This window comes from Luteipulveratus halotolerans, from assembly GCF_001247745.1.
Classification (GTDB): domain Bacteria; phylum Actinomycetota; class Actinomycetes; order Actinomycetales; family Dermatophilaceae; genus Luteipulveratus; species Luteipulveratus halotolerans.
Genome location: NZ_LAIR01000002.1, coordinates 3448000 through 3505338, shown reverse-complemented (window position 1 = coordinate 3505338; position 57339 = coordinate 3448000). Strand labels below are relative to the sequence as shown.

Here is a 57339-nt window from a genome sequence, read left to right as displayed (position 1 = left end):
CCTTGGCCGAGACCTCCGCCACCGACGGGGTGGCCTCACAGACCGCCACGATGCGTGCGGTGAGGTCGTCCTCGGACCAGGTCTGGTCCCAGACCGAGGGGTCGAGCTGAAGGGTCGCCTCGACGGGGAGGTCGACCTTGGCGCGCGTGCGCCCCGAGGTCAGCGCATAGGGACGGACGATGCCCGCGCGCGGGGCCTCCTCGTCGCGTCCTGCCCTGCCTGGGCCGTCATCACGGGTCGCCATGAGTCACTCCGTCACAGTGCCTGAGGCCCTCGGGCCTCAGCCTGGACCATGCGGCCGACGCGCTCGACGAGCACGGCCATCTCGTAGCCGACCTGACCGATGTCAGCGGACTCGACGGTGAGGACCGCGAGGTGGGAGCCGTCGCCGACGCTCATCAGCAGCAGGTAACCGCGCTGCATCTCGACGATCGACTGCAAGACCGTGCCGCCCTCGAACAGGCGCGCCGCGCCGGTGGCCAGGCTCGCGAGCCCGGACGACACCGCGGCCATCTGCTCGGCACGGTCGGCGGGCAGCCGAGCGCTCCCGGCCATGAGGAGGCCGTCGGCCGACACGAGCACCGCGTGGGCGGCCCCCGGGACGTCATCGACGAACTTGGTCACCAACCAGTCGAGATTGCGCTGGTCGGTGGCACCGGTGTAGTTGGTCATGCTCGGCCTGTCTCCTCAGGGGAACCGGATGGGTCGTCGCCAAGAGTGCCATCACGCAACGCCGTACGTCCGCGATGTACGCCGGAGAGATGGCGGCTCAGCCGGTCGCGGATCTCGGCAGGGTCACGGTCGCCGAACGAGTCCTTGGGCGGCGTCACGGCGCCGGGCACGAGGAACTCTCCCGGGCGACGCTTCGGGAGGCCGGATTCGGTGTGGGTCACGGTGCCGATACTGGTGGCTCGGTCCGCGGCCTCCCAGCCGGCCTCGACCTGCGAGCTGGCCCAGGGCAGGTCGGTGGACGTCTCGTCGCTCAGCCACTGCGACTGCATGCTGCCGAAGATCGGGGTGTCCGCCTCGTCGACCGGCTCCGCCGAGGTGTCGATGTCGAACGGGTCGGCGGGTTCGCTCGGGGCGGCCACCTCGGACGTGGTCGTCTCACTCGTGCTGCCGAGGCCGAACGGGTCGGCGGTCGGGGCCGGCGACGTGAAGTCGTACGGGTCGTCGGTCAGGCCCCCGCGGACCTCCGAGCGTGCGGAGAAGAACGCCGAGGCGTTGGTCGGCGCGACCCGCTCGGCGGAGGAGTCGGCCTCGGGGAGCAGCGGCTCGTCGGACAGCGGCGTCCAGACGTCGGTGCCCGAGAAGGTGTCCTCCGAGGGCGTCCAGGTCGGCTTCCACTCGGAGGTGGCGTCGTCGCCCGAGCCGTTCGGGTGGAGCAGGTCACTGAACGACGAGGCGCCGCCGGCGGTGGACAGCAGGTCGTCGTACGACGTGCTGCTGCGGGAGTCGAGGTCGCTGTCGAACGCGGTGCTGTCGAACGACGTCGTCTCGAACCCGTTGGACGAGTCGGTCGACGTGCTGGCAGCCGAGTCGGGGTTGCGCGGCAGGAACGAGCTGGTGTCGTCGTCGTCGTACGACGTGCTGCGGCCGGTGTCGCGGGACGGCCCGTCGAGGTGCGGGCCGGGCACGGGCCGCAGCATGTCGAGCGAACCCATCTGGCCCGCTCCGGTGGCGCCGGGGCGTCGCTTGGGCAGACCGGACGGCAGCGCGGTCAGGGTGGGGTCGCGGTCGACCGGCTCGCGGTCGTCGGCGGCCGGCGGCGCGGTCACACCGAACGAACCCGACGCCGCGGAGGCGCTGGTGGCGCCGGTGCGCGTGCCGTTGGACGAGGCGAGGGTCATCGTGGTGGTGGGCGCGTCGTCGTACGAGGACGACTCGGCCGGGTCGGGCACGCTGGACAGCGAGTGCGAGCCGCCCTGCGAACGGTCGGCCTGCTCGCGCAGCTCGATGGGACCGGTCACCTCGCGGCGTTCGCGCTGGACCAGGATGCCGCTCGGGAGGGCGACCGAGGCGACCACGCCGCCGGTCTTGCTCTTGCGCAGGTCGACGGTGACGTCGTGGCTCTCGGCGAGCCGGCTGACCACGAACAGGCCCATGTGGCGGGCGGTGTCGGGCGTGACCTCGGCACCGGCCTCGAGCGAGAGGTTGATGTCGGCCATGGTGTCGGCGTCCATGCCGAGACCGGAGTCCTCGACCTCGACCAGGACGCCGCCCTCACCGGCCCGGGCACCGCGCAGCACCACCTGGGTGGTCGACGGCGAGTAGGCGAGCGCGTTGTCGATGAGCTCGGCGAACAGGTGGATCATGTCCGACCCGGCGGCGGCGCGGACGAGGTGCTCGGGGATCGACTCGAGCTCGACCCGCTGGTAGTCCTGCACCTCGGACAGTGCACCGCGCAGCACGTCGGTGATGGGCAGGTCCTGGGCGGTGCCGCTGCGGGAGGAGGCGCCGGAGAGCACCAGGAGGCTGTCACCGTTGCGGCGCATACGGGTCGCGAGGTGGTCGAGCTTGAAGAGACTCTCGAGGCGCTGCGGGTCGTCCTCGTCGCGCTCGAGCGACTCGATGAGGCCGAGCTGCTGGTTGACCAGTGAGGTGCTGCGGCGCGACAGCGTCTCGAACATGCTGCCGACCTGAGTACGCAGTCGGGCCTGCTCGGTCGCCAGGCGCAGTGCCTGGCGGTGCATGTCGTCGACGGCGCGCGCCATCTGGCCCATCTCCTCGTGCGTGCGCACGGGGATCGGCCGGATGTCCTGGGAGATCTCCTGGCCCTGGTGGATGCGCTCGATGGCCTCGGGCAGGCGCTGGTGGGCGACCTCGAGGGCGCCGCTGCGCACCCGGCGGATGGGCTCGAGCAGCATACGGGCGACCACGAGCGCGAGGACGAGAGCGGCGAGCAGGGCAGCGAGCGTGACGAGGGAGTCGCGGATCGCGTCGCCGCGGGCGTTGGACGCGCCGTCGCCGAGGTTGGTCGCGGCCCGGTGGATGAGGTCGTCCGACAGCGTGACGTAGCTGTTGAGCGAGGTGTCGGTGCCGATCAGCGTCGTGTCACCGGTGGGGCTGGCCGATGCGGTGAGGCGCGAGCTGGCGTTGTCGTTGAGGCGGACGATCTGCTCGTTGGTGGTGCCGAACGCGTTGCTCAGGTCGCGGATCGCGCCGGCCTCACGGCCGACCGCGCCGGACAGGGTGGCGCGGGCACTCGCCGTGAGGTTGCCGCCGCCGCGCGAGGCGACCAGCACGCGCTGGTCGGCCAGTGCCTGGCGGCCGGACACCACGGCCGGGATGCTGTCGAGGGCGGCGTCGGGCTGACCGCGGCTGATGCTGGTGGACAGACCGGAGACACCGTCGGCGATGGTGCTGATGCGGTCGGAGACCGACTCGGCGGGCAGCGCGGCGGTGGAGTTGCGCAGGGCGTTGCCGGCCGCGATCGCCCGGTTGAGACCGGAGATCTGCTCGGTCGTCAGGTCGTGGTCGTCGAGCGAATCGGCGAGCGCCTTGGACGTGGTGTCGTAGGCCTGCTGGGCCGGGCGCAGCTTGGCGTTGTCGGTCGGGCTCGCGACCGCCTCGGCGAGGTTTTCGCTCGCGACCATGAAGTCGAGCGAGGGCTGCAGGACCTTGGCCTGCTCGACGGCCTTGGAATAGCTGCGGTAGTTGTCGAGCGAGTCGTTGATCCGCAGGCCCGCGAACAGTGCTGCCAGGAGCACGGGGATGGCGAGCAGGGCGGCGAGCTTGCGTCGCAGGGACCACTCCGCGAAGGAGAACCGGGCAGCCGAGGACTCCGGTTCTTCTCGCTGGGCACGAGATTGCCGTTCGCTCACGCTGTCATTCCCTTCAGGCCTCAGCCGGGTTGCTGGTTGGCTGCGCCGACGTGAGACGGTCACCGGTCCGGGTGAATCTCGCCACACAAGGTAAGCGGTCGCTCTGCGAATGACCAAACGCGCGTCAAGTCATCCGTCAAGCACTGTCGTCGGCGTTTCGCCCCGTTGCGAGCCACCGCCCATGGTCTCGTACTGCGCGAAGACTTGTGCCGATTTGGACGAAGTGCTTGCTACAGCACCCACGTGCCGAAGGGCCCTGGCGCGTGCTGCCAGGGCCCTTCGGCGTACGAGGAGGCGGGTCGTCAGCCGTTGTCGCCGGACTCCTGCTCGGCGATCTTGCGGCGGACGTCGTCCATGTCGACCTCGCGCACCTGCTGGATCAGGTCGTCGAGCATCGGGCCCGGCAGAGCACCGGCCTGGCCGTGCAGCAGCACGCCGTCGCGGAACGCCATGATCGTCGGGATCGAGCTGATGTTGAGGGCGCCGGCGAGCTCCTGCTGGTCGTCGGTGTCGACCTTGCCGAACACGATGTCGGTGTTGTTGGCGGAGGCCTGCTCGTACACCGGGCCGAACTGCTTGCACGGCCCGCACCAGTCGGCCCAGAAGTCGACGAGCACGATGCCGCCGTCCTCGATGGTCTTCTGGAAGTTGTCAGCGGTCAGGGTCTGGGTGGCCATGGTCGGCTCCTGCAGATCGGGTGTGGTTCACCTGGTGCAACGTCTGTGAGCGCCGATGATTCCGTACGCCGGTGCTCAGCTCTCCCCGCCCGCGTGGGTGACGAGCACCGCCAGCCCCACGCGCCCCTGCAGCCCCAGCGCGCCGAGCGTGGGTGCGACCTTGACCAGAGCGCTGGAGAGCTGCGTCTTGACGGTGGCCTCGCTGACGTAGAGCTCGCGGGCGATGTCGGCGTTGGACAGGCCGCGCCGGAGTGCGCGGGCGACCTGCATCTCGCGCGGGCTGAGGGTCTGCAGGGCGGTGCGGGCCTGCTCGCGGCGTGGGTCGACGTCGGTGCGGACGTGGGTGAGCAGCTGTTCGGTGCTCTTGGGCGACAGAGCGCCGGCCCCGGTGGCGACGGACCGGACGGCCTCGATGATCTCGACCGGCGACGACGTCTTGAGCAGGAACCCGGCCGCACCAGCGTGCACCGAGCGCAGCATCACGTCGTCGTGGTCGAACGTCGTCAGCATCAGCACCCGCGGGGCGGACGGCAGCCGGCTCACAGCGGCGGCCGTGGTGATGCCGTCCTGGCGGGTCATCCGTACGTCGAGCAGCACCACGTCGGGCGCATGCCGGTGGATGGCGTCGATGACCTGGTCACCGTCGTGCACGACACCCACGACGGCGACGTCGGCGGCGCTGGCGAGGATCATCTCCAACCCCTGGCAGACGAGCGGGTCGTCGTCGACGAGCAGCACACGGGTCACGGGCTCGGGTGTCGTCATGGTCGCGGCTCCTGGTCGGCGATCGGGTTCCACGGCAGCCACGCACCGACGCGGAACGCCCGCTCCTGGTCGACCCAGACCTTCGACCGGCCGCCCACCTGTCGGACGCGGTCGGTGATGCTGACCAGGCCGGTGCCCTGACCGGCGTACGGCGGGGCGTCCGCGGGCATCCGGTTCGCGGTTGAGATCTCGATGCCCGACTGCGCAGAACCGTTGACCTGCAAGCGGATCGGCGTGCCCGGTGCGTGCTTGCGGGCGTTGGTGAGCAGCTCCTGGACGATGCGGTACGCCGTGTGGCTCACGACCGGGTGCAACGGCTCGGTCCGGTCGATGTAGACCGATGCGACGACCGGTGACCCGGCGGTGAGGCTCTCGTCGATCAGGGTCGGGACGTCGGCCAGGTCGGGCACGCGTGCGGCGACGTCGGGGTCGCCCGGGTTGCGCAGCATCGACAGCAGCGAACGCAGGTCGTCCATCGACTGCTGGGCGCCCTGGCGCAAGAGGGCCGCGCTGCGGGCGGTCTGCTCGTCGCCGGCGTTGACCTCGAGCGCGCCGGCGTGCAGCGACAGCAGCGAGAGCCGGTGCCCGAGGGCGTCGTGCACCTCCTGGGCCAGCCGCTCGCGCTCGACCTTGCGGGCGAGGTCGTCCTGCATCGCGTCGAGCCGCTCGGCCTGGGCCGCGCCGCGCTCGGCGTACGTCGCGACCTCGCGCCGCGCGCGGATGGTGAGCGCGATGCCCACGGTGGCTGCGACGACGAGGGCGCTGATGATCGCGACGGCCCACCACGGCAACGGGTCGCGCGCGGTCTCGGTGGCGCCCGTGATGATCTGCCAGAACGACGACTCGCTGGTCGTGCCTCGGCTGTCTCGCCAGACGGAGCCGACCGTGCCGATCGAGACGGCGACACCTGCTGCCCACGGACGCCAGTCGCTGCGCCGGACGATGAGCTGGGTGAGCCCGACGAGCGCCGGTGCGGTGTCGAGCGGGAGCAGGAGCCCGGCCACGCTGCTGAGAGCGACGAGCAGCTCCGGCCACCGCGTACGCCAGATCGTGAGGACGGCGAGGCCGACGCCGACGAGCCAGATCAGGACCGACCAGTCCGACGTGGCGTCGGTGTCAGTGGGGGCGAAGCCGCGCGCCATCTTGTCGCGGCCGTCGGCCATGGAGATGGCGAGTGTGCAGGTGAACACGCAGCCGATCACGATCAGGGTCGTCCGCAGGCGCCGCCAGTGCGTCGGCCCCCACCGGCGTACCGCCCTGTGGGGAGCCGCCGGCTGCTGCGGGCCGGGGACCGGCCAGGCGGGCGTGCTCACGCGGTCAATCTACGGCGCGAACGGGCCTGTGCCATCGACCTTTCGGCGGAAGGAGGGCGGTCGGCGTTCATCCGATCGGTCGGTCAGGTGTGACCGGTTCGGCGATGTGGCGCGACCCCGTCCAGCGATGAACTTCTCGTGCTCGCCCCACTGGCGAGCGGCCGGCCCAGGGGGACGGCCACCGTCAGCGAAGGAGCACGTCATGAGCAAGCGTCACCACGACAACAACGGTCAGCCGCCCGTCCCGCCGAGCACGTGGGGGACGGGTCAGCCGGGGGAGTGGCAGCCGGGTACGCCGCCCGCGCCGGGTGGGCAGTACGTCCCGCCCCAGCGGCCGGGCTGGGTGGCGCGGCACAAGGTGCTGACCGGTCTGGCCGGGCTCATGGTCGTGGGCGGTATCGCGGCCGCGGCGTCCGGGGGCGGGTCGGGGACTGGCTCGTCGGAGGGGGCGAGCCAGTCCCCGGTGGCCGCGAGCGAGGCGCCGGCAGCGGCAGCACCCGCGGGCACGTCCTCCGCAGCAGCGAAGAAGGACTCGAAGCCGGCGGCGAAGAAGGAGGAGAAGAAGGGCGCGGGGATCGGCTCGCCCGTACGCGACGGCAAGTTCGAGTTCACCGTCACCAAGGTGCAGAGCGGACGGAAGTCGGTCGGCGGCGAGTTCCTGAACGAGAAGGCCCAGGGCCAGTTCGTCCTGGTCACGGTCAAGGTCCGCAACACCGGTGACGAGACGCGCGCACTGTCCGACATGAACCAGAAGGTGTTCGACGCGAACGGCAAGTCGTACGAGGCGAACTCGATGGCCGGCGCGGTGATCAGCAACGACAACAAGGTGATGTACGAGGACATCAACCCCGGCAACCAGGTCACCGGTGTGCTGGTGTTCGACATGCCCGTGGGTGCGACGCCGGCCAAGATCGAGCTGCACGACTCGATGTTCTCCGGCGGCGTGACGGTCGACCTGCGGTAGCGCCCGACCGCTGGTTGAGCCGGTCCGAGCCGCTAGGCGAGGGCCGTGTCGAAACCACGTGACGTACGGGGAGAGTCTCCCTGTGTCGTACGTAGGTTTCGACGCGGTCTCGCCCTGTGGGGCTCGCCCGGCTCAACCAGCGGCGGGCGAGTCCCGCTGGTCGAGTAGGGCGAACGCAGTGATGCCCGTATCGAGACCACGGTGACCGCGAACGCTGACCGGACCGGTGGGCGTACGGCACGCTTGCTCTCATGAACGGGCTCGCGCGCTGGTCACGGTCGGTGTTCGTCCACGACGGCGTCGCGCACGACGTCCACCGCAGGGGCGAGGGCCCGGGCGTCGTGGTCATCCACGAGATCCCGGGCCTCACGCCCGAGGTCGTGGCGTTCGCCGACGAGGTGGTCGACGCCGGCTACACCGTGGTGCTGCCCGACCTGTTCGGGGTGGCCGAGGCTCCCGACAGTGCGACCAACAGTCTGCGCACCATCGGATCGGTCTGTGTCTCAAAGGAGTTCACGATGTTCGCCCGCGGTCGTACGACGCCCGTGGCGGGGTGGCTGCGCGCGCTCGCCCGGGCGCTGCACCACGAGCTCGGCGGTCCGGGCGTGGGTGCGCTCGGCATGTGCTTCACCGGCGGTTTCGCGCTCGCGATGATGGTCGACCCGTCGGTGGCGGCGCCGGTCGTGACGCAGCCGGCGTCACCGGTGCCGATCACGCGCGGCCGTGGGAGTGACCTCGCGCTCAGCCCCGACGACCTCGCGGCGGTGAAGCAGCGCGTCGTCGACGGGTGCCCGGTGCTGGGTCTGCGGTTCGCCCGCGACTGGGTGACCGGCTCGCGCTTCCAGGCGCTGACCCGCGAGCTCGGTGAGGGGTTCATCCGCGTGGAGTTCGCGGGGCCGGGGCACAGCACGCTCACGCGCCACCGACAGCAGGAGGGCGTGGACCGGGTGCTGGCGTTCTTCGCTGACCGCCTGCGTACGCCCTGAGCGCGAGGCACGGAGCGTCCACGGACCGAGAGACGTCCGAGCGCACATGGACATAACACGTGCTTACACCTTTAATAACGGCATGCCAGGTGCGCCGACCTCGTACGTCCGCTGGGAGACCTCACTGTTCTCCGGTGGTGTGCAGCCGTGTCCCGAGGTCGACGAGCCGGGGCGGGTGAGCCCGCGCGCGGCGTACCAGGACGCGCTCTGGGGGCGCGCGACGCTCGTCGACGTCCGACCGCGGCACCGGCGTGCGGTGGTGGTGCACCCCGACCTCGAGCCGCGCGACGCCGTCGACGTCAGCTCGTGGAACGCACCGGTCATCCTGTGCGGCGACCACGAGGCGGAGGTCGCTCCCGTGGCCGCTGCGCTGCGGCGGCACGGGCTGCGCGAGGTCTGGGTGCTCGCCGGCGGCATCACGCAGTGGCGCGCCGAGGGCTTCCCGACCGCGACCGTCTGAGGCGCGGCGACCGGCGTACGACGTCGGTTCAGTCGCGCTCGAACCGGTACGCCGTGAAGGCGTCGAGCCCGATGTCGCTGGGGTTCTCGATGATGTCCTTCATCGGCGTCGCCGACACCAGGCGCATCCCGCGCGAGGTGAACTCCTTGGGGATGTCGTGCGGGAACTGGCGGTGCGTCAGCCGGTTGGACGGCTCGATCGCGAGCACGCGCCTGCTGATCCGCGTCATCGCGTCGAACACCGGCTTGGCCTCATCGGGGTGCAGGTGCTCCATGACCGCCATGGTGAAGATCAGGTCGAGCGAGTCGTCCTTCATCTGGGGCAGGTGCTCACCGCCGGGGCCGATCAGGATCTCGTTGTCGGCGAGCTGCGGGAACGACTGACGCAGCTGGGCCACGGCGTGCGGGTTGATCTCGATGCCCATCACGTCGGGGAAGTCGTGGTCGTGCAGGTAGGCGAGGTTGCGGCCGATGTTGCAGCCGAGCTCGAGGATGCGCGAGTCGCGGGGCAGGTCGTCGATGAGCTTGCGCAGCGCGTGGCTGCGATAGGTCGGCAGGAGGTACGACGCGGGCACGTTGCCGCTCGGCGCGGGCTGGCGCCAGAACTCGTACAGCTTCTTGCGGCTCTCCATGCGGCGCAGGATGAGCATCGTGTCGCGGGTCTGCTTGCCGTCCACGACCAGCGGCTTGCGGGTGCGGACGGTCATGCCGTGCTTGCCGAACTCCGCGCCGAAGTCCCACGGGAAGACGTGTCGGCCCAGCGTGGCCGGCTGGTCGATGGTGATGACCGTGCTCGCGAGGCGCGAGATGGTGCCGAACAGGTGGGCGCTGTCGGGGTGGGTGTGCTGCAGGGTGCGGATCGCGATGGCGAGCTTGAACTGGTCGTCGGCGAGGCCCTTGAGCACCGTCTCGGCCGGGCCGACGAGCACGGGCACCTCGGCGAGCTGCGGGTAGCGGACGCGCATCGACTCGACGGCCATCGGGTTGATCTCGACGCCGGTCACGTTGGTGAAGCCGGCGTCGACGAGAGCCGCCAGGGTGGCGCCGACCCCGGACCCGATCTCCAGGATCGGGTCGTCGGTCTCGATCGTGATGTCGAGGCTGTCGAGGATCGCCTGCACCGACGCCGCGGCGTACGGTCCAGGCGCCAGGGCAGCCTCCGACTCCTCCCAGAAGTGACGCTGGCGCTGCAGCGGACTCATCGCAGGACGGCGCGTGACGTACGGCGCGAGGGCGGGCACGCGTTCGGCCAGCCGGTCGCGGTACGGGCGCACGGCACCCTTGAGCTGGTCAGAGGTCCGGTAGAACGAGCGACGCAGGTCTGCCATGGCTGACAGTCAAGGCGACCGGCCATCCCCCCGCAAGGAATTCGGCGGATCGACTTGGGCTACCGACGAGTAGCCTTGCGCGCATGGCTTTTCTCACCACCACCGTCGACGCGGGCGTCGCCCAGGTGCGCCTCGACCGCCCTGACAAGCTGAACGCCCTCACGCTGCCGGCGCTGGACGAGCTCGCCCGGACCGCCCGTGAGCTGCGCTCGGACCGCACGCTGCGCGCGGTGATCCTCACCGGTGAGGGGCGTTCGTTCTGCGCCGGTCTCGACTTCGGCTCGGTGTTCAAGGACGGCCCGGTGCAGATCGCCCGCCGGTTCACCCCGCGGCCCTGGCTCGGCACCAACCCGTTCCAGGAGGCGTGCTGGGCGTGGCGCCGACTGCCCGTGCCGGTGATCGCGGCGGTCCACGGCCACTGCTACGGCGGCGGCCTGCAGATCGCGCTCGCGGCCGACTTCCGCATCACCACGCCCGACGCCCAGTGGTCGGTGCTCGAGGGCAGGTGGGGGCTGATCCCCGACATGAGCGGAGTGCGCTCGCTCGCCCAGCAGGTCGGCATGGACACCGCCAAGCGGCTCACGATGACGGCCGAGATCGTCTCCGGCGAGGAGGCCGTGCGGCTCGGCCTCGCCACCTCGGTCGCCGATGACCCGTACGCCGACGCCGTCGCCCTGGCAGGTCGGATCGCCGAGCGCTCGCCGGACGCGGTCGCTGCGGCGAAGCGCCTGTTCAACGCGCGCTGGTCGTCCTCGCCGCGTCGGACGTTCGCACGCGAGCGGCTGGAGCAGGCGATCCTGCTCGCCGCACCCAACACCGCGATCATCCGCAAGGCGTCCGGCTCGGGCGACGGCGCGGTGCCGCGGTTCAAGAAGCGCCTGCTGCCCTGACCCTGCCTGCCCAACGGGTGTCGTCCCGCGCGCTCTGACGCGCAGGACGACACCCGTTGTGCGTGCGTCAGCCCCTGCCGACGTCGTCGAGGCTCACCAGCAGAGTGCGCAGCAGGCCGGCCAGCTGGTCCTGCTGGCGCAGTGAGAGGCCCGCCAGGATGTCCCGCTCGTTCTCGATGTGCTCGGCCACGGCCCGGTCGATGAGCCGGCGCCCCTTCGGCGTGAGCGCGACGAGCACCGTACGTCGGCTGGCCGGGTCCACGTCCCGTGTCACGAAGTCCTTGGCGACCAGCCGGTCGATGCGGTTGGTGATCGCGCCGGACGTCTTCATTGCTGCGTCAGCGAGCGCCCCGGCCGTCATGCCTCGTGGGCCGCCCGCCCGGCGCAGTGTCGCCAGCAGGTCGAACTCGCTCTGCTGCAGCCCGTGCTCGGAGAAGAGCACCTGTTGCTGCCGCTCGGCGATCCTGGTGGCTCGTGACAGGCGGCCGAGGACGCCCATGGGCGAGGCGTCCAGGTCGGGTCGCGCTGTGCGCCACTGGTCGAGGATCTCGTCGACTGCGTCACGGGCCATCGCTGAACCTCTCAACGTTGAACTGTTTGACGTTGAGGATAGCAGCGACCTATGGTCTCAACGTTGAACATTTCAACGTTGAGAGGTTGCCATGTCGAACGTCGCCCGTCGCACCGCGCTGACTGCGATTGCTCCCGTCTCGTGGGGCACGACCTATCTGGTGACGACCGAGCTGCTCCCACCGGACCGGCCGCTGATGTCGGGTGTGCTGCGAGCGCTGCCAGCCGGACTGATCGCCATCGCGATCGGACGCCGGCTGCCGCGCGGCTCGTGGTGGTGGCGGGCGGCGGTGCTCGGCCTCCTCAACATCGGCGCCTTCTTCGCGCTGCTCTTCCTGGCGGCGTACCGGCTGCCCGGCGGAGTTGCGGCCACGCTCGGCGCGGTCGGGCCGCTCGCGACCACGGGCTTTGCGTTCGCGCTGCTCGGAGAGCGCCCGACGCGGTGGCGACTGGTCTGGGCGGTGGCGGGTCTCGGCGGCGTCGCCATGATGGTGCTGCGGCCGGGCGCCGGGTTCGACCTGCTCGGTGTCGTCGCCGGGCTAGCGGGGCCGTTCGCGATGAGCGCGGGCGTCGTGCTCACGCGGCGGTGGGGTCGGCCCGTCGGCGTCGTGCCGTTCGCGGGCTGGCAGCTGACCGCCGGTGGTCTGTTCCTCCTGCCCGTGGCTGTTCTGGTCGAGGGTGCGCCGCCGCACGTGGACCTCGCGGCCGTCGGTGGCTACGCCTGGCTCTCGGTCGTCGGTGCCCTGATCGCGTACTCGCTGTGGTTCCGAGGAATCGGAGAGCTGCCGGTCGTCGCGGTGTCCTTCCTCGCACTGCTGTCGCCGGTCGTCGCGACGGCCCTTGGCTGGATCGTCCTCGGGCAGGGCCTCACTGCGCTGCAGACCGTCGGTTTCGCCGTCGCGCTCCTGTCGATCCTCGCGGCGCAGCTGCCCGCACCCCGTCTCAACCAGTCCAGAACCCTTCTCTCACAGCAGGAGTCATCATGCGTATCGCCGTCATCGGAGCAGCAGGCAACGTCGGCAGCCGGGTCGTCGCCGAAGCCCTGCGCCGCGGGCACGAGGTCACAGCCCTGACGCCCGCGCACCTCGACGCGGCCGATCCCGAGGCCGTGAGCCGGGTCGTGGCGGGCCATGACCTCGGGGTCGGCGTGACCCGTCCTCTCCCGGGCCAGGAGGACACCGCCCTCGACGTCACGCGAGCGCTGCTCGATGCGCACGCGGCAGCGGGGGTGCGGTTCGTGATGGTCGGTGGGGCGGGGAGCCTGCGCGTCCCGGACGCGCCCGACCGCCTCGTCGCCGACGACCGTCGGTGGGTCCCCGCCGAGATCGCCGACCTGGCTCGATCAGGTGCCGACCAGCTCGACGCGTGCCGCGCCCATCCCGACGCCGACTGGACCTACGTCACGCCGTCGGCTCTGATGGAGCCCGGTCTGCGCACGGGTTCCTACCGCGTCGGCCACGACGATCTGCTGGTCGACGGCTCGGGTCGGTCGTACGTCTCGATGGAGGACATGGCGGTCGCGGTCGTCGACGAGATCGAGCAGCCGGCGCATCGGCGTACCCGCTTCACGGTCGCCACTGCCTGACCTGCCGGCTCGGTGGGTCGGTCTCGCCGCCGTCGCGCAGTGCGTCGACCACGGTCTGCTGCAGGGCGTACTGGCTGCCGAGATGGCGCGCTCGCAGCGCCGGCGTCTCGATCATGAGGCGCAGGCGCGCCTCCCAGCTGACGCAGCCGGTGCGTACGCCGGAGCCCGCGGCCGTCTGACGTCGCCGACCCAGCCCACCTGCACCGCTGGGGGATGCAGGTGGGCTCTGTCGACCCGGACCTGCGCCGGGCTAGCGTGGGGCACGACCCAGCCGCATGCGAACGGAGTGTCATGAAGCTCGCCGACCAGATCGTCCAGCAGCTGCAAGACGCGGGGGTACGCCGCATCTACGGCATCGTGGGCGACAGCCTCAACCCCGTCGTCGACGCCGTACGCCGCACGGGCGGCGCGCAGAACGGCGGCATCGACTGGATCCACGTCCGCCACGAGGAGTCGGCGGCGTTCGCGGCCGGCGCGGACGCTCAGGTCACCGGCGAGCTGGTCGCCTGCGCCGGCTCGTGCGGCCCCGGCAACCTGCACCTGATCAACGGTCTCTACGACGCAAACCGTTCTGGCGCAAAGGTTCTCGCGATCGCGAGCCACATCCCGAGCAGCCAGATCGGGCAGGGCTACTTCCAGGAGACCCACCCCGACCGCATCTTCACCGAGTGCTCGGTCTACTCCGAGATGGTCAGTACGCCGGAGCAGTCGCCCCGGGTCGTCCACGCCGCCATCCGGCACGCCGTGTCGGCGCCGGGAGTCGCGGTCGTGACGCTGCCCGGTGACATCGCCGACGAGGAGGCCACCCACGACGCACCGACGTACGTGCCCGTGAGTCCGGGTGTGCTGCAACCGAATCAGGCTTCCGTCGAGGCGCTGGCCAAGGCGATCAACGACGCCGACAAGGTCGCGATCTTCGTCGGCGCCGGCGTCGCGGGCGCCCACGACGAGGTGGTCGACCTGGCCGAGACCATCGGTGCGCCGATCGGGCACTCGCTGCGGGGCAAGGAGCTCATCCAGTACGACAACCCCTACGACGTCGGCATGACGGGCCTGCTCGGCTACGGCGCTGCGGCGCAGGGCATGGAGGGTGCCGACCTGCTGGTCATGCTCGGCACCGACTTCCCGTACGACCAGTTCCTCCCCGACGTACGCACCGCACAGGTCGACCGCGACGCGACGGTGATCGGTCGGCGTACCTCCGTCGACATCCCGGTGCACGGTGACGTGCTCGCGACGCTGATCGCCCTGAAACCGTTGGTACAGCCCAAGAAGAGCACCAAGTTCCTGGAGCAGACGCTCAAACGGCACGACAAGCTGATGAACAAGGCGGTCGGTGCGTACACCAAGAACGTCGAGCACAAGGAGCCGATCCACCCCGAGTACGTCGCGTCCATCCTCGACGGGGTGGCCGCGCCGGACGCGATCTTCACCGCCGACACGGGCATGTGCAACGTGTGGACCGCTCGCTACGTCAACCCGCTCGGCACGCGGCGGCTGATCGGTTCGTTCCTGCACGGGTCGATGGCCAACGCGCTGCCGCAGGCGATCGGCGCCCAGCTCGCGCAGCCCGAACGGCAGGTCATCTCGGTGTCCGGTGACGGCGGGCTCGGCATGCTGCTCGGCGAGATGCTCACGGTCGCGGCGTACGAGCTGCCCGTGAACGTCGTGCTCTTCAACAACTCGACGCTCGGCATGGTCAAGCTCGAGATGCTCGTCGACAAGCTGCCCGACTTCGGGGTCGACGTGCCGTCGGTCGACTACGCCGCGATCGCCGCTGCGATGGGGTGGTTTTCCGTGCGCGTCACCGACCCGCGCCAGCTGGAGGGCGCGCTCGGCGAGGCGCTCGCGCAGCGCGGGCCCACGCTCGTCGACGTCGTCACCGACCCCAACGCATTGTCGATCCCGCCCAAGATCTCCTCGTCGCAGGTGTTCGGGTTCGCCACCGCGATGAGCAAGATCGTGCTGAACGGCGGTGCGGGAGAAGCGGTTTCGATGGCCCGGTCGAACCTGCGCAACATCCCGCGCTGACCGGCCGAGCCGCTCCACGAAACGACCCGCGTTCTGCGAGACGACCCGCTGATCCGCGGGTCGTTTCGCAAGGAGCGGGTCTTTTCGTACGTCGGCGTACGGGAGCGGTCAGAGCTGCGCCCAGATCACCCCGCCGAGCACGAGCACGGCCATGGCGGCGATGGCTCCGACCGGCCAGCGCCACGCGCGGGGCCTGCCACGGCGCTCGGCGATCGCGAGACCCACGACGCCGACGAGCATGATCACGATCGTGCCGCCGGCGACGACCAGGCCGCCACCGAGTGCGCCGCCCTCGCAGGAGAACACCGCGTCGCAGTCGTCCGCCGACCCCTTCAGCTGAAGGCCGGCCACGACCGACGCGAGCGTCGCGAGCTCGAGGAGCAGCACCGAGAGGGCGCCGATCCGGCGCTCGCGAGCGGAGAGGGTGGTGCGCACGGCAGCAGTGTGCCCCACCCCGCCCAGCGGTGGCCCGTCACGAAACGACCCGCTCTCTGCGAGACGACCCGCGGATCCGCGGGTCGTCTCGCAGGGAGCGGGTCGTTTGGTGCGTCGGCGTACGGCGGAACTCGTCGACGCGTAGTCCCCACGGCGAGGTGACCGCTCAGTAGCGTGCGACCACTGCGTGAGCCAGATCGCCCCCAGTCTGACTTCTCGAACGGAGCACATCTGATGCGTACGAAGGTTCTTCTCGCCGCGACCACGACCGTCCTGACCTCCGCAACCCTCGGCCTCACCGCGACATCCCAGGCCGGAGCCGCCTCCAGTCGCACCGACGACCGCCCGACGTCGTCGGCCGCCGCCCAGCGCGCCACCTCGGCTGCAGCCGGCCACCGTGCCGCGATGCGCGCGACCGGCGACGACCGGTTCACCGTCCGTGACGTCGTCGTCGACCGTGACGGCACCAGCCACGTCCGGCTGGACCGCACGGTCGGCGGGCTGAAGGTGCTCGGCGGTGACACGGTCGTCCACACCGACCGGGCCGGCGCGTGGAAGGGCGCGAGCCTCACCCTGCGTACGCCGGTGACGATCAGCCGTACGCCGCGCCTCGACGCCGCGCAGGCCAAGGCCGCGCACGCCGGGCTGGCCAAGGCCGGCCAGGGCACGCTCGTCATCGAGGCGCGTACGGGAGCGCCTCGACTCGCGTACGAGTTCACGGTCGGTGGCACCCAGGCCGACGGCACGCCGAGTCGCATCGTGTCGACCGTCGACGCCACCACCGGCGCTCTCCTCGTGAGCGAGCAGCGCATCCACACCGCCGAGGGCGACGGCAAGAGCCTCTACCGCGGCACCGTGCCCGTCTCGTCGACGGCCGTGAGCGGCGGGTACGAGCTCAAGGACGCCACGCGCGGCAACGCCGTCACGAAGGACGTCAAGAACGGCACCGACGCACCGGTGCTGTGCCAGCTGCTGAGCGTCGGCTGCGCGACCGGCCCGACGTTCACCGACGCCGACAACCACTGGGGCAACGGCACCACCACCGACCGGGCGAGCGCCGCGGTCGACGTGCAGTTCGGCACCGCGGCGACGTGGGACTACTACAAGCAGGTGCACGGCCGCAACGGAATCTTCAACGACGGCAAGGGAGTTCCGAGCCGCGTGCACTACGGCGACAACTACGTCAACGCCTTCTGGGACGGCAAGCAGATGACGTACGGCGACGGTGACGGCAAGGTCGCCGGACCGCTCGTCTCCACCGACGTCGCGGCCCACGAGATGTCGCACGGCGTGATGGAGGCGACCGCCAACCTCACCTACTCCGGCGAGTCGGGCGGGCTCAACGAGGCGAGCAGCGACATCTTCGGCGCGCTCGTCGAGCTGCGCAGCAGCAACGCCGACGACCCGGGCGACTGGTTCGTGGGCGAGGAGATCATGAAGGACCGCCCGGCGCTGCGGTTCATGGACAAGCCGAGCAAGGACGGCCAGTCGCCCGACTGCTACAACAGCAAGCTCGGTGACCTCGACGTCCACTACTCCTCGGGTGTCGCCAACCACTTCGCCTACCTGCTCGCCAACGGCAGCGGCGCCAAGGTCATCAACGGCGTGCAGCACAGCTCGCCGACCTGCAACGGCTCGACGCTCACCGGCATCGGCGCCGACAAGCTCGGCAAGATCTGGTACCGCGCGATCACCGTCTACATGACCTCCAGCACCAACTACGCGGGCGCTCGCACGGCCACGCTCAACGCCGCCAAGGACCTGTACGGCGCCGGCTCGCCCGAGCAGAACGCCGTCGCCGCCGCCTGGTCGGCCGTCAGCGTCGGCTGAGGCGCCCACTTCCCGCGAAACGACCCGCTCCTTGTGAGACGACCCACTGATCCGCGGGTCGTGGAGCGAAGGGCGGGTCGTTTCGTCGTCGGCGCTGCGCGCGGGTCGTGACAGACTCCGGGCGTGGACTTCTACTCGGCTTATCACCACGGATTCGCCCGCGTCGCAGCCTGTACGGTCCCGGTCGCCCTGGGCGACCCCGCCGCCAACGCGGACGCGGTCCTCGAGCAGGCCCGCGCGTGCCACGAGCAGTCGGTCGCGGTCGCGGTCTTCCCCGAGCTGTCGCTGTCGGGCTATGCGATCGACGACCTGCTGCTGCAGGACGTGCTCCTCGCCGACGTGCTGACCGCGATCGACACGATCGTCGACGCCAGCACCGACCTGCTGCCGATGCTCGTCGTCGGTGCGCCGCTGCGCCTGGACAACCGGCTGTTCAACTGCGCCGTCGTGATCCACCGCGGCCGGGTCCTCGGGGTGGCGCCGAAGTCGTACCTGCCCAACTACCGCGAGTTCTACGAGAAGCGCCACTTCGCGCCCGGCGACGACCAGCGCGGCCGCACGATCAGGCTGCGTGGCGAGGACGTGCCGTTCGGGCCGGACCTCCTCTTCCCGGCCACCGACGTGCCCGGCCTCGTGGTGCACGCCGAGGTCTGCGAGGACATCTGGGTGCCCATCCCGCCGTCGTCCGAGGCCGCGCTCGCCGGGGCGACCGTGCTGCTCAACCTGTCGGCGTCGCCCATCACCGTCGGCCGCGCCGAGGACCGCCACCTGATGTGCCGCTCGGCGTCGTACCGCGACAGTGCCGCCTACGCCTACTGCGCCGCCGGGCCAGGAGAGTCGACCACCGACCTCGCCTGGGACGGCCAGACCATGGTGTACGAGTGCGGCGGGCTCCTCGGCGAGACCGAACGCTTCCCCGACGGCGCCCGCGCGACCATCGTCGACGTCGACCTCGACCGCATCGTGACCGAGCGCATCCGGCAGGGATCGTTCGACGACAACCGCCGCACGTACGACGGCCGGATCCGCGAATTCCGTTCTGTCGCCTTCGAGCTCGCACCGCCGACGAAGAAGGACATCGGGCTGCTGCGCAAGATCGACCGGTTCCCGTTCGTGCCCGACGACGAGTCCAGGCTCGCGCAGGACTGCTACGAGGCGTACAACATCCAGGTCGCCGGCCTGGAGAAGCGACTGCGGTCGATCGGCGACTCGACCAAGGTCGTCATCGGCGTCTCCGGCGGTCTCGACTCGACCCACGCACTGATCGTCGCGGCGCGCGCCATGGACCTGCTGGGGCGGCCGCGGTCGGACATCCTCGCCTACACGATGCCCGGCTTCGCGACGTCGAAAGGCACCAAGGACAACGCAACTCGGCTGTCCGAGCAGCTCGACGTGACGTTCGAGGAGCTCGACATCCGGCCGGCCGCGACGCAGATGCTCAAGGACATGGGCCACCCGTTCGGCGTCAGCGGCGAGCCGGTCTACGACGTGACGTTCGAGAACGTCCAGGCCGGGCTGCGCTACGACTACCTGTTCCGGCTGGCCAACCACCACGGCGGCATCGTGGTCGGCACCGGCGACATGTCCGAGCTCGCGCTCGGCTGGTGCACCTACGGCGTCGGCGACCAGATGTCGCACTACACGGTCAACTCGGGCATCCCGAAGACGTTGATACAGCACGTGATTCGCTGGGTCGTCGCCGAAAAGCTGTTCGACGACGAGGTCGGACAGGTGCTGCAGGCGATCGTCGACCAGGAGATCAGCCCCGAGCTCGTGCCCAGCGAGGACGAGACCAAACCGCAGTCGACCGAGGACAAGATCGGCCCGTACGCACTGCAGGACTTCAACCTGTTCCACATCCACCGCCAGGGTGCGCGCCCGAGCAAGGTGGCGTTCCTCGCCTATCACGCCTGGAAGGACGCCGACGCCGGAGACTGGCCCGTCGACTACCCCGACGACCAACGCATCGCCTACGACCTCACGACGATTCGCTCGTGGCTGGAGCTGTTCATCCAGCGGTTCTTCGGCAACCAGTTCAAGCGGTCAGCCCTGCCCAACGGCCCCAAGGTCGTCGCCGGCGGCTCGATGTCACCCCGCGGCGACTGGCGCATGCCCTCCGACGCGAGCGCGAAGGCCTGGCTCGCCGAGCTCGACCGCGAGGTCCCGAAGAAGTAGCCGGCCCCCGCTGGTTTTGAGCCGACGTACCCGCTGGTTGAGCCGGGCCGGAGCGGGTCTCGATACGGCTCGTTCCTCGCCTACTCGCCCCAAGGAGCGGACGCTCGAGTCGAAACCGACGTACGCCAAGGGGAGGCTCTCCCTGTACATCGCCTGGTTTTGACACGGCCCTCGGCTAGCGCCTCGGGCCGGCTCAACCAACGAGAGGGCGGATCGACCAGCGGAGCGGTGGGGTCTCCAGGAGTGCGCAACATGGTTGCAGATTCCCGCAACCTCGTTGCGCTTGCTCGGGAGACCCCCGTTCGCCTGGGCCCTCCGCTGGTTGAGCCGGGGCGGAGCGCTAGCGGAGGCCCGAGTCGCCCTCCGCTGGTTGAGCCGGGGCGGAGCGCTAGCGGAGGCCCGAGTCGAAACCAGGTGACGGTGGGGGAGAGTCTCCCTGCGTCGTACGCCGGTTTCGACTCGGGCTCGATGGTGGGGGCGCATGACCTTCTCTCAGGAACGTCAACGTCGTTGACGCTGAACCGCAACGGTGTTGACGTTCCTGGGGAGCCCCCTGCGCGGTCGCCTGGTCTCGATACGGCTCGCCCTGCGGGGCTCGCCTACTCGACCAGCGGGACAGCTCGCGCCGCGAGACCGGCGGCGCGGCTCAGGGCTGCCAGTAGCCGAGCGTCTTGATCGAGCCCTTGGGCAGGCCATAGGTCTCCTTGAAGACCTTGGTGATCGCGCGCGTACTGACGGCATCGCAGGCGGCCCAGCCGTACAGCGATGAGGCGTCGACGCCGATCTCGCCCGGCGCCTTCGTGACGGCCTCGACCAGGGCCTCGCCCGAACGCTCGCGCGCGACCCACGTCACCCGGTCACGCGAGCGCGACCGTACGGGCAGCGTGCGGTCCGACTCGTGCACCCACTCGAGGTAGACGTGCGCGTCGACGTCACCGATCGCGTCCAGCAGCGAGTTGATCGCAGGAAGCGAGGCGATGTCGCCGGCGATGACGTACGCCGACGGTGCCGGTGACGGCAGCGTCAGGGCCGAGCCCTGCAGGGACGCCTCGATGGTGTCGCCCGGCTGCGCGGCGAGCGCCCACCGTGACGCGACGCCGTCGTGGATCGCGAACTCGAGGGTGAACTCGTCGGCCGCGACATCGGCGTCGACGAGGGTGAACGCCCGCTGGTGCGCCTTGCCCTCGGGGTGGTCGAACCACAGTCGCACCCACATCGTCGGGTGCAGCTCGTGGTGCGCGAGCAGCCCGCCACCCGAGACGCGCACGCGCTGGAAGTGGTCGGTCACGGGTTCGGCGTCGAGCACCGTGAACGTGTAGTCCTTGGCGCGGTACAGCTTGAGGACGGCGCCCTCCCAGCCCTTCTTGGCCATGTCGTCTCCCTGTGGGTTGAGTGTGCGATCGATGCGGCGAACGGGCGGTGTACGCCGACCCGGCCGGTCGGCGTACACCTGGCGGACCGGGCTTGACGTCCCGACCGCGCTCATTGTTAGTCTGCCCTAAGTTACCGAAGGCTTACCTTGCCTTGATCACCACTGGAGACACTGTGCAGCGTCGTTCGTTCCTCGCCCTCGTGTCCGCGGCAGCGGTCACCACCCTGGCTGCCGGGTGCAGCACCGGCCCCGCCAACGGTGAGGAGGAGGGCGGCGCCACCGGCTCGGCGGCCGGCAGCACCAGCGCCGCCGCGGGCGCCTTCCCCGTCACGATCAAGCACGCGTTCGGCACGACCACGATCAAGGAGCAGCCCAAGCGGGTCGCGACGCTGGGCTGGTCCGACGCCGACATCGCTCTCGCGCTCGGCACGGTGCCGGTCGCGGCGACGGCGATCGACTGGGGCGGCAACAAGAACCGCTCCACCGACTGGTTCGACACGAAGCTGAAGGAGCTCGGCGGCAAGCAGCCGATCCGCTACAGCGACAAGGACGGTACGCCGATCGACGAGGTCAACAAGGCGCGTCCCGACCTGATCCTCGCGACCAACTCCGGCCTCACCAAGGACGAGTACACCAAGCTCACCAAGCTCGGCGTGCCGGTCATCGCCTACCCGGGCGCGCCGTACGGCACCTCCTGGCAGCAGTCCACGCGGATGATCGGCAAGGCGCTCGGCAAGGAGAGCGAGGCCACCAACGTCATCTCCAGCACCGAGGGCCAGATCAAGACCGCGGTCGCGAAGTACCCGCAGATCAAGGGCAAGACCGTCGCGTGGCCGTGGTTCACGCCGACCGACCTCAGCAAGTTCGGCGTCTACACCCCGCTCGACAACCGTCCGCGTCTGCTCGAGGAGTTCGGCTTCAAGACCGCTCCCGTCGTGACCAAGCTCGCCGGCAAGACGCAGAGCTTCAGCGTCGACATCTCGGCCGAGAAGGCCAACACCCTCGCCGCCGACGTCGTCGTGTTCGACATCGAGAAGGCCGGTCAGGACGCCCAGCTCAAGGCGCACCCGCTGCTCGGCAAGATTCCCGCGCTCAAGACCGGCGCGTACTTCGCCAACGCCGACCAGCCCGCCACGCTGACGATGTCGAGCCCGACGCCGCTGTCGATCCCCGTCGGCCTGAAGACGTTCCTGCCCAAGCTCGCGCAGGCCGCCGACAAGGCCAAGTGAGCGCTGCGCGACAGCTGTGACTGACACCGCCACGACCGAGCCCCGAACCGCCACCACGGCGGATCGGGGCTCGGTCGCGCGTCTGCGCTCGCGTACGACGATCGTGCTGGCCGGCGTCGTGGCGATCGTCCTCGCCGCGATCGTCTCCCTCATGGTCGGTTCGGTGATGCTGTCGCCGGCGACGGCGTTCGGGCACCTGTTCGACGCACCCGGATCGAGTCACGAGGCAGCCATCGTCGGCTCGCGCGTCGACCGCGTCCTCGTCGGTCTGCTCGTAGGCGCGGCCGTCGCGGTCGCGGGCGCCGTCCTGCAGGGCGTCACCCGAAACCCGTTGGCAGACCCCGGGATCCTCGGCATCAACTCCGGTGCCGCCCTCGCCGTCATCCTCGGCATCTACTGGTTCGACGTGACCACGATGTCGACCTACATCTGGCTCGCACTGCTCGGCTCGGCGATCGCCGCAGCGCTCGTCTACGGCATCGCCGCACTCGGCCCCAAAGGCCCGCAGCCCGTCACGATGGCGCTCGCCGGCGCCGCACTCACCGCCGGCGCCACCAGCGTCATCTCCGGCATCATGGTCGGCTCCAGCGAGACGCTCGAGGTCTTCCGGTTCTGGCAGGTCGGCAGCATCAGCGGCCGCGACATGGGGGCCATCCCGGCCGTACTCCCTGTGTTCGCAGTCGGATTCGCGCTGTGCCTCACCGTCGGCGGAGTGCTCAACGCTCTCGCGCTCGGTGACGACCTCGCTCGTGCGCTCGGCCAACGTGTGGTGCTCGGGCGAGGCCTGGCCTGGCTCGGCGCGGTCGTCCTGTGCGCGGCAGCCACCTCGGTCGCCGGTCCGATCGCGTTCGTGGGCCTCGTCGTCCCGCACATCGTGCGCATCCTCGTCGGCCCCGACCATCGCCGCATCCTGCTCGGATCCGTGCTCGGCGGCCCCGTGCTGATGATCCTCGCCGACACCCTCGGCCGCGTCGTCACACCGCCCGCCGAGGTGTCCGTCGGCATCATGACCGCTGTGATCGGCGCACCCGTCCTGGTGCTCCTCGTCCGTCGGATGGGAGCCCGCTGATGTCCGTGTCCCTCGAATCTCCTTCGGTGCCAACCCAGTCGGAGGCCGCGACCGTCGTACGCCGAGTGCGCCAGCGCGTACGCCGACGTCACCTTCTCGTGCTCCTCGGCGTCGGCGCGCTGTGGCTGGGTGTGTTCGCCGCGCGGGTGCTGCTCGGCGACTTCACCGTCACGATCGCCGACTTCTTCCGCATCCTGTTCGGCGCCGACATCCCGGTCGCGACATTCGAGGTGATGGAGTCCAAGCTGCCGCGCGCCGTCGCGGGCACCCTCGCCGGTCTGGCGTTCGGGGCGTCCGGCGCGGTGTTCCAGTCGATGCTGCGTAACCCGCTCGCCAGCCCCGACGTCATCGGCGTGACCATGGGCTCGTCCGCCGCTGCCGTCGTCGCGATGACGGCGTTCGGGCTCGACGGCGACGCTCTCGGGCTGGCGGCGATCCTCGGCGGGCTGCTCGTCGCCGGGGCGGTGCTGTTCCTGTCGGGCAGCAAGGGCGTGGCGACCTACCGGATGATCCTCGTGGGCGTCGGGCTCGCCGCGGCGCTGCAGGCCGTCGTCCAGTGGGTGTTCACCACGACCGACGTCTACAAGGCGCAGGACGCACTCGTCTGGCTCACCGGCAGCCTCAACTCCGTGACCTGGACCGAGATCCTGCGCATGGCGCTGACGGTCGCGATCCTCTTCCCGCTGATCGCGACACTCGCACCGCGCCTGCAGATGCTCGAGCTCGGCGACGACGCGGCGCAAGGCCTCGGCGTACGCGCGACACCTACGCGCGCCTGGCTGATGGGCGCGGTCGTCGTGATGGCCGCGATCACCACCTCGGTCGTCGGGCCGATCGCGTTCGTGTCGCTGCTCGCCGGCCCGATCGCGAGGCGGCTCAACGGTGGTCGCCCCTCGATCCCCGTCGCAGGACTGGTCGGTGCGGCGCTCGTCGTCGCCGCCGACTACGTCGGTGCCTACCTCCTCGGCACCACCAACATGCCGGTCGGTGTCATCACCGGCGTCGCCGGAGCGCCGTTCCTGCTCTGGCTGCTGATCGGTTCGAACCGCACCATCAAGGACGGATGACCCATGACTGCAACAGAGCTCGCCCCCGTCGACGAGGTCGGCGCCGCAGACGACGCACGCGGTGCGACGCCTGCGACGGCCGCGACCACGGAGAGCCGCCTCGTCGCCCGCGAGGTCTCCCTCTCGTACGGCGAACGCACCGTCCTCGACCAGCTGTCGGTCGAGGTGCCGCCCGGCAAGGTCACCGCGATCGTCGGCGCCAACGGCTGCGGCAAGTCGACGCTGCTGCGCGGTCTGGCCCGACTGCTCAAGCCGACCTCCGGCTCGATCCTGCTGGACGGCAACGACATTCATGCTCGGTCGACCCGTGAGGTCGCCCGCGTCGTCGGCCTGCTCCCGCAGTCGCCGCTCGCCCCTGAGGGCATCACCGTCACCGAGCTCGTCGGTCGCGGCCGCCACCCGCACCACGGACTGTTCAAGCAGTGGTCCAAGGCCGACGACGAGGCCGTCGCCGAGGCACTCACGCTCACCGGCACGCTCGACCTCGCACACCGACCTGTCGACGAGCTGTCGGGTGGTCAGCGCCAGCGCGTCTGGATCGCGATGGTGCTCGCGCAGCAGACCGACCTGCTGCTGCTCGACGAGCCCACGTCCTTCCTCGACATCGCCCACGCCGTCGAGGTGCTCGACCTCGTCACCGACCTCAACCAGCGCGGTACGACCGTCGTCATGGTGCTGCACGACCTCAACCTCGCCGCTCGTTACGCCGACCACCTCATCGCCATGTGCGGTGGCGAGGTGCTCTGCGAGGGCGACGCCCACGAGGTCGTCACCGCCGACAACGTGCAGCGCGTGTTCGGCGTCCGCTGCCAGGTGGTGCCTGACTCCGTGTCGGCGACGCCGCTCGTCGTACCCCTCGGCCGCCACCACACCTGACCCGCACTTCCCAGGCGAAATGTGACTTCAAGGGCTGCTATGCGCACTCGTGAAGTCACATTTCGCCTGGGAAGTGGGGCCTGTGCCGCCTAGGTTGGTCGGGTGACCACGGGGGAGCAGCCGCGTACGCCGGGCGCCGGGCGCCGGGCCGGCCGCGTACGCCGGCGCCGGGCAAGCGGCGTGAACAGGTCGGCACAGCAGCTGTCATCGGTGCGCTCGCCGGGGCCGCCTTCACCACCGGCCGGTCATGGCGCGCCCGCGCGATCGGCACCATCGTGACCGGAGCCGCTCTCGCGACCGGCGAGGCCGTTGCCCGCGCCCGCCAGCAGCACGCCGAGATCCCGGCCCTCTGGCAACGCATCGCGATGGCCGGTGCGCTCGCCGGCGTATCCGCTTGGCCTGCAACACGATTCGCCTCGCCGCCGACGGTCGCAACGGTCAGCGGAACGGTCGCAGGCGCCCTCGGCGTACGCCCTCAGAAGGTCGCGCTCGGCCCAGCCGTAGGGCTGGCCACCGGCCTCCTCCTGCGGCGTGCACCCGTGCCAGTCGCTGCGGCGGCTGCCGTCGTCGGGTTCAGGACCACGTCGCACGTGCTCTTCCGCGACGAGCAGGTCAGCCTGCTGGCGCAGGAGGTGCCCGCGGCCGAGCTGCCCTTCGTCGTACCCCTGGAGTCACGCACCCGCTACGTCGGCACCGGCTACGTCCGTGAGCTGGCGACGGCACTCGGCGGGTCGTACGAGCCCGCGGTCGCTGACATCGGCATCGTCGCCTCGCTCGACGACCTCGCCGGACCCGACTTCGCGCCGGGCGACGTCCACCCGTTGGTGCGCGAGTTCTACGAGCACACCACGAGATTCACGCTCGACATCGTCCCCGAGTGGCGGGCCTGGGTGCGTCCCGGTTACCTGCTCTACCGCACCGCCGTCGCCCGTCCGCTCGGCCAGGCCAGCGTCCCGGTGAACGAGCGTGAGACCCCGCCGCGGCATCCGCAGCCGCATCGACACGATCACGACACCGGACGCCGACGCGATCGCCGTACGCGGCTGGATCCGCTCGTACGCCGACACCGACGAACCGATCTACGTCGGCATCTACACGAGCTACCGCGACACCGAGCGCGGCTACGTCAGCGTCGGATTCCCGCTGCCGCAGGCGAGCTTCACCGCCACGCTGCTGCCGCGCGCCCGACCCGGCGGCCGGCTCGTGCTCACCAGCCGCAGCGATCTCGACCACCCCGGTCACTACCTGACCTACGTCGATGCCGACACCCGCGACCTGACCGCGCTCGCGGTGCACGGTTTCGCCGAAGAGCTCGATGTCTACGTCGACGACGCGGGCGCGCTGCGCGCCGAGCACGCGTTCTGGCTGTTCGGGATCCCGTTCCTGGTGCTGCACTACCGGATCGCCCGGAAGGAGACGCCGCGGGTGTGACGCGGGTTACTCTTCTACAGACGTAGTGCCCGCCGTCGAAGGACATCGCTCGTGACCACTGCCGCAGCACCCGTACCTGCTCTCGGCCGCGCCCGCACCGCGGGCTCATGGCTCATCGACCACGGCCTGACCCGGGTCGCGCTGCGCGCCGGTCGTCGCCGCGACCCCTCCGACCCGTTCGTCCGACTCCAGCTCGACCCGGACGTACGCCGGGAGCCGTACGCCGTCTACGACGAGCTGCGGGCGCGCGGCGGCATCGTGCACGGACCGGCCGTGAGCGCGGCGACCACCCACGAGGCCGCGTCGGCCGTGCTGCGGAGCCCGTCGTTCAGCACGGCGAGCGGGCGCGGCGGCATGCCGGAGCCGCTGGCCCGTCTCTCGCTGGCCGTGTTCGACCCGGCCGCTCCCGGGCCCGCGGACCCGCCCGCGCTGCTCGCCCTCGACCCGCCGCGACACACGCGGTTCCGCCGGCTGGTGTCGCGCGAGTTCGCTGCCCGCTCGGTCAGCCGCCTCGACGTACGCATCCGCGAGATCGTCGACGAGGTGCTGGCCGAGGTGCCCGACGACGCGTCGTTCGATCTCGTCGAGCACTTCTCCTCACAGGTGCCGCTGCGGGTGATCGCCGACCTGCTCGGCGTCCCCGCCCAGATGCGCCCGTCCCTGCTGGAGTGGGGCAACAAGGGCGCGATGCTGCTCGATCCCGGGCTCGCGTGGCGCGACTACCGCGCAGCCCGTGAGGCGACCCGCTCGCTGCGGGCGTGGTTCGACGCCCACATCGCCCGCGTCCGGCGCGATCCCGGCGAGGACCTGCTCTCGCGTCTGGCCACGCTCTCGGGTGACGAGGCGCTGACCGACACCGAGATCGCCTTCACCGGGCTGCTCGTGCTGGGCGCCGGGTTCGAGACCACCGTCAACCTCATCAGCAATGCCGTCGTGCAGCTGTCGGCCCATCCCGAGCAGCGCGAGATCCTGCGCGGGCAGCCCGATCTGTGGGGCAACGCCACCGAGGAGACGCTGCGCTACGACTCGCCCGTGCAGCTGACCTTCCGTCGCGCGACCGAGGACACCGAGATCGCGGGTTCACCCGTCCGCGCCGGCACGGGTGTGGTCGTCATGCTCGCCGGCGCCAACCGCGACCCGCAGGTGTTCGCCGACCCCGGCCAGTACGACGTCACCCGCGCCAACGCCCACGAGCACCTGGCCCTGTCGTCCGGTGTGCACTACTGCGTCGGGGCAGGCCTCGCACGGCTCGAGACGTCGATCGCGCTGCAGATGCTGTACGAGCGTTACCCCGACCTGCGGGTCGAGCGCCCCGGCGTACGACGTCCGACCCGGATCCTGCGCGGCTACGAGTCGCTGCCGGTCACGACCTCGCCCGTGGCCGCGCGACGCGTGGCGAGCTGACCGGCGTACGAAAACGGTTGGCAGCATTGGCCGATCGACGTGACACTGGCGCGCATGTCCGAACCCCTCGTGCGCTATGCGACCGTCGACGACCTCGAGCTCTGGAAGGACGTCCGGCTGCGCAGCCTGGCCGAGTCGCCTGATGCGTTCGGGTCGACGCTCGCGCGAGAGCAGGCCTTCACCGACGCGGAGTGGCGGGAACGGCTCTCGCCGCCGTCGGTGCTCGTGCTCGTGGACGGTGAGGCGGTCGGGCTGGGCGGCGGGTTCGAGATCGAGCCCGGGACGATGATCGTCGTCGCGATGTGGCTCGACCCCGCGTGGCGTGGCCGCGGCCTGTCTCGCCAGGTGCTCGACCTGGTCGTCGCGTGGGCGCGCGAGCGCGGGATGCGGGTGCAGCTCGACGTCACGCGCGGCAACGAGGCGGCGCGGGCGGCGTACCTCGCGTACGGGTTCGAGCCGACTGGTCGCAGCGTGCCGCTGCGTGAGGGGTCCGACCTCGTGGTCGAGGAGATGACGCTGCCTCGTCCGTGACGCACGAAGGCTCCCGTCCGGTCGGACGGGAGCCTTGTCTTCTCAGGTGCTGCGGGTCAGGCGGCGTCCTGCTGACGCTGCGCGGCCATCACGAGGTCCGAGCGCATCGACGGGCTCGACGCGTTGGCGATGGCGTCGGCGATCGCACGACGGTTGCGGACGGACTCGCGGTGGTGGCGGATGGCCTTGGCCAGGTTGCTCATGGTGCTTCTCCTTCGTCATCGCACTGTGCGGCGTTGAACATTTCGATAACGAAATAACGGTACGACGGAGGCGGGTATTCCGACGACTCCTGGCGGGGTGATCTCGGCCACGTCGCACGGCGTGCTTCAGGGGCTTGGATCGAGCAGGGTCTCGGCGACAGACACGGTCACCGTCGCCGCGCCGTCGGCGCCGCCCAGTCGGTAGCGGGTGCACGACTCGCGCCAGTCGAACCATCCGTAGTGCCCGCACGACTCCCGAAGTCCGCCGAGTCGTTCGAGCGTGTCCGGGCCTGACAGCGACGGTTGCGCGCGGATCGTCCAGGTGCGCCAGCAGCCTGCGGAGGCGCACTCGAGGTCCCCACCGGACGCGTGCAGTCCGGCCGGCAGGTCAGGCAGGCGGTCCCGGCCCGGGTACGCCGGTCCGATGAGGGAGGACGCCAGGACGGCGAGCAGGAATGCGCCGACGAGGCACATCCCGATCGCCAGCGTGACGTACGCACGTTGCCACCTCGAAAGTCCTCCCATGGGCGAAGTATCGTCCACATCCCCTGGCCGTGAACGGCCGTTGTCCACACACTCCGGACACCTCCCACGGCCTGTCGGTGAGGCGGTCTACCGTCGGTCGGGTGAATGAGGGGTACGACGTCGCGGCCGCCGGGTGGGTGCGCCGCGTCACCGACGCCGGAGTCGCGCGCATCTGCGGCGACTTCGCGCTCGAGCGTGGGCTCGGTTACGTCGACGCCGAGCGGGTCACCTCGATCACCACGGGCGACCAGGGCCGGATGCTGCTCGCGGTCGTCTCCGGCAGTCGGCCTCAGCCGTACTCCGCGATGATCACCACCACCGGCCACGACGTCGAGGGTGAGCCCGAGTGGTCGGGCCGCTGCAGCTGCCCGGTCCAGGTGTCGTGCAAGCACGTCGTCGCGGCCCTGCTCACCGCGCGCGAGGTCCTCACCGCGGCCGACGACGGTGTCGAGGTCGAGGCGCCCGCCGCGTGGCGGTCGGCGTTCGCGAGCCTCGTGCGTGACGACCCCGAGCCCGCCGCGGCGCAGCGCACGCCGCTCGGCCTCTTCGTCGCCGTACGCCGCCGGGCCACCTCGGTGCTCGACTCCAGCCCGCGCGTGCACGTCGAGATCAGCCCGACCCGCCAGACCCGCACGGGGCGCTGGTCGAAGTCCGCGTCGTGGGGCGACTTCGTCTACCGGCACACCGATCGCACCACCGAGCCAGCACAGCTGCAGGTCGTCCGCGAGATCTACTCCCTGGTCGAGGCCGACAAGGTGTGGCGGATGGCTCCGGGCGGCCCCAAGGTCTCGCTGCACGACCTGTCGCCCAAGATCTGGCGGCTGCTGCAGCGTGCGGTCGACGCAGGGATCGAGCTCGTGCCTGCGCCCAGCAGCGACCACGACACGATCGTGCTCGCCGAGGTGGCCGCCGAGCCCGGCCTCCAGGTCACCCGCGATGACGACGGTGGGCTCACGGTCGAGGCCGTGCTCGACCACGAGCTGCTCACCGGCGTCTCCGCGCCGGCGTCGGCCAGAGCGCGGCTGCACGTCGTGCGCGACGGCGAGACCGCTGCGGTGCGTCATCTGCTCGGCGCGCCCGTTCACGGCGCCGCCGTCCTCGACGGCTCCCGGCTCACGCTCGTCCCGCTCACCGAGCGACCCGACGCGATCACGGCCGAGCTGCTCGACCAGCAGCCGCTCCACGTGCCCGCAGCCGACGCCGACGAGTTCACGTCCATGTACCTCCCACGCCTGCGCGAGCGAGCCGTCGTCCGCGCCAGCGGGGAGGGCCTCAGCGCCGGCGACCGTGATCGTGTCCGGCTGCACCTGCGGGTGGGCTCGGCCGGTGGTGGCCGGGTCGACGTCGAGCAGACCTTCCTCTACGGCGCCGACCACCGCGTCGGGGTGAGCCTGAGCTCGGCGGTGCGCGGGCGTCGGCGTACGGCCGAGCGTGAGCTGGTCGAGCGGCTCGACGCCCGGCTCGGTGACCTGCAGCTGCTCGAGATGGTCGGCGCCATCGGGCACTGGCCGGTCGCGCGCGCCACCTTCGACCGCATGGACGCCGTGCGCCTGCTCGACGCGCTCGACGACCTGCGTGCCGACGACGACGTCGTGGTCGAGGTCGTCGACGAGCTGCCGACCTATGAGCAGGCCACCGCCGACCCGCTCATCCAGCTCAGCACCACCGACACCGGCTCGGCCGACTGGTTCGACCTCGGCATCACGGTGACCATCGACCAGGAGAAGGTCCCGTTCGAGCCGCTGTTCCAGGCGCTGCACCGGGGCGAGCAGCACCTGGTGCTCGAGTCCGGCACCTGGTTCCGCCTCGACCACCCGGCCCTGCTGCGCCTGCGCGACCTGATCGGCGAGGCCCGCGACCTGGCCGACCCGACGTCGACCTCGTTGCAGCTCAACCGTTTTCAGGTCGGCCTCTGGGAAGAGCTGGTCGCGCTCGGCGTCATCGGTGAGCAGGCCGGCGCGTGGGAGAGCAGCGTCGACCGGCTGCGCCAGCTCGACAAGATCGTCACGCCCGAGATGCCGAGCGGGTTCGCCGCCACGCTGCGCCCCTACCAGGAGGACGGGTTCGCCTGGCTGTCGACGCTGTGGGACGCCGGCCTCGGCGGGGTGCTCGCCGACGACATGGGCCTCGGCAAGACCGTCCAGACGCTCGCCCTGCTCGCGCGCGCCCACGAGGCCGGTGAGATCGGTGGCGAGCACGGCCCGGTGCTCGTCGTGGCGCCGACGTCGGTCGTGGGCGCCTGGGCGAGTGAGGCGGCGACGTTCGCGCCCGACCTGCGCGTCGCCATGGTCACCGAGACGTCCAAGAAGCGGGCGGTCTCCCTCGCCGAGGTGGCCGCGGCCCACGACGTCGTCGTCACCTCGTACGCCGTGCTCCGGCTCGACGCCGACGCGTTCCACGGTGTGCGGTGGCGCGGGCTCGTGCTCGACGAGGCGCAGATGGTCAAGAACCACCAGTCCAAGACCTACCAAGCAGCCCGGCGCGTCGGCGCACCGTTCACGCTCGCGATCTCCGGCACGCCGCTCGAGAACTCGCTGATGGACCTGTGGTCGCTGCTGTCGCTCGCCGCTCCGGGCCTCTACCCGCAGCCCGACGTGTTCAGCGAGCAGTACCGCCGTCCCATCGAGTCCGGCTCCGAGCCCGAGCTGCTCGACCGGCTGCGGCGGCGTATCCGCCCGTTGATGCTGCGGCGTACCAAGGGCGCCGTCGCCGCCGACCTGCCCGAGAAGCAGGTGCAGGTGCTACCCGTCCCGCCACACCCGGTGCACGGCCGCATCTACGACCAGCACCTCACCCGCGAGCGGCAGCGCATCCTCGGCCTGCTCGACGACCCCGACGCCAACCGCGTCGCGATCCTCGCCTCGCTCACCCGGTTGCGCCGGCTCGCGCTCGACCCGGCGCTGGTCGACGACGAGTACGCCGGCGCCGCCACCTCCGCCAAGGTCACCGCGCTCATCGACCAGCTGCGCGAGGTCAGCCAGGAAGGTCACCGGGCGCTGGTGTTCAGCCAGTTCACCGGATACCTGCGCATCGTCGAGGCCGCGCTCGAGAAGGCCGGTCTGAGCACGACCTACCTCGACGGCACGATGTCGGCTGCGGCGCGTACGGCTGCGATCGAGGAGTTCAAGGGCGGGGACGCCGCCGCGTTCCTCATCTCGCTCAAGGCCGGCGGCACCGGGCTCACCCTCACCGAGGCCGACTACGTGTTCGTGCTCGACCCGTGGTGGAACCCCGCCGCCGAGGCGCAGGCCATCGACCGCACGCATCGCATCGGTCAGGACAAGCCGGTCATGGTCTACCGGATGGTCTCCAGCGGCACCATCGAGGAGAAGGTCGTCGCGCTGCAGGACAAGAAGCGCGAGCTGTTCGACCGCGTCGTCGACGAGGGCGGTGCGCTCAGCGGCCGCATCACCGCCGACGACATCCGCGCCCTCCTCGACTAGCCGCTGGGCGCCGTCCCGGCCGGGCTGACGTGCCGTGCGCTCGACCGCACCACACGTCAGACGCGAACAGCTCGTGGCGGGCGAGCGCGTACGTCCGTCCGCTCGATGTGAGGAAGCGTGAGCTGGTGCGCACACTTCCTCAAAGGGTGGCCGGCGGGTGTGGTTGCTCGATGTGAGGAAGCGAGAGCTGGTGCGCACCCTTCCTCAAAGCGTTGCTTGTCCGCTCGTCGGCCCCTTTGAGGAAGCGTGAGCTGGTGCGCGCCGGCGGGTGTGGCTGCTCGATGTGAGGAAGCGTGAGCTGGTGCGCACCTTCCCTCACAGGGTGAAGCCGCCCGCGGCGGGAGCGGCCTCGTACACCGGCAAAAGTTGGCGAGCGGCACATCCATACATGTGGCGGGCTCAGGTGGTTCGCGCAACGCCTGTGATGAAAGGTCAGGTGTTGCAGCATGTCTCGTCCTCGTCGTGGGAGGCCGCCGGTGCCGTGGGAGCGGCGTCGGCTGTTCTGGGAGGCGTTGGCCGGTGGTGAGTCGGTCGCGGCCGCGGCGGCCGCGGCGGGCGTGTCCGATCAGTCGGGGTATGTGTGGTTGGCCCAGTCCGGTGGTATTCCTCCGAGGGTGAGTGAGTCCGGTGGGCGCCTGAGCCTGGAAGATCGAGCACAGCTGCAGTGGTTGCTCTCACAGCAGCCGCGTCCGTCGTTGCGGGCGATCGCGGCGCAGCTGGGGCGGGCGCCCTCGACGATCACCCGGGAGCTGGTCCGGGCCGGGGTCGATCCGAAGGACCCGGTCGGTTATCAGGCCGCGCGGGCGCAGCGCCTGGCGCAGGACAACGCGCGGGCCGCCGGCGCGGCCCGGCACGCGGGTCGGCCGTTGAAGCTGAGCCCGGGGAGCCGGTTGTGGGCCGAAGTAGTCTCGGGGCTGAAACAGCGGCATAGCCCTGAGCAGATCGCTCACCGGCTGCGCACGGACTTCCCTGACGATCCGGAGATGCGGGTGTCGCACGAGACGATCTACCAGGCGCTGTACGTCCAAGGGCGTGGCAGCCTGCGCGCGCAGGTCGGTGACGCGTTGCGGTCCGGGCGGGCCCGGCGGATCCCGCGCGGCGCGGCTCGGGCCGGCAAGCACGCGAAGATCGTCGGGATGGTCAACATCAGCGAACGTCCTGCCGAGGCCGATGACCGGGCCGTGCCCGGCCACTGGGAAGGCGACCTGATCATCGGCGCCGGCAACCAGTCAGCGATCGGGACCCTGGTCGAGCGATCGACCCGGTTCGTGATGCTGCTGCACCTGCCCAACGGGCACACCGCCGAGCAGGTCGAGCAAGCCATGACCGCCAAGATCATGACCCTGCCCGAACACCTACGCCGGTCACTGACCTGGGACCAGGGCAGCGAGATGGCCCGGCACGCCAGCTTCAGCCTCGCCACCGGCATCCCGGTCTACTTCTGTGACCCGCGCTCACCCTGGCAACGCGGCAGCAACGAGAACACCAACGGCCTGCTACGCCAGTACTTCCCCAAGAGCACCGACCTGTCCCTGCACGGCCCCGGGATCCTGGACAACGTCGCAGCAGAGCTCAACGGCCGCCCCCGCAAGACCCTCGGCTGGGCCACCCCAGCCGAGAAGCTCAACAAGCTCCTCAACCAGCAAAACGTTGCGTAAACCGCTTGAGACCGCCTGTGCTCGTCATCAACTTCTGCCGGTCTCCGGTCGCCACGGTGGGTCACACGGAGGGCGGCCAGGCGCGAGCAGGCTCAGCCGAGGGCGGTCACCAGGCGAGCGCGTAGCACCTCGGTGAGCGTCGACGCGTAGGTCGCCGTGACGTGGCTGCCCGACCGGTAGACCAGCACGTTGCCGATCACCGACGGGCAGCGCCCGTTCGCCGTCGGGCAGACCCAGTCGTTGAGCGTGATGAGCGGCACGTGCGTGGCGCGCGCTGCCGAGGTGAGCGACTGCGTACCCAGGCCGTTGTTCTTGCGGAACGTGCAGGAGGAGTTCGGCGACGAGCGGTGGCCCGAGACACAGTCGATCAACGATGAGGTCACCGTCGGCACGTCCGTCAGGGCAACCACGCGAATCCCCTTTGCCTGCAGGGCTTTCCACTGCCCGACGTACGCCGTCACCATCTGTGCGTCGGTCGCGCGCCCGTGGGCGTACGCCCGACTCTCCTGGCCCGAGACGAGCACGGCGTCCGGCTTCTGGGCGCCGGTGATCTGGCGCAGCACCTGCGTACGCCACGTGCTGCACTCCCGGTACGGCTGCTGTCCGCGCTGCACCGCCGACGAGCTGAGCACGCAGCCCGCCTTGGTGTAGACGTCGAGCCGCCAGTGGTGCTGGCGCGCGATCGTGTCGAGCTGGTCGATCCACTGGTCGGCCTTGGAGTCGCCCACCACCGCCAGGTGCATCCGACCCGACCGGTCGCCGAGGTCGCAGCGTTCGACCGCGGTGTCGGACACGCCGATGATGCAGGTGCGCTTGGGGGTGTCGTCGGCCGCCTTGATCGGGTCGGGCGAGATCGAGGTCGGGGTCAGGTCGAACAGGTTCGGGGGAGCGGGCTTGAGCAGGGCCGGTTTGATCGCGGGACCCGAACCCGCCCACGGTGAGACCGGCTTCGGCTTGGCAGCCGGCGACGGCCGCGCGCTCGGCGACGAAGCTGCGGACGGGGTCGACGGCGTACCGGCCCCACGCGAACCTGGCCGCGATCGCGGTCCGGCGCCCGCCGAACCCGATGCGTGCGACGACCCACCCGCCAAGGCCGCCGCCGGCTCGGGCAGCTGCTCCGCCGCGGCCGCAGCACCCTGCACGTCCGAGGCGGGCGCGTGGTCGATCTGGGCTCGCGCGAGCGCGCCGAGCGACAGGCCCGCGACGACGCCGACCGCCGTGCACGCGGCACCGACCGCCAGCGCCAGGCGCGGCACCCGCGAGAGCAGCGCGGCGCGGCGTACGGGGTTCTCGACGAGTGTGTACGTCGCCCACGCGGGCAGCGCGGACGCGGCCACGACGAGCAGGCCGACCGGCCAGGACAGCTCGCCCCAGCGTGCGGTCGCGACGGCGAGGAGGGGCCAGTGCCACAGGTAGAGGCCGTACGACAGCGCTCCGGTGCGTTGCATGAACGGCAGTCCCAGCACGCGCAGCGGCCCCGACGAGCGCGCGCGGAACCCGCCGACGATCACCGCAGCGGTGGCCGCGACCGGCAGGAGCGCCTGGTAGCCGGGCCACGCCGTGTCGGTGCTCACCGTGAGCGCGGCGAGCAGCAGGCACGCGAACCCACCCCACGCGAGCATCGTCGCCGCGCCGCGCGTCGACCGCTGCCACAGCGGGGCGTACAGCGCGACGAGGGCGCCGGCACCGAGCTCCCACAGGCGCGTCGTGGTGACGAAGTACGCCGGCTCGGGCGAGCTCGCGGTGTCGATCATCGACCACACGAACGACGGCACGACCACCAGCAGCAGCCCGACCACGAGCGTCGACCGCAGCCGCACGCTCAGCTGTCGGGCGGCCTCGGCGCACAGCAGGATCAGCAGCGGCCAGACGAGGTAGAACTGCTCCTCGACCGCGAGCGACCAGTAGTGCTGCACCGGCGAGGCCGCGGCAGCGTCGGCGTTGAGATAGGACACCGACTGCTCGGCGAACCGCCAGTTGACGACGTAGAGCGCGGCCGCGATCACGTCGCCGCCGATCGACGACCACCGGGGGCTCGGCACGAGCAGGACGGTGAGCACGAGCGTCGCGACCAGCACCGTGATCGACGCCGGCAGCAACCGCTTGGCGCGCCGAGCCCAGAAGCGCACCAACGAGATTCGCCGGGTCTCACGCATCTCGCGCACGAGGAGACCGGTGATCAGGAAGCCGGAGATCACGAAGAACACGTCGACCCCGATGAACCCGCCGCCGAGCCCGGGTACACCGGCGTGGGCGAGCATCACGAGCACGACGGCGACGGCCCGCAGGCCTTCGACGTCTGCACGAAAACCGTCTGTCCGGCCCTGCATGGACTGCCGGCCAGACGGGGTTTGTCCAGGGGTGCTGCCGCGGGTACGACGGCGATGGGGGCGGACGTAGCGCGCGGACGACTCCGTCGCGGCCTCGTCGGTGCGGGTCTGCTCAGCCATGCGCCGCCGCCTCGACCGCGGGACCGATCCGAGCGCCGAGCGGCCGGACCAGCGTGCGGATGTAGGTGCGGGTCACGTGCGAGCCCTGGCGGTAGACGAGCACGTTGCCGATGACGGGCGGGCACGACGCGACGGGGCAGATCCAGTCGTTCATCGTGACGACCCGGGTGCCGGGCACGCGCGCGGCCGCCCGGGTGAGCGCCGGCGTACCCGAGCCGTCGTTGCGCGGGTAGTCGCAGCGGCGGACGTCGTCGCGGTGATCAGCCACGCACCCGTAGACGTTGAGCCCAGGGGACGGCGTGTCCTTCAGCACGACGACGCGAACCCCCTTGGCGGTCAAGGATTTCCAGTACGCCGAGTATCCCGCGACGAGCGTCTCGGTGGCGGTACGCCGGCCGGTCGGCGCGGCGTCGTTCTTGACTCCCGAGACGATCACCACGTCGGGTCGGGCCGGACCGGTGAGCGTCTTCAGCAGCGAGCGCGACCACGTGCGGCAGGCCTGCTGAGCGCCCGGCGTGCCGGACGTGATGCCTGCGTCGGCCCACGGGCAGCTGGCCTTGAGGTAGGTCTGCAGCTGCCAACCTCGTTGTCTCGCAACAGGATCGAGCGCATCGGCCCACTGTGCGGCTTTCGAGTCACCGACGAGGGCGACCTTGAGCCGGCCCTGCGGGGCGCCGAGGTTACACCGTGTGACGGCTGTGCCGAGCAGCGGCACCTGGCAGCCGCGCGCAGAGATCGCCGGCACGTCGGCGGTTGCCTTGAGCGGGTCGGGCGAGATCGACTCGGGGCGCAGGTCGAGCGCGTTCACATCAGGGCCCGCGGCGGCCGGATCGGCAGTGACAGTAGGCCGCGGCGTCGGCCGGCCCGGCAAGGTCGGCCCGGGCGAGGTCGGCCCGACCGAGGTCGGTGACGCAGGCCCCATCGCGGCCGCGCCCTGAGCATCGCCCGGCTGTACGTCCCTGACCTGCGCCGATGCCAGGCCCTGCAACCCGAAGCCGGCCACCAGGCTGGCCGCGGTGCAGACCGCACCCACACCGAGCGCGAACGAGGGGCGGCGGGAGAGCCTCGCCGACCGGCGTACCGGGTCCTCCAGCAGCACGAACGTCAGCCACGCGGGCAATGCCGACGCCGTGACCGCGAACAGCCCCTGCCACCAGGCGAGCGGGCCCCACAGGTGGTCGGCGACGACGAGCACGGGCCAGTGCCACAGGTAGAGCGAGTACGACAGCCGCCCGATCCGTTGCATCAGCGGCTGTGCGAGCAGCGCACCCGCACCGACGCCGTGCGCGCCACCCGCGATCACCGCCGCCGCGCCGAGGGTCGGGACGAGCGCGGCGTACCCCGGCCACGCGACCGAGGTGTCGATGACGAACGCCCCGGCGACGACCGCGACCAGCCCGCTCCAGGCGAGCGCGCGAGCCGCACGTCCAGGCAGCGAGCGCCACAGGCCGGGCGCGAGCGCGACCAGACCGCCGATCCCGAGCTCCCACAGGCGGGTCGGGGTGACGAAGTACGCCTCCGCCGCCGATGTCGACGTCAGCCACACCGACCAGACCAGGGACGGCACCACGACGAGGGCGAGCGCGACGGTGAGCGCGCGGCGTACGGCGAGACCGAACCGCGCCGCCACCCACACCGCCACGATCACGAGCAGCGGCCACAGGACGTAGAACTGCTCCTCGACCGACAGCGACCAGTAGTGCTGCACGACGGACGGGGCGGAGTCCTCGGCGAGGTAGTCGACGGAGCGGTCGGCCAGGTGCCAGTTGAGGACGTACGCGGCGGCGGCCACGATGTCGCCGCCCGCCTCGTTCCAGCGCAGGGTCGGCAGGAACGCCCAGGTCGCGAGCATCGTCACGGCCAGCACGGTCGCGGCGGCAGGCAGGAGCCGCTTGGCCCGGCGTGCCCAGAACGCCAGCAGCGAGACCCGGCCCGTGGCCGAGACCTCGCGCACCAGCAGCCCGGTGATCAGGAAGCCCGAGATCACGAAGAACACGTCGACGCCGATGAACCCGCCGTCGAGGCCAGGCACCCCCGCGTGGGCGAGCAGCACGAGGACGACCGCGACCGCGCGCAGGCCCTCGATGTCCGGCCGGTACGCACGATCACCGGTCTCGGTGTCCCGGCGCCGGTACGACGCCCGGGTGGTCAGCGCGCTCATCCCGCCCGCGACGCTAGCCGATGCGCGACGCAGCGACGCCCCCGTGCAGGCAACTGCGTCCCTTGTGAGGCAACTGCGTCTCCTGAGTCTGACTCGCTTGCAAGTCGGTCAGACTCAGGAGACGCAGGTGCCTGGCAGGGCGACGCGAACGCCGCGGATCAGGCGAGGGTGTCGAGCGCCTTCGTCAGGCCGGCTGCGAGCTCGCCGACCTGCTCGTCGGTCATCACGAACGCCGGCGACACCTGCACCGCACCGGCGCCGACCGCGCGGGTCGCGACGCCGACAGCCCGCAGACCGGCAGCGAGCGCGGGCGCCTTCGAGGCGTCGTTCAGCTGTACGGCGGCAAGCGCACCGGTGCCGCAGCGCACCTCTTTGACCAGCTCGTGCTCGGCCAGCGGCGACAGCGTCGAGGCGATCGTCGTCTCGAGCCGGGCGGCCTCGTCGAGCAGGCCCTCGCGCTCGATCAGGTCGAGGTTGGCCAGGGCGACCGCAGCGGATGCCGCGTGCCCGGAGTAGGTGTAGCCGTGCCGGAACCAGCGCCCGGCGTCCGGCTCGAAGAACGGCGCCGCCACCTTGGGTGCGATGAGCACGGCACCCATCGGGGCGTAACCCGACGTGAGGCCCTTGGCGGAGGTGACCATGTCGGGCTCCAGCCCGAACTTGGTCGAGGCGAACCACGCGCCGCCGATGCGGCCGTAGCCGGTGATGACCTCGTCGGCGACGAACAGCACGTCGTTCTCGGTGCAGATCTTGCGGACCTCGGTGAGGTAGTCCGACGGCGGCGGGTAGACGCCGCCCGCACCGATCACGGGCTCGCAGAAGAACGCGGCGACGTTGTCGGCGCCCAGCCGCTCGATCGTCGTACGCAGGTGCTCGGGGTCGTCCCAGGTGACGTGCGCGGCGTCGGCGACGAGCTCGCCGTAGCCGTCGACGTTGCCGGGGATGCCGCCGAGCGCGGTGCCGGCGTAGTGCATGCCGTGATAGGCCGACGTGCGCCCGATGATGTGTCGGCGCTGCGGCTCACCCTGCTCGACCCAGTAGCGGCGGGCCAGCTTGGCGGCGGTCTCGACCGAGTCGGAGCCGCCTGAGGTGAAGAACACCTTCGAGCCCGGCACCGGGGCGATGCCCGCGAGCCGCTCGGCGAGGTCGATGGTCGGTTGCGTCGCGTAGTCGCCGAACGTGCTGTACGCCGCCACCTGCCGCATCTGCTCGGCCGCGGCATCGGCGAGCTCGGTGCGTCCGTGCCCGACGTTGGCGAACCACAGGCCCGCCGTCGCGTCGAGGTAGCGGCGACCGGCGTCGTCGTACACGTGCACGCCCTCGCCGCGCGTGATGACGAAGTCACCGCCCTTCTCGACCGCGCCCATGTCCGAGAACGGGTGCCAGAGTGCGCCCACGTCAACCTCCCTGCGTCCGATCAGCTGCCACCGAGACCGTACGCCGACCGCTCACCGACCGCGCAGCGCGTCTCACCTCAGCAGCGAGATCTTCTGCCAGATCTTTCCCGACATGCCCGTGGTGAGCTGCTCGATCGACCGGACGGTGTCGAGCACGACGCTGTCGGTGGTGTCCTCGGCGCACAGGGCGGCGGTCTTGGCGACCAGGCTCAGCATCTCCGAGCAGTAGTCGAGGTAGTGACCGAGCTCGGTGCGGGTCATCCGCAGGTCGACCGACTCGCCGGTCGGGTCGTAGTCGTCGCGGATGCGGTCGGGGTCCTTGACCAGCTGGTGCATGTCGATGACGTGCGCGAGCGAGCGCAGCCGGTGCAGCTGCTCGAGCACCGCACCGCGCTCGACCCGACTCGGTGCGGCGTAGATGAAGAAGATCGCCGCCGCCGCGAACACGATGTCGTTGAGCGTGCTCTCGATGAGCGGCAGCCACTCCCACGAGCGCTGCGGGCTCTGGTCGATGGTGCCGCGCAACGTGAGGAACAGCGCGGCGATCGTCACGATCACGACGAGCGTGACGCCGATGCGGGACAGCCGGCGTACGAGGTCGATGCGCCGCCGCGCATGCTCCGAGCCCGCCGCGACCCGGTCGACGACCTCGACCAGCTCACCGGCGACGTTGCGCAGGTTGCGCTCGGGGAACCGGGCCGTGATGCGGTGCTGGAGCCGTACGACGGTCGCGCGCACCGCTTCGGCCTGCAACCGGTCGTAGTCGTCCTGGGCAGGAGCGGCGCTCATCGGCATGAGCGGCAGCGTAGGGGGCGCGAGGCTACGCACGAGTAGGTAGCGTGGATCACATGCCTCGCAACCCGCTCTCCCGCAAGCAGCCGCAGTCGTACGCCGGCAAGCGCGCCCTGGTCACCGGCGGCGCCTCCGGCCTCGGGCAGGCCCTGGTCAAGCAGCTCGTCGCCGACGGTGCGACGGTGCTCGTCGTCGACGTGCACGAGCAGGCGCCCGAGGGTGCGCTGCCCGAGGGTGTGCTCTACCGACAGCTCGACGTGCGCGACGAGGAAGGCTGGGACGAGCTGCGCAACTGGGTCGAGGCGAGCTGGGGCGGGCTCGACCTGCTCGTCAACAACGCCGGCATCGCGGTCGGCGGGCGCATCGACGTCACCTCGCTCGACGACTGGGACCGCATCATCGAGATCAACCTGATGGGCGTGGTCAAGGGCATCCGGGCGTTCGTGCCGATGCTCAAGGAGCAGGGATCCGGTCACATCGTCTCGACCGCGTCGCTGGCCGGGCTGGTTCACGCCCCGTCGATGTCGGCGTACAACGTGGTCAAGGCCGGTGTGGTGGCCCTGTCCGAGACGTTGCGCTACGAGCTGTCGCCGTGGCACATCGACGTGTCGGTGATCTGCCCGTCGTTCTTCCGCACCAACCTCGCCGAGTCGCTCGCCGGCAAGGACGTCGAGATGGAGGAGACCGCGGTCAAGCTCATCACCAAGGCGCCGCGGTCGGCCGACCAGGTCGCGGCCAGGGCGTACGACGGGATGCGGCGCCGCAAGTTCATCATCCTCACCGACAACGACGGGATCGCCGCCTACAACGGCAAGCGATTCAGCCACGCGGTGTACGACCGGATGATGAAGCAGGCAGGCGCCGACGTCCGCAGCAGCAAGCCCAACCAGCTCGAGAAGATCGCCGAGCTGCAGAAGAACGTGGCCGCCCGCAGGAAGCGCTGAGCTCACGCCGGTCGAGTCGCCCTCCGCTGGTCGAGTAGGCGAGCCGCCCCTCCGCTGGCGCTCCGGCCCTCCTCGACCAGCGGGGCGGCCGGCGTTGCAGGGTCGAGGAGGTTCTCGGCGGACAGTGTGCACTGGTTCGTGTGGTGAACCACTCGCATGGCTGGCTCACCACACGAACCAGTGCACAGCGCGCGCCGAACCCGTCCTTCCGCTGGTCGAGCCGCCCCTCCGGGCGAACGTCAACACCGTTGCGGTCCAAGCGCAACGGTGTTGACGTTCCTGGGGAGGGTCAGCCGCAGTGGCCGAACGCGCTCGCCCACTTCGTCGAGCCGACCGAGCCGCCCCACTTCACGCACTGGCCGGGAGCGGCCTTGCGGACGGGCCCGGCGTAGTACGCGAACGAGCCGGCGTCCGTCGTACGCCGCTGGCCCTTGACCTCCAGGAACGCCGACACCGGTGACTTCTTGCCGAGCGCCCCGCTCTTGAGCGTGGTCACGCAGTTGCGGCCGTTGGAGGCGTTGTAGAGCAGGTACGCGCGGCCCGCCTTGCCGATCGCGTGCGAGTCGATGACCTTATAACCCGTGCCGCAGATCTTGCCCGGCTCGTACGGGTTGCTCGGCGCCGGCGTACCGCCACCGCTGCCACCCCACAGCGCGTCGAGGATCACCCTGGCGGCACCCTGCTCCTTCGCGTACCGGTCGGGGTACGCCGACCGCTGGACGCCCTGTGCGACCTGACCCATCGGCTTGGACTTCCACGAGCTGCCGTAGATCTCGACCATCACCGACAGGAACTTCTTGGTCGCGTGGTCGGGATTCATGGTCTGCGCGACGGTGCCCCAGCCCTGGCTCGGTCGCTGCTGGAACAGGCCGTGGCTGTCGCTGTCGCCGCCCGTGTAGTTGCGCAGGCCGGTCTCGGTCTGCGCCGTCATCAGTGCGATCTGCGCGGCGCGGCTGCCCAGGCCCTTGCTCTTGGTCGCCTTCACGATGAGCCGGGCGCACGCCACCTGGTCGCCGTTGACGCCGTTGAGGTTGGGGCTGTTCACGCGCGAGCTGATCCTGCGGGCCACCGATCGGTCGTGCGCGGTCGCACCGCACGGTTTGGTGGCGAGGGCGGCCATCGTGCGCATGCTCGAGCCGGCGACCGGTGCGCCGGCCGGGCCGGGGATGCGGCGCTCGCTGTACGACGGGCTGTCGTCACCGCCGACACCGTTCGCCAGCGATGCGGTCGCCGGTCCGGCGACACAGACGGCACCGGCGATGAGCGCGGCGGCTTTCGTACGGGTGGAGATCGTCATGGAGGGTCCTCCTCGTGCGGGGTGGGTGAGTCGTTCACCACCCCGACGCGAGGTCGGCCCACAGCGGTTCGTCCGAACGTGTCGTCAGATCTGTCAGGCCCGGGATTGCGCGGGATCTGACAACGTCGGCCGTACGACGAGCGGGCCGGCTCAGTCGACCGGCGTACGAGTGACGGGTTCGGAGCCGCCGCAGGTGCGGCCCTGTGCGGCCGGGTCGGCGATCGAGCGGCCGTTGATGACGTTGAGGCCGTCGTACGCCGGTCGGCCCTCGACGACCGAGCGGAACGAGTATCGCGTCAGGTTGATCAGCGAGCACGACCGCCCGTAGACCGCGATGTCGAAGAAGTACGACGCCGTGACGCGCTCGGCGTCCTCCTGGGTCGAGTCCGAGATGCGCTTGCCGAAGATGCCGCCCGCGGTGAACGTGCCGACCGTGACGCGGTTGCCGTCGATCTCGGGCGTGTGCAGGTGGCCGTTGACGAGCATGCCCTTGGTCTTGATGCCCTTGACCGCGGCCGGCTCATGACTGACGACGACGTCGGGGAGGCTGCGGCCGTCGTACGCCTCGAGGAACTCCTTCTGCCGGGGCTCCTGCTTCTTGTCGTTGTCCTTGTCCTCGTCGCCGTAGTAGCGCGGGTCGTTGAAGCCGCCGACGGTGACACCCTTGACCGAGATCTGTTGGTACTGACCAGGACTCGGCTCCAGCAGCACGACGTTGGGGATGCGCGCGAGGCGGTCGAGCAGGGCCTTGTCGGTGGCGCTGGTCGCGTCGTGGTTGCCCTTGACGAAGACGTACGGCACGCCCAGCTCGGAGATCGACGTGAAGATCCCGGCCGCCTCGGCCTCCTGCACCGTGCCGAAGTTGACCAGGTCGCCGGAGTCGACGACCGCGTCGATGTGCTCGTCGGCGATCAGGCTCTTGAGGATGGGGTACTGGTTGGCGCCGTGGATGTCGCTGACCATCAGCAGCCGCACGGCCGGCACCTGCGCCAGCTCGGGCGGCACCAGCGAGTCCTGCAACGACTGCGACAGCGCGAGCACGTTGGTGACGTAGCGCGACACCTGCTGAGCCCGCGTCTGGACGTCGGTGAGCAGGCCGGCGTTCGAACGCACCGTGCCGAGCAGGCTCGTGGCGCGGATGGCCGAGACCCGGTCGCCGCGATAGGTCTGCCAGCCGGCGAGCGCGGGCAGCGCGAGGCCGAGCACGGTCGCCGCGGCCACGAGCCGCAGCTGAACGCCGCTGGGATGCCGGTGGTGACGTCGGCCCAGAGCGAGCAGCGTGAGCATCGCCGCCTCGGCCAGCACCAGCCCCAACCCGAACCGCAGGACCACACCCGTGAGCGCCGACCGGGCCGCGTCACGGATCTCGGCGTCGCTCGGCCGAAAGCTGTCGACCGACACGTCCTCGCGCGCGAACAGATCGGTGACGTCGCGCTTGACCTGGGTGTCGAGCTGGATGCCCGGCGCCGGCAGCGGACCGTCGAACTCCACGTCGATGTCACCGAACACCGTCGGAGCGGTGAGCGTCGACGACGGCCAGGCGTGCAGGCGTACGTCGGCGCGGTAGTACGTCGTGTCGACCTCGGTCGGCCACGCGGCGGTCATCGCGATCCCGGCGAGGTAGCCGACCACGGTGAGCGCCACGGTCGCGAGCGCGATCAGCGGCAGCCGCCATCGTGAGCGGTGCGGCGCCGGGTCGTGCGTCTGTGCCGGGTCGTCGGACTCGCTCACATCGCCTCCTGACGAGGTGCAGGCCTGCGCCGATCGTCTCAGAGCCCGTGGCGTACGGGGCGGGTTCTCGTCCGAGGCGTGGGCGGGCGACGGTCGGACGCGCCGTTGACCGCCCGCTCACGCAGGAACGGCCTAACCTGGTGACCGACCACGGGCCACCGCCGTGCAGGCCGGCCCGACACCGCTTCGACCGAGCTAGGCCGCGTGCCATGACATCGTCCGAACCCCTGCACATCGCCGTCGTCAACGAGTACGGCGTGGTCGTGCGTGGCATGCGCGCGATGCTGCACCGGTACGAACGCCGCGTCGCCGTCGTCGAGCTCGACGTCGACTCCGACACCCCGCGCCCCATCGACATCGCGGTCTACGACACGTTCGCGCAGGACCAGGGAGACACCGGCGAGGTCGGTCGCCTCGCCCGCAGCGCGCGTGTCGGCAAGGTCGTCGTGCACACGTGGAACTTCCACCCCGACCTCGTGCAGGCCTCCCTCGAGCGCGGCGTCCACGGATATCTCGCCAAGACGATGCCGGCCGCAGCGCTGGTCGACGCGCTCGAACGCATCCACGGTGGCGAGACCGTCGTGTCGCCACCGCCCGGCAACAGCCAGGTGTGCGGCGAGTGGCCCGGTCGCGAGGAAGGGCTGACGCCGCGTGAGGCCGAGGTGCTCGCGCTCATCACTCAGGGGCTGCCCAACACGGTGATCGCCGCACAGACGCAGCTGTCCATCAACTCGGTCAAGTCCTACATCCGCACCGGCTACCGCAAGATCGGTGTCACCAGCCGCAGCCAGGCGGTGCTGTGGGGCGTACGCCACGGGTTCGAGCCCGACCGGCGCCGTCACCGTCCGGCGGGCGGCGCCACCGCGTACGCCGCCCGCTGACCCGAGCTCGCTGGTCGAGCCGAATCCGCTGGTTGAGCCGGTCCGAGGCGCAAGCCGAGGGCCGTGTCGAAACCAAGGCCACGGCGGGGGAGACTCTCCCCGCGATGCACGAGGTTTCGACACGGGCTCGCCCTGTGGGGCTCGCCCGGCTCAACCAGCGGTGGGCTGGCTGGCAGTGCAGGAGGGTTCGGCGGGCAGTGTGCAGTGGTTCGTGTGGTGAGCCAGCGATCGTCGTGGTTCACCACACGAACCAGTGCACAGCGAGCGCCGAAGATACCCGCCGAGGAACCGCCAGTCGAGGAGGCGAGCGGAACCGCCGGTCGAGGAGGCGAGCGGAACCGCTGGTCGAGTGGGCGAGCGCCCCAGCGCGAGCCGTATCGAGGCCTCCGTAGCCGCGGCGACCAGGTCTCGAGAAGGACTCCGCCAGCGCTCTGCCCTACTCGACCAGCGAAGGCCCGTGGTCAGCTCTCGTCGGTCGGGGGCTCCGCCTCGTCGCGGTCGGCCCACTCCAGCAGCGTGTCCAGCCGGTACGCCGTCGCGTCGATGTCCGCGTGCAGGTCGCCGAGCTCGGCGTACCTCGCCGGCACCGTCGCGATCGTCAGCTCGCGCGGCTCGACGTCGTCCACCTCGTCCCAGCGGATCGGCGTCGACACGGTCGCCTCGGGGTTGCCGCGTACGGAGTAGGCGCTCGCGATCGTGTGGTCGCGGGTGTTCTGGTTGTAGTCGACGAACACCGCCGTCGGGTCGCGGTCCTTGCGCCACCAGGTCGTGGTGACCTCCTTCGGCGTACGACGCTCGACCTCGCGCGCGAACGCGAACGCGGCGCGTCGCACGTCGGCGAAGCCCCACTCGGGCTCGATGCGCACGTAGATGTGCAGCCCCGAACCACCAGAGGTCTTCGGAAAGCCTTCAATGCCAAGCTCTTTCAGCACCTCGTGCGCTGTATGAGCAGTACGCCGAACCCGGTCGAACGGGCAGTCCGGCATCGGGTCGAGGTCGATGCGCCACTCGTCCGGGCGCTCGGTGTCGGGGCGGCGCGAGTTCCACGGGTGGAACTCGACGGTCGACATCTGCACGGCCCAGATGACGCTGGCGAGCTCGGTGACGCACAGCTCGTCGGCGGTGCGGTTCCATCGGGGGAAGTGCAGCTCGACGGTTTCGACCCAGTCGGGGGCGCCACGGGGGAGCCGCTTCTGGTGCACCTTCTCGCCGGTCACGCCGGTGGGGAAGCGGTGCAGCATGCACGGCCGCTCGCGCAGTGCGTTGACGATGCCGTCGCCGACCGAGAGGTAGTACTGGGCCAGGTCGAGCTTGGTCTCGCCGCGGGCAGGGAAGTACACGCGGTCGGGGTTGGAGAGGCGAACGGTGCGCTCGCCCACGGTCAGCTCGGTGGCGGGTGAGCCGCCCTTGCTCGCCATGGCCCGATCGTAGGCGCCGCGCCTCACCCTGTCGCGGCCTCGACGCCCTCCCACTGCTCGGCCTGATCACGCAGAGCGGTCGTGAGCGTCCGGATCGCGGGCCGCCGGCTCGACGCCCTCCGGCAGATCGCGAACACCCGTCGTACGGGGCGGTCACCGCGCAGCGGCACCGCTCGGACGCCGTCCGGCAGGTCGGGTCGGCCCATGCGTGGCAGCAGCGACAGACCGAGGCCGGCGCCGACGACCGCGATCTGCGACGGGTACTCGTCCAGGCGGTGCACCACATCAGCCGTGCGCCCGCGCGCGGTCATCTGGTCGCGCAGCCACTTGCTGCAGATGCTGTCGGGGTTGGTGTCGATGATCCAGGGCGCGTCGAGCAGGTCGTCCAGGGTCAGCGACGTCCGCTGTGCGAGCGGGTGGGCAGCGGGCAGCAGCACGTCGACGGGGTCCTCCAGCAGCGGCGACTGGGTCAGGTGCGCCGGCAGGTCGACCGGCGAGTCGGCCCAGTCGTGGGTCACCGCGAGATCGGCGTGCCCGCCCTCGATGCGTTCGGTGCTGCGGATCCAGCCCTCCTCGATCCGGACGGTGAGGTCGGGTGTCGTACGCCGGAGCTCGGCGAGCGCGGGAGCGGCCAGTCCGCGAATTGCGGTGGGAAAGCACAGGACTCGCAGGGTGCCGCTCACTCCGGACTGCAAGGCCTCGAGGTCGGCGCTGGCCTGCTCGGTGGTGCTGAGGATCGCCTCGGTGGCGTCGGCGAGCACGAGCCCGGCGTCGGTCAGGATGACGCCGCGCCCGGCCTTCTCCAGCAGCGACGCGTGGGCCTCGCGCTCGAGCTTGGCGATCTGCTGACTGACCGCGGACGAGGTGAACCCCAGCGCCTCAGCCGCGGCGGCGACCGAGCCGTGCTGGCGGACGGCGTGCAGGGCGCGCAGACGCTGCAGATCGAACATGAAGCAATGCTAACTGGTACACCTCACAAATGCGCGCTGGTGCTAACGGGTCGAAGGGCCGAACCTGGAGTCAGACGCCTTCGCCGAAGGCCCTTCACCAGGAGGAAGCACCATGGCTGCACTGCTCGTCCTCGCTCTGGTCGTCGCGGTGATCGTGGCGATGGAACGCACTGATCGCCGCGTCCGCGCCGAGCACCGGCTGCCCGAGATCGACGACCGCGACATCGACCGGACGCGCGCCGACCTCGCTGCGCACTCGCCGGCCCAGGCCGCGGGCGCGACGCACGTCGGGGCGCCGGCCCGGCACTCGCACCTCCGACTGGCGGCGTTCCGGTGATGGCCGCGCTCGCCGCACTCGTGCCGATCGTCGTCGTGGCGGCGCTCGCCGTCGGCGTCCTGGCTGCGATCGGCCGGATCGCCACCCCGGCGCCGGAGCGCACGCCCGTACGCCGGTGGGGCGCCCGCGACGTCGCCGCCAACGTCGCGATCGGTCGCCGGGAGTGGGCCATCGCCCTCGACGCCGCCTACCGCCGTCGCCCACCTCGCTGGCCGAGTAGGAGCACGTACTCCGCTGGTTGAGCCGGTCCGAGGTGCTCGCCGAGGAGCGTGTCGAAACCAGGTGACAGCGAGGGAGGGGTCTCGCTGGCGGTCACCTCGGTTTCGACACGGTCTCGCCCTTGGGGCTCGACCGGCTCAACCAGCGGGAGGGCCGGCGAGGTGCGGCTCGTCAGAGGAAGCGGTGCATCACGTGCAGGCCGACCCGGCCCTGCGTCGGGTGCTCGAACGCCTCGGGCACGGTGCCGATGATCGTGAACCCGAGCGACTCATACAGGCCGACCGCTCTGACGTTGCTCGCCGCGACCGCGTTGAACTGGATCGCTGCGAAACCGCCGGCCTTCGCCCACGCGAGGCTGTGCTCGACGAGCGCTCGTCCGACCCCGCGCCCGCGAGCCGTGCTGCCGACCATGTAGCTCGCCGTCGCGACGTGCGCGCCGGGGCCGGGCTTGTTCGGCCCCATCTTGGCGGTGCCGAGCACGTCGTCGCCGTCGACCGCGACGACTGTGAGCCCGGGCGGCCGCTCGATCCACAGGTCCTGCAACGCCTCGGGTGGCATCGCAGGGTCGTACGTGAACGTCTCTGCGGCACGGACGACCTCGGTCACGATCGGTGCGACGCGCAGCCAGTCGGCGTCGGCGTACGGGCGGATCTCCATGCGCCGTACTAGACCAGAGCGTCCTCGGCGTCCTCCACCGAGTTCTCGGACGGTGCCCCTGTACGCCGGCGCGAGGCGACGCGGTCGACGACGAGTCCGACGCCGAGCGCGATCGCGATACCGACGACTGCGGCGAGCAACGGGTTGTCACCGAGCAGCTGGCCGGCGACAGCGCCGACGAGCACCGACCACGCGGCCCAGGCGGTGCAGCCGATCGTGGCGTACGTGAGGAACCGGCGCACGCGCATGCCCGTGGCACCGGCGGTCATCATGACTGCGATGCGGCCGACGGGGATGTAGCGGGCTGTGAAGATCAGGACACCGCCACGTCGGTCGAGCTCGCCGCCGGCCCACGTGATCGCCTTCGCGACCCGCGCTTTGCGTTGCCACGCAAAGCGATTCGTGCCGACCCGCCGACCGATGACGTACGCAGCCGTGTCACCCAGGAGGGCGCCGAGCGCTCCGACGACGCCGAGCAGCCAGAGGTTGACGCCGCCCTGATCGCCGAGCGCGGCGAGCGCCACGATGGCCGACTCGCTCGGGAGGGGCGGCACGAACGCGTCGAGCGCACCGAGGGCGCCGACGACGGCGTACACCCACGGCTGCCCCGCGAGGTCGAGGATGGAGTCGTTGATGGCTTCGAGCACGGGTCGGTCCCCTGGACGGATTGGTCGGCGTGCCTACGACGCTACGAACGAACGAGGGGTGCCGCATCGTCCCGAGGTCTGAATCAGGGCTACGACCGGGGGAGGACCAGGGGTGACCCGGAGCCGGCGCACTCCGGTCGTGCCGGTCAGGTCGTCCCGTCAGCCGGTGGCGGGCCGATAGGTCAGCCAGACCGTGCCGCCGGACGTCGATGTCGCGTCGACCAGCTCGAGGCGTTGCCAGCCGGTCAGCCCCTCGAACAGGCGCGGCCCCTCCGCGTCGAGCACGGGGCCGACCGCGAGCTGGAGCTCGTCCACCAGCCCGGCCGCGATGAGGGAGCGGGCCAGCGTGATGCTGCCGTGCACGCCGATGTCACCGACGGCGCCTTGCTTGAGTCGCGCCACGAAGTCGGTCGGCGGGCCGTCGACGACCTCGGTGCCGGGCCACTCGCGTTCGAGCGGCGTCGACGTGACGACGTACTTGCGCACCCCGTTGATGAAGTCGGCGAACGGCTGCTCGTCGGACGTCGGCCAGTAGCGCGACCACTCGTCGTACGTGCGACGGCCGAGGACGACGGCGTCCTGGGTGTCGATCAGGGCGCGTTCGAGCCGGTCCATGTCCGGGTCGAACGACGGTGGGCCCGGGACGTTCGCATCGACGGGCTGGAAGTAGCGACGCGGGTCCTCGACCGCACCGTCGAGCGAGGTCAGGGTGTAGACCACGAGCTTGCGCATGCCATGCCTCCGATGTCGTGGACGTCGACGCTAGCCCACATCGGTGCAACCTGGGGGTTGCACGTCGTCTCGGCAAGTGCAACTCTGGAGTTGCACATACGACGAGAGGACGCGAATGATGAGCACACCCGACACGATCGAGCGCCAGATCCGCATCGAGGCGCCGCGCGAGCGCGTGTGGGCGCTGGTCTCCGAGCCCGGCTGGTGGATCAACGAGGGCACGATCCGACCGCACCACATCGAGCAGCGCGAGGGCTTCGTCGTGGTCACGGACGAGAAGTGGGGCGACTTCCGCATCGAGGTCGTCGAGTCCGAGCCGCAGTCCCGGGTCGCGTTCCGCTGGCTGGTGAGCGACCAGGAGGGCGGCGACCACGCTGATGTCTCTGCGCCCGAGATGATCCCGACGCTCGTCGAGTTCACGCTGACCGCTGAAGGCGACAGCACACTCGTGCGCGTGGTCGAGAGCGGGTTCGCTGCGGCGCCGGTCACGGCCGAGGCCCGGCAGAGGGCGTACCACGACAACGCCGAGGGCTGGGAGACCGAGCTCGCGGCGGCCAAGAGCCACGTCGAGACCGGTGCCTGAGGCTCGCCGCGGGCGCTCCGACGGCTACGCGCCCAACACCGTGACGGCCGTGCTCGACGCGCTCGCCGACCCGCGGCGACGGGAGATCATCGACGTCATGGCCCGTAGCGGTCAGGCCACCGCCACCACGCTCGCCGCGGAGGTCGACGTGTCGCGCCAGGCGATCGCCAAGCATCTCGGCGTGCTCGCGGACGCCGGACTCGTCGCGTCGGCCAGGCAGGGGCGTGAGGTGCTCTACGTCCTGCGTCCCGCTCCGCTGGAGGCGACCGCGCGCTGGATGAAGGACGCTGCCGCGGTCTGGGACCGCCGACTCGACGCCCTCAAGCGTGCCGCCGAGGAGTCGTAGCGAGCGCATCTGCCCGATTGCGGGCAGATTCTTGCATCTCGCGAGTCATGGGGCGCAGAGTTCTCCGCGTGGCCGATCGTGAGCTCGTCGAACGGGTGGCCGCCTCGACCGGCCTGACCGCGTCCGAGGCGGCCCGCGTGATCGACGACGTGCTCGCGTTCCACGGCGAGACGACCGAGGAGTTCGTCCGTCGCCGGCACGCCGAGATGCAGACCTACGGCGCACGCAACGCGGAGATCTTCGCGGCGCTCTCCGACGAGCCGCGTCACCGGCGGGTGGCCGCACCGCAGCTGAGCGAGCGCCAGCTGCGCCGGATCGTCTACGGCTGACCCTGCCTGGGCGAGTGCGCATGTCGTGCCGGTTGAGCGACGTCCCAACCCGCACGACATGCGCACTCGGCGGGGTGGGGTGGCCGCACGCAACGAAGGAGAACGAGCATGTGCGGGATCGTGGGTTACATCGGCGGGCAGCACGCCGCGCCCCTGCTGGTCGAAGGGCTGTCGCAGCTGGAGTACAGGGGGTACGACTCCGCCGGCATCGCGGTGCTGACGTCGGGCAAGCCGCGCGTCGTACGCGCCGTCGGACGGGTGCGTGACCTGGAGGCCGCGCTGCCCAAGCGGCTCACGGGCACAGTCGGCATCGGCCACACCCGTTGGGCGACGCACGGCCCCGCGACCGAGGCCAATGCCCACCCGCACGCCAGCGAGGACGGCCGAATCATGGTCGTGCACAACGGAATCCTCGACAACGCCGCCACCCTTCGGGAGCGACTGACCGCCGATGGTGTCGCCCTCACGTCCGAGACCGACACCGAGGTGCTGCCTCACCTGATTGCCCGCTCCGACGCAAAGACGTTGGAGGACAAGGTGATCGACGCGCTACGCAGCGTGACCGGCACGTACGCCATCGCCGTCGTCAGCGCCGACGACCCCGACCGCGTGGTCGTCGCCCGCAACGGGTCGCCGCTCGTGCTCGGCCTCGGCGACCACGAGATGTTCGTCGCCAGCGACGTCGCCGCGCTCGTACGCCACACCAGCCAGGTCGTCCACCTCGACGACGGCGAGCTCGCGACGGTGACCGCGACCGGCTTTCACACGTTCACCGCCGACGCAGCGGCGGTCGCGAAAACGCCTGAGACGCTTGAGCTCTCGGCCGAAGAGCTCGAGATCGGCGGCCACCAGCACTTCATGCACAAGGAGATGCACGAGCAGCCCGAGACCGTACGCCGGATGCTCACCGGCCGGATCGACGACCGGTTCGCGACCGCCCGCCTCGACGGCCTCCAGCTGGAGCCGCGCGGGCTGCGCGCGTTCAAGCGGGTCAAGATCCTGGGGTGCGGTTCGGCGTACTACGTCGGACAGATGGGCGCCTCGATGATCGAGGACCTCGCCCGCATCCCGGCCGACGCAGAGGCCGCGAGCGAGTTTCGTTACCGCAACCCGATCATCGAGCCGGACACGCTCTACGTCGCCGTCAGCCAGTCGGGCGAGACCGCGGACACGCTCTTCGCCGTGCGCGAGATCCAGCGCAAGGGCGGCCGCGTCGTCGGCCTCGTCAACGTCGTCGGCTCGTCCATCGCCCGTGAGTGCGACGGCGGCGTCTACCTGCACGCCGGCCCCGAGGTCGCCGTCGCGTCGACGAAGGCACTCACGCACATGGCGGTCGGGTTCGCGATGCTCGCCGTCGCGCTCGGCCGGGTGCGAGACCTGTCGTACGCCGACGGGCAGCGAATCATGAACGGTCTCAAGGCGATTCCCGATCAGATCGCCGCCGTCCTCGACCAGGAGGACGCCATCGCCGACGTGGCGAAGAAGGTCGCCCAGGCGGACAGCCTGTTCTTCATCGGGCGCGTGCGCGGGTTCCCGGTCGCACGCGAGGGCGCCCAGAAGTTCAAGGAGATCTCGTACAGGCACGCCGAGGCGTACCAGACCAGCGAGCTCAAGCACGGGCCGCTCGCGCTCATCAGCGAAGACCTGCCGACCGTGGCGATCGTGCCGCGCGACGACCTGCTGCAGCGCAACATCGGTGCCGCGCACGAGGTGGCCGCGCGCAAGGGACAACTGCTGGTCGTCACTCACGAGGACGTCGACCTGGGTGACCTCGCGGCCGAGCGCATCGTCGTACCCAAGAACGAGGACGAGCTCGACCCGATCCTGCTGACGATCCCGTTGCAGCTGTTGGCCTATCACGCGGCGCTCGCCCTCGGTCACGACATCGACCGTCCGCGCAACCTCGCCAAGTCGGTCACGGTGGAGTAGCCGACCTCGCCGGTCGAGTCGGACGGGGTGGGCCCGCTGGTTGAGCCCGATTCGCTGGTTGAGCCGGTCGAGCCCCACAGGGCGAGACCGTGTCGAAACCAAGGTGACAGCGAGGGAGGATCTCTCCGCGGCTCACGTGGTTTCGACACGGGCCTTCGCTAGCGCTCCGGCCCGGCTCAACCAGCGATGGGCCGGCTCAACCAGCGAACTGGCTCGCCTACTCGACCGGCGGTGGGCCCGGGCATGCGAAAGGCAGGAGGTCGAGACCTCCTGCCACTACTAACGTATAGCGCACAGGGGGTCTTGCGGCAAGGCCCCCTGTATCCCTCACACTCGTGCGCCGAGCCCGAAACTCGGGCCTGTGGGGGAGTGACACATGGGTGCAGCCGATGCACGGATCGCCGACGACAACACCGATGTACGACGACCGGCCGCGAGTGCGTTCGACCTGCCGGACCGTCTGGCGGCGAAGGCCGCGACGGAGCTGATCGAGCAGGACGAGCGCCAGTTCGGGGCGATCGCCGAGAGCCTGGCCGACTCGATCGCCGACCTGGAGCAGCGTCTCGAGGAAACCCGCCGACGTGCTGCGGGCGGTGGGCAGCAGGCGCTCGACCGCGACCAGGAGGTGCACCGGCTCACCGCGCGTCTGAAGACACTGCGCCGGTTCGGGCTCGACCTGTGCCTCGGCCGGATGGTCGCGGCCAACGGCGAGACCACCTACGTCGGCCGGCTCGGGCTCACCGACGCCGACGCCGACGGCACGAGGCTGCTGGTCGACTGGCGCTCGCCGGCGGCAGAGCCGTTCTTCGGCGCCACGCACGGCGACCCGATGGGGCTGCTGAGCCGCCGCCGCTACCGCTGGAACCGCGGGCGCATCAACGACTACTGGGACGAGGTGTTCACCGCCGAGGGCATGGCGAGCAGCGCGGCGCTGGACGACCAGTCGGCGTTCATCGCCAGCCTCGGCACGCACCGGTCGGCGCGGATGCGCGACGTGCTCGGCACCATCCAGGCCGACCAGGACGCGATCATCCGCGCCGGCTCGCAGGGCGCCCTCGTCGTCGACGGCGGGCCCGGCACCGGCAAGACGGTCGTCGCACTGCACCGGTCGGCGTACCTCCTGTACGCCGACCCGCGCCTGAGCGGCCACCGCGGCGGTGTGCTGTTCGTCGGCCCGCACGAGCCCTACCTCGCCTACGTCGCGGACGTGCTGCCCAGCCTCGGCGAGGACGGCGTACGCACCTGCACGGTGCGCGATCTCGTGCCCGAGGGCGCGGCGGCGGTCGAGGAGAGCAACCCCGAGGTTGCGCGACTCAAGGCCTCGGCCGAGCTCGTCGGGGCCGTCGAGAAAGCCGTGGCGTTCTACGAGGAGCCGCCCACGACCTCGACGCGGGTCGACACGCCCTGGGGTGACGCGGTGCTGACGGCGCGCGAGTGGGCGGTCGCGTTCAGGTCGGCCCACGGCGTACCTCACAACGAAGCACGCGACGAGGTGTGGGACGACGTCGTCTCGATGCTCGTCGACACGTTCGACCTCGACCAGGACATCGAGGACGAGTACGGCGACAGCGGCGGCGGAGAGGTCACCGAGGAGCAGCTGCGCGAGTGGTTCGACGGCCATCGTGGGCTGCGCGCGACGTTCCACGAGGCCTGGCCGGTCATCGAGGCGGCCGACCTCGTGGGTGATCTGTGGACGGTCCCGGCCTATCTCAAGATGTGCGCTCCGTCGTTGAGCAGCAACGAGATTCGCGCTTTGCAGCGGGACGACCCGTCGGCCTGGACGGTCGCGGACCTGCCGTTCCTCGACGCGGCCCGACACCGACTCGGCGACCCCGAGGCGAGCAGGCGTCGACGTCAGCGCGACGCCGCGATCGCCGCCCAGCGCAAGGAGCGTGAAGCGGTCGTGGAGCACCTCATCGAGGACGACGACTCCGAGATGCACCTGATGTCGATGCTGCGAGCCGCCGATCTACAAGGCGCCCTCGACGACGAATCCGCCGTGCCAGCAAGGCAACCCGATGCTCTGGCAGGTCCGTTCGCGCACGTCGTGGTCGACGAGGCGCAGGAGCTCACCGACGCCGAGTGGCAGATGCTCCTGCAGCGCAGCCCGTCGCACAGCATCACCGTCGTGGGCGACCGTGCGCAGGCGCGTCACGGGTTCACCGAGTCGTGGCAGGAGCGTCTCGCCCGGGTCGGCCTCGACCGCGTGACGATGACGTCGCTGAGCATCAACTACCGCACGCCCCAGGAGGTCATGACCGAGGCCGAGCCGGTCATCCGCGCCGCCCTGCCCGACGCCAACGTGCCCACGTCCGTACGCAGCAGCGGCCTCCCCGTCCGACGTGCGTCGGCGTCCGAGCTGCGTGCCGTTCTCGACGCGTGGTTCACCGAGCACGCCGAGGGCGAGGGCGTGGCTTGCGTGATCGCCGAGTCCGGTGCCACCGCGGAGGTGAGCGACGCGGCGTACGCCGACCGCGTCCGGGTCCTCACGCCTGAGCTCGCCAAGGGGTTGGAGTTCGACCTGGTGGTACTCGTCGCGCCCGACAGGTGGGGTGAGGGCATCGAGGGCGCGGTCGACCGCTACGTCGCGATGACCCGCGCCACGCAGGAGCTGGTGATCCTGAGCTGAGCGTCTGCCTCGCGGCTGCGGTGGTCTCGATACGGCTCGCCCTGGGGGCTCGCCTACTCGACCAGCGAAGGGGGCTCGCCTGCTCGACCGGCGAAGTGGGGCTCTGGTCGAGCCCGCCCCGCTGGTTGAGCCGCTAGGCGAGACCGTGTCGAAACCGAGGTGCCAGCCGGGGCGACCCTCCCTCGCGGCTACGGAGGTCTCGACACGGGCCTCCGCTTGCGCTCCGGCCCGGCTCAACCAGCGGTTTCGGCTCGACCGGCGAAGGTGGGG

Annotated in this window: 51 protein-coding genes (1 of these 51 only partly in view); 27 read left to right on the top strand and 24 right to left on the bottom strand. The window is 70.7% G+C overall.

Features of this window, described 5'->3' with window-relative positions:
* The 6 genes from VV01_RS17620 to VV01_RS17595 all read right to left on the bottom strand — a co-directional run.
* Positions 1 to 244: the 5' portion of a DUF742 domain-containing protein gene (locus VV01_RS17620; protein ID WP_082221071.1), read on the bottom strand. Its footprint begins 152 nt before the window's first position; 244 of the gene's 396 nt are visible here — the first part of the coding sequence; its start codon is at positions 242 to 244; the stop codon falls past the left edge of the window.
* A gap of 11 nt (positions 245 to 255) precedes the next feature.
* On the bottom strand, positions 256 to 672 hold the full coding sequence (locus VV01_RS17615) for a roadblock/LC7 domain-containing protein (protein WP_050671034.1): 417 nt from the start codon (positions 670 to 672) through the stop codon (positions 256 to 258).
* On the bottom strand, positions 669 to 3824 hold the full coding sequence (locus VV01_RS17610; RefSeq protein ID WP_050671033.1) for an ATP-binding protein: 3156 nt from the start codon (positions 3822 to 3824) through the stop codon (positions 669 to 671). Before VV01_RS17610 ends, VV01_RS17615 begins: the two co-directional genes overlap by 4 nt.
* Positions 3825 to 4126: 302 nt before the next feature.
* Positions 4127 to 4501, bottom strand: coding sequence for a thioredoxin (gene trxA, locus VV01_RS17605; protein ID WP_050671032.1), 375 nt, complete (start codon positions 4499 to 4501; stop codon positions 4127 to 4129).
* Between the two features lie 75 nt (positions 4502 to 4576).
* A complete protein-coding gene (locus tag VV01_RS17600) occupies positions 4577 to 5266 on the bottom strand; it encodes a response regulator (protein WP_050671031.1) in 690 nt (229 codons plus the stop codon).
* Positions 5263 to 6579, bottom strand: a complete 1317-nt coding sequence (locus tag VV01_RS17595; RefSeq protein WP_157508907.1) for a sensor histidine kinase — start codon at positions 6577 to 6579, stop codon at positions 5263 to 5265. Before VV01_RS17595 ends, VV01_RS17600 begins: the two co-directional genes overlap by 4 nt.
* A 202-nt stretch (positions 6580 to 6781) precedes the next feature.
* Between VV01_RS17595 and VV01_RS17590 the strand changes: the two genes are divergently transcribed.
* From VV01_RS17590 to VV01_RS17580, 3 genes are all read left to right on the top strand, one after another.
* Entirely contained in the window at positions 6782 to 7543 is a 762-nt protein-coding gene (locus VV01_RS17590; protein WP_050671029.1) for a DUF4352 domain-containing protein, read from the top strand.
* A gap of 251 nt (positions 7544 to 7794) precedes the next feature.
* Positions 7795 to 8529 (top strand): dienelactone hydrolase family protein, encoded by a 735-nt coding sequence (locus tag VV01_RS17585; RefSeq protein ID WP_050671028.1) that lies wholly within the window; start codon positions 7795 to 7797, stop codon positions 8527 to 8529.
* Positions 8530 to 8575: 46 nt separating this feature from the next.
* Positions 8576 to 8989: a rhodanese-like domain-containing protein gene (locus VV01_RS17580; protein WP_157508906.1), complete on the top strand. Its 414-nt coding sequence runs from the start codon at positions 8576 to 8578 to the stop codon at positions 8987 to 8989.
* Positions 8990 to 9017: 28 nt separating this feature from the next.
* Here VV01_RS17580 and VV01_RS17575 read toward each other — a convergent pair whose 3' ends face one another.
* Entirely contained in the window at positions 9018 to 10316 is a 1299-nt protein-coding gene (locus VV01_RS17575; RefSeq protein WP_050671026.1) for a methyltransferase domain-containing protein, read from the bottom strand.
* A gap of 83 nt (positions 10317 to 10399) precedes the next feature.
* Between VV01_RS17575 and VV01_RS17570 the strand changes: the two genes are divergently transcribed.
* Positions 10400 to 11206 (top strand): crotonase/enoyl-CoA hydratase family protein, encoded by an 807-nt coding sequence (locus tag VV01_RS17570; protein ID WP_050671025.1) that lies wholly within the window; start codon positions 10400 to 10402, stop codon positions 11204 to 11206.
* Between the two features lie 67 nt (positions 11207 to 11273).
* Here VV01_RS17570 and VV01_RS17565 read toward each other — a convergent pair whose 3' ends face one another.
* Positions 11274 to 11777, bottom strand: a complete 504-nt coding sequence (locus VV01_RS17565) for a MarR family winged helix-turn-helix transcriptional regulator (RefSeq protein ID WP_050671024.1) — start codon at positions 11775 to 11777, stop codon at positions 11274 to 11276.
* 91 nt (positions 11778 to 11868) lie between these two features.
* Here VV01_RS17565 and VV01_RS17560 point away from each other — a divergent pair, with 91 nt between their 5' ends.
* Positions 11869 to 12849: an EamA family transporter gene (locus VV01_RS17560; RefSeq protein ID WP_071606431.1), complete on the top strand. Its 981-nt coding sequence runs from the start codon at positions 11869 to 11871 to the stop codon at positions 12847 to 12849.
* Positions 12759 to 13361 carry an NAD(P)-dependent oxidoreductase gene (locus tag VV01_RS17555; RefSeq protein ID WP_050671023.1) on the top strand — a complete coding sequence of 201 codons (603 nt, stop codon included), beginning with the start codon at positions 12759 to 12761 and terminating at the stop codon, positions 13359 to 13361. Before VV01_RS17560 ends, VV01_RS17555 begins: the two co-directional genes overlap by 91 nt.
* On the opposite strand, the gene VV01_RS24695 is transcribed toward VV01_RS17555, so the two are convergent.
* Complete coding sequence (locus tag VV01_RS24695; protein ID WP_269431137.1) at positions 13342 to 13476, bottom strand: hypothetical protein; 135 nt, start codon at positions 13474 to 13476, stop codon at positions 13342 to 13344. The two genes, VV01_RS17555 and VV01_RS24695, sit on opposite strands and share 20 nt — an antisense overlap.
* 176 nt (positions 13477 to 13652) lie before the next feature.
* Between VV01_RS24695 and VV01_RS17550 the strand changes: the two genes are divergently transcribed.
* Positions 13653 to 15392 (top strand): pyruvate dehydrogenase, encoded by a 1740-nt coding sequence (locus VV01_RS17550; RefSeq protein WP_050671022.1) that lies wholly within the window; start codon positions 13653 to 13655, stop codon positions 15390 to 15392.
* 108 nt (positions 15393 to 15500) lie between these two features.
* Here the strand turns inward: VV01_RS17550 and VV01_RS17545 are convergent, their stop codons facing one another.
* A complete protein-coding gene (locus tag VV01_RS17545; RefSeq protein WP_157508905.1) occupies positions 15501 to 15827 on the bottom strand; it encodes a hypothetical protein in 327 nt (108 codons plus the stop codon).
* Between the two features lie 234 nt (positions 15828 to 16061).
* Between VV01_RS17545 and VV01_RS17540 the strand changes: the two genes are divergently transcribed.
* Entirely contained in the window at positions 16062 to 17657 is a 1596-nt protein-coding gene (locus VV01_RS17540) for a M4 family metallopeptidase (protein ID WP_050671020.1), read from the top strand.
* Between the two features lie 123 nt (positions 17658 to 17780).
* A complete protein-coding gene (locus VV01_RS17535; RefSeq protein ID WP_050671019.1) occupies positions 17781 to 19832 on the top strand; it encodes an NAD(+) synthase in 2052 nt (683 codons plus the stop codon).
* A 646-nt stretch (positions 19833 to 20478) separates the two neighbouring features.
* Here VV01_RS17535 and VV01_RS17530 read toward each other — a convergent pair.
* Positions 20479 to 21204, bottom strand: a complete 726-nt coding sequence (locus tag VV01_RS17530; RefSeq protein ID WP_050672006.1) for a siderophore-interacting protein — start codon at positions 21202 to 21204, stop codon at positions 20479 to 20481.
* 173 nt (positions 21205 to 21377) lie between these two features.
* Here VV01_RS17530 and VV01_RS17525 point away from each other — a divergent pair, with 173 nt between their 5' ends.
* The 7 genes from VV01_RS17525 (at position 21378) to VV01_RS17495 (ending at position 28811) form a co-directional block, all read left to right on the top strand.
* Positions 21378 to 22433, top strand: a complete 1056-nt coding sequence (locus tag VV01_RS17525) for an ABC transporter substrate-binding protein (protein ID WP_050671018.1) — start codon at positions 21378 to 21380, stop codon at positions 22431 to 22433.
* A 16-nt stretch (positions 22434 to 22449) separates the two neighbouring features.
* Positions 22450 to 23502, top strand: a complete 1053-nt coding sequence (locus VV01_RS17520; protein ID WP_050671017.1) for a FecCD family ABC transporter permease — start codon at positions 22450 to 22452, stop codon at positions 23500 to 23502.
* A gap of 26 nt (positions 23503 to 23528) precedes the next feature.
* Positions 23529 to 24569 carry a FecCD family ABC transporter permease gene (locus tag VV01_RS17515; protein ID WP_231635266.1) on the top strand — a complete coding sequence of 347 codons (1041 nt, stop codon included), beginning with the start codon at positions 23529 to 23531 and terminating at the stop codon, positions 24567 to 24569.
* A gap of 3 nt (positions 24570 to 24572) precedes the next feature.
* Complete coding sequence (locus VV01_RS17510; RefSeq protein WP_082221070.1) at positions 24573 to 25445, top strand: ABC transporter ATP-binding protein; 873 nt, start codon at positions 24573 to 24575, stop codon at positions 25443 to 25445.
* Positions 25446 to 26411: 966 nt separating this feature from the next.
* Complete coding sequence (locus tag VV01_RS23975; RefSeq protein WP_197275090.1) at positions 26412 to 26876, top strand: hypothetical protein; 465 nt, start codon at positions 26412 to 26414, stop codon at positions 26874 to 26876.
* Positions 26877 to 26927: 51 nt separating this feature from the next.
* Positions 26928 to 28280: a cytochrome P450 gene (locus tag VV01_RS17500; RefSeq protein ID WP_050671016.1), complete on the top strand. Its 1353-nt coding sequence runs from the start codon at positions 26928 to 26930 to the stop codon at positions 28278 to 28280.
* 54 nt (positions 28281 to 28334) lie between these two features.
* The gene (locus VV01_RS17495) at positions 28335 to 28811 is read left to right on the top strand and encodes a GNAT family N-acetyltransferase (RefSeq protein WP_050671015.1); all 477 of its coding nucleotides are present in this window, start codon (positions 28335 to 28337) and stop codon (positions 28809 to 28811) included.
* 56 nt (positions 28812 to 28867) lie between these two features.
* Here the strand turns inward: VV01_RS17495 and VV01_RS23445 are convergent, their stop codons facing one another.
* Together VV01_RS23445 and VV01_RS17490 are read right to left on the bottom strand one after the other, a co-directional pair.
* A complete protein-coding gene (locus tag VV01_RS23445; protein WP_157508904.1) occupies positions 28868 to 29014 on the bottom strand; it encodes a hypothetical protein in 147 nt (48 codons plus the stop codon).
* A gap of 126 nt (positions 29015 to 29140) precedes the next feature.
* Positions 29141 to 29539, bottom strand: a complete 399-nt coding sequence (locus VV01_RS17490; protein ID WP_157508903.1) for a hypothetical protein — start codon at positions 29537 to 29539, stop codon at positions 29141 to 29143.
* 101 nt (positions 29540 to 29640) lie between these two features.
* Here VV01_RS17490 and VV01_RS17485 point away from each other — a divergent pair, with 101 nt between their 5' ends.
* Positions 29641 to 32982 carry a DEAD/DEAH box helicase gene (locus VV01_RS17485; protein ID WP_050671013.1) on the top strand — a complete coding sequence of 1114 codons (3342 nt, stop codon included), beginning with the start codon at positions 29641 to 29643 and terminating at the stop codon, positions 32980 to 32982.
* Between the two features lie 446 nt (positions 32983 to 33428).
* Complete coding sequence (locus VV01_RS17480; protein ID WP_071606428.1) at positions 33429 to 34640, top strand: IS30 family transposase; 1212 nt, start codon at positions 33429 to 33431, stop codon at positions 34638 to 34640.
* Positions 34641 to 34732: 92 nt separating this feature from the next.
* Here VV01_RS17480 and VV01_RS17475 read toward each other — a convergent pair whose 3' ends face one another.
* From VV01_RS17475 to VV01_RS17460, 4 genes are all read right to left on the bottom strand, one after another.
* Positions 34733 to 37090 (bottom strand): acyltransferase family protein, encoded by a 2358-nt coding sequence (locus tag VV01_RS17475; RefSeq protein WP_082221069.1) that lies wholly within the window; start codon positions 37088 to 37090, stop codon positions 34733 to 34735.
* Entirely contained in the window at positions 37083 to 39251 is a 2169-nt protein-coding gene (locus tag VV01_RS17470; RefSeq protein ID WP_050671011.1) for an acyltransferase family protein, read from the bottom strand. The genes VV01_RS17475 and VV01_RS17470 overlap by 8 nt, the downstream gene beginning before the upstream one ends.
* A 158-nt stretch (positions 39252 to 39409) precedes the next feature.
* The gene (locus tag VV01_RS17465) at positions 39410 to 40648 is read right to left on the bottom strand and encodes an aminotransferase family protein (protein ID WP_197275089.1); all 1239 of its coding nucleotides are present in this window, start codon (positions 40646 to 40648) and stop codon (positions 39410 to 39412) included.
* A 72-nt stretch (positions 40649 to 40720) separates the two neighbouring features.
* A complete protein-coding gene (locus VV01_RS17460) occupies positions 40721 to 41437 on the bottom strand; it encodes a hypothetical protein (protein WP_050672002.1) in 717 nt (238 codons plus the stop codon).
* 59 nt (positions 41438 to 41496) lie between these two features.
* Here VV01_RS17460 and VV01_RS17455 point away from each other — a divergent pair, with 59 nt between their 5' ends.
* Positions 41497 to 42384 carry an SDR family NAD(P)-dependent oxidoreductase gene (locus VV01_RS17455; RefSeq protein WP_050672001.1) on the top strand — a complete coding sequence of 296 codons (888 nt, stop codon included), beginning with the start codon at positions 41497 to 41499 and terminating at the stop codon, positions 42382 to 42384.
* A gap of 289 nt (positions 42385 to 42673) precedes the next feature.
* On the opposite strand, the gene VV01_RS17450 is transcribed toward VV01_RS17455, so the two are convergent.
* Both VV01_RS17450 and VV01_RS17445 read right to left on the bottom strand, forming a co-directional pair.
* Entirely contained in the window at positions 42674 to 43681 is a 1008-nt protein-coding gene (locus tag VV01_RS17450; RefSeq protein WP_050671010.1) for a hypothetical protein, read from the bottom strand.
* A 150-nt stretch (positions 43682 to 43831) separates the two neighbouring features.
* Positions 43832 to 45412, bottom strand: a complete 1581-nt coding sequence (locus VV01_RS17445; RefSeq protein WP_050671009.1) for a metallophosphoesterase family protein — start codon at positions 45410 to 45412, stop codon at positions 43832 to 43834.
* A 209-nt stretch (positions 45413 to 45621) separates the two neighbouring features.
* Between VV01_RS17445 and VV01_RS17440 the strand changes: the two genes are divergently transcribed.
* Positions 45622 to 46293 carry a response regulator transcription factor gene (locus VV01_RS17440; protein ID WP_050671008.1) on the top strand — a complete coding sequence of 224 codons (672 nt, stop codon included), beginning with the start codon at positions 45622 to 45624 and terminating at the stop codon, positions 46291 to 46293.
* A gap of 461 nt (positions 46294 to 46754) precedes the next feature.
* Here the strand turns inward: VV01_RS17440 and ligD are convergent, their stop codons facing one another.
* Both ligD and VV01_RS17430 read right to left on the bottom strand, forming a co-directional pair.
* On the bottom strand, positions 46755 to 47711 hold the full coding sequence (ligD, locus tag VV01_RS17435) for a non-homologous end-joining DNA ligase (RefSeq protein ID WP_050671007.1): 957 nt from the start codon (positions 47709 to 47711) through the stop codon (positions 46755 to 46757).
* Between the two features lie 23 nt (positions 47712 to 47734).
* Positions 47735 to 48661, bottom strand: coding sequence for a LysR family transcriptional regulator (locus tag VV01_RS17430; RefSeq protein ID WP_050671006.1), 927 nt, complete (start codon positions 48659 to 48661; stop codon positions 47735 to 47737).
* A 112-nt stretch (positions 48662 to 48773) separates the two neighbouring features.
* On the opposite strand from VV01_RS17430, the gene VV01_RS17425 reads away from it, so the two are divergent.
* Positions 48774 to 48998 carry a hypothetical protein gene (locus VV01_RS17425; RefSeq protein WP_050671005.1) on the top strand — a complete coding sequence of 75 codons (225 nt, stop codon included), beginning with the start codon at positions 48774 to 48776 and terminating at the stop codon, positions 48996 to 48998.
* Positions 48998 to 49240, top strand: a complete 243-nt coding sequence (locus tag VV01_RS17420; RefSeq protein WP_050671004.1) for a hypothetical protein — start codon at positions 48998 to 49000, stop codon at positions 49238 to 49240. Before VV01_RS17425 ends, VV01_RS17420 begins: the two co-directional genes overlap by 1 nt.
* A gap of 148 nt (positions 49241 to 49388) precedes the next feature.
* Here VV01_RS17420 and VV01_RS17415 read toward each other — a convergent pair whose 3' ends face one another.
* The 3 genes from VV01_RS17415 to VV01_RS17405 form a co-directional block, all read right to left on the bottom strand.
* On the bottom strand, positions 49389 to 49874 hold the full coding sequence (locus VV01_RS17415) for a GNAT family N-acetyltransferase (protein ID WP_050671003.1): 486 nt from the start codon (positions 49872 to 49874) through the stop codon (positions 49389 to 49391).
* A gap of 8 nt (positions 49875 to 49882) precedes the next feature.
* A complete protein-coding gene (locus tag VV01_RS17410; protein WP_050671002.1) occupies positions 49883 to 50521 on the bottom strand; it encodes a DedA family protein in 639 nt (212 codons plus the stop codon).
* Between the two features lie 159 nt (positions 50522 to 50680).
* Complete coding sequence (locus tag VV01_RS17405) at positions 50681 to 51253, bottom strand: dihydrofolate reductase family protein (RefSeq protein WP_050671001.1); 573 nt, start codon at positions 51251 to 51253, stop codon at positions 50681 to 50683.
* Positions 51254 to 51371: 118 nt separating this feature from the next.
* Here VV01_RS17405 and VV01_RS17400 point away from each other — a divergent pair, with 118 nt between their 5' ends.
* The 5 genes from VV01_RS17400 (at position 51372) to helR (ending at position 57069) form a co-directional block, all read left to right on the top strand.
* A complete protein-coding gene (locus VV01_RS17400) occupies positions 51372 to 51836 on the top strand; it encodes an SRPBCC domain-containing protein (protein ID WP_197275088.1) in 465 nt (154 codons plus the stop codon).
* Positions 51829 to 52182 (top strand): ArsR/SmtB family transcription factor, encoded by a 354-nt coding sequence (locus tag VV01_RS17395; RefSeq protein WP_231635265.1) that lies wholly within the window; start codon positions 51829 to 51831, stop codon positions 52180 to 52182. The genes VV01_RS17400 and VV01_RS17395 overlap by 8 nt, the downstream gene beginning before the upstream one ends.
* Positions 52183 to 52250: 68 nt before the next feature.
* Entirely contained in the window at positions 52251 to 52511 is a 261-nt protein-coding gene (locus tag VV01_RS17390; RefSeq protein ID WP_231635264.1) for a hypothetical protein, read from the top strand.
* A gap of 108 nt (positions 52512 to 52619) precedes the next feature.
* Entirely contained in the window at positions 52620 to 54440 is a 1821-nt protein-coding gene (glmS, locus tag VV01_RS17385; RefSeq protein ID WP_050670998.1) for a glutamine--fructose-6-phosphate transaminase (isomerizing), read from the top strand.
* Positions 54441 to 54816: 376 nt separating this feature from the next.
* On the top strand, positions 54817 to 57069 hold the full coding sequence (gene helR / locus VV01_RS17380; RefSeq protein ID WP_050670997.1) for an RNA polymerase recycling motor ATPase HelR: 2253 nt from the start codon (positions 54817 to 54819) through the stop codon (positions 57067 to 57069).
* Positions 57070 to 57339 lie beyond the last annotated feature (270 nt).

Bases quoted from the DNA above. Each gene is read 5' to 3' on its own strand.
- trxA (WP_050671032.1), bottom strand. From the start codon at position 4,501: ATGGCCACCCAGACCCTGACCGCTGACAACTTCCAGAAGACCATCGAG.
- VV01_RS17470 (WP_050671011.1), bottom strand. From the start codon at position 39,251: ATGAGCGCGCTGACCACCCGGGCGTCGTACCGGCGCCGGGACACCGAG.
- VV01_RS17495 (WP_050671015.1), top strand. From the start codon at position 28,335: ATGTCCGAACCCCTCGTGCGCTATGCGACCGTCGACGACCTCGAGCTC.
- VV01_RS17405 (WP_050671001.1), bottom strand. From the start codon at position 51,253: ATGCGCAAGCTCGTGGTCTACACCCTGACCTCGCTCGACGGTGCGGTC.
- VV01_RS17415 (WP_050671003.1), bottom strand. From the start codon at position 49,874: ATGGAGATCCGCCCGTACGCCGACGCCGACTGGCTGCGCGTCGCACCG.
- VV01_RS17585 (WP_050671028.1), top strand. From the start codon at position 7,795: ATGAACGGGCTCGCGCGCTGGTCACGGTCGGTGTTCGTCCACGACGGC.
- VV01_RS17570 (WP_050671025.1), top strand. From the start codon at position 10,400: ATGGCTTTTCTCACCACCACCGTCGACGCGGGCGTCGCCCAGGTGCGC.
- VV01_RS17580 (WP_157508906.1), top strand. From the start codon at position 8,576: ATGGACATAACACGTGCTTACACCTTTAATAACGGCATGCCAGGTGCG.
- VV01_RS17420 (WP_050671004.1), top strand. From the start codon at position 48,998: ATGGCCGCGCTCGCCGCACTCGTGCCGATCGTCGTCGTGGCGGCGCTC.
- VV01_RS17480 (WP_071606428.1), top strand. From the start codon at position 33,429: ATGTCTCGTCCTCGTCGTGGGAGGCCGCCGGTGCCGTGGGAGCGGCGT.
- VV01_RS17440 (WP_050671008.1), top strand. From the start codon at position 45,622: ATGACATCGTCCGAACCCCTGCACATCGCCGTCGTCAACGAGTACGGC.
- VV01_RS17550 (WP_050671022.1), top strand. From the start codon at position 13,653: ATGAAGCTCGCCGACCAGATCGTCCAGCAGCTGCAAGACGCGGGGGTA.
- VV01_RS17530 (WP_050672006.1), bottom strand. From the start codon at position 21,204: ATGGCCAAGAAGGGCTGGGAGGGCGCCGTCCTCAAGCTGTACCGCGCC.
- helR (WP_050670997.1), top strand. From the start codon at position 54,817: ATGGGTGCAGCCGATGCACGGATCGCCGACGACAACACCGATGTACGA.
- VV01_RS17455 (WP_050672001.1), top strand. From the start codon at position 41,497: ATGCCTCGCAACCCGCTCTCCCGCAAGCAGCCGCAGTCGTACGCCGGC.
- ligD (WP_050671007.1), bottom strand. From the start codon at position 47,711: ATGGCGAGCAAGGGCGGCTCACCCGCCACCGAGCTGACCGTGGGCGAG.
- VV01_RS24695 (WP_269431137.1), bottom strand. From the start codon at position 13,476: ATGATCGAGACGCCGGCGCTGCGAGCGCGCCATCTCGGCAGCCAGTAC.
- VV01_RS17615 (WP_050671034.1), bottom strand. From the start codon at position 672: ATGACCAACTACACCGGTGCCACCGACCAGCGCAATCTCGACTGGTTG.
- VV01_RS17510 (WP_082221070.1), top strand. From the start codon at position 24,573: ATGACTGCAACAGAGCTCGCCCCCGTCGACGAGGTCGGCGCCGCAGAC.
- VV01_RS17475 (WP_082221069.1), bottom strand. From the start codon at position 37,090: ATGGCTGAGCAGACCCGCACCGACGAGGCCGCGACGGAGTCGTCCGCG.
- VV01_RS17425 (WP_050671005.1), top strand. From the start codon at position 48,774: ATGGCTGCACTGCTCGTCCTCGCTCTGGTCGTCGCGGTGATCGTGGCG.
- VV01_RS17450 (WP_050671010.1), bottom strand. From the start codon at position 43,681: ATGACGATCTCCACCCGTACGAAAGCCGCCGCGCTCATCGCCGGTGCC.
- VV01_RS23445 (WP_157508904.1), bottom strand. From the start codon at position 29,014: ATGAGCAACCTGGCCAAGGCCATCCGCCACCACCGCGAGTCCGTCCGC.
- VV01_RS17490 (WP_157508903.1), bottom strand. From the start codon at position 29,539: ATGGGAGGACTTTCGAGGTGGCAACGTGCGTACGTCACGCTGGCGATC.
- VV01_RS17540 (WP_050671020.1), top strand. From the start codon at position 16,062: ATGCGTACGAAGGTTCTTCTCGCCGCGACCACGACCGTCCTGACCTCC.
- VV01_RS17460 (WP_050672002.1), bottom strand. From the start codon at position 41,437: ATGAGCGCCGCTCCTGCCCAGGACGACTACGACCGGTTGCAGGCCGAA.
- glmS (WP_050670998.1), top strand. From the start codon at position 52,620: ATGTGCGGGATCGTGGGTTACATCGGCGGGCAGCACGCCGCGCCCCTG.
- VV01_RS17400 (WP_197275088.1), top strand. From the start codon at position 51,372: ATGAGCACACCCGACACGATCGAGCGCCAGATCCGCATCGAGGCGCCG.
- VV01_RS17565 (WP_050671024.1), bottom strand. From the start codon at position 11,777: ATGGCCCGTGACGCAGTCGACGAGATCCTCGACCAGTGGCGCACAGCG.
- VV01_RS17560 (WP_071606431.1), top strand. From the start codon at position 11,869: ATGTCGAACGTCGCCCGTCGCACCGCGCTGACTGCGATTGCTCCCGTC.
- VV01_RS17575 (WP_050671026.1), bottom strand. From the start codon at position 10,316: ATGGCAGACCTGCGTCGCTCGTTCTACCGGACCTCTGACCAGCTCAAG.
- VV01_RS17555 (WP_050671023.1), top strand. From the start codon at position 12,759: ATGCGTATCGCCGTCATCGGAGCAGCAGGCAACGTCGGCAGCCGGGTC.
- VV01_RS17430 (WP_050671006.1), bottom strand. From the start codon at position 48,661: ATGTTCGATCTGCAGCGTCTGCGCGCCCTGCACGCCGTCCGCCAGCAC.
- VV01_RS17600 (WP_050671031.1), bottom strand. From the start codon at position 5,266: ATGACGACACCCGAGCCCGTGACCCGTGTGCTGCTCGTCGACGACGAC.
- VV01_RS17590 (WP_050671029.1), top strand. From the start codon at position 6,782: ATGAGCAAGCGTCACCACGACAACAACGGTCAGCCGCCCGTCCCGCCG.